At 72.2% G+C, this 56,983-nt stretch carries 51 protein-coding genes and 1 riboswitch (2 of these 52 only partly in view); of the genes, 20 read left to right on the top strand and 31 right to left on the bottom strand.

Annotated elements, in window-relative coordinates; translation table 11 throughout:
* Positions 1 to 1,764 carry the 3' portion of an isoleucine--tRNA ligase gene (gene ileS, locus AB0D94_RS09835; protein WP_362048320.1) on the top strand. 1,383 nt of this gene lie to the left of the window's left edge, so the window shows 1,764 of its 3,147 coding nt (coding positions 1,384-3,147); its start codon lies beyond the left edge, outside the window; its stop codon occupies positions 1,762 to 1,764.
* Between the two features lie 340 nt (positions 1,765 to 2,104).
* On the opposite strand, the gene AB0D94_RS09840 is transcribed toward ileS, so the two are convergent.
* From AB0D94_RS09840 to rsmH, 16 genes are all read right to left on the bottom strand, one after another.
* Complete coding sequence (locus tag AB0D94_RS09840) at positions 2,105 to 3,301, bottom strand: DivIVA domain-containing protein (RefSeq protein WP_362048323.1); 1,197 nt, start codon at positions 3,299 to 3,301, stop codon at positions 2,105 to 2,107.
* A gap of 82 nt (positions 3,302 to 3,383) precedes the next feature.
* Entirely contained in the window at positions 3,384 to 3,680 is a 297-nt protein-coding gene (locus AB0D94_RS09845) for a YggT family protein (RefSeq protein WP_030155988.1), read from the bottom strand.
* Between the two features lie 60 nt (positions 3,681 to 3,740).
* A complete protein-coding gene (gene sepF, locus AB0D94_RS09850) occupies positions 3,741 to 4,358 on the bottom strand; it encodes a cell division protein SepF (RefSeq protein ID WP_362048326.1) in 618 nt (205 codons plus the stop codon).
* Between the two features lie 149 nt (positions 4,359 to 4,507).
* Positions 4,508 to 5,227: a YggS family pyridoxal phosphate-dependent enzyme gene (locus tag AB0D94_RS09855; protein ID WP_362048329.1), complete on the bottom strand. Its 720-nt coding sequence runs from the start codon at positions 5,225 to 5,227 to the stop codon at positions 4,508 to 4,510.
* Entirely contained in the window at positions 5,214 to 6,002 is a 789-nt protein-coding gene (gene pgeF / locus AB0D94_RS09860; RefSeq protein ID WP_362048332.1) for a peptidoglycan editing factor PgeF, read from the bottom strand. The genes AB0D94_RS09855 and pgeF overlap by 14 nt, the downstream gene beginning before the upstream one ends.
* Positions 5,999 to 7,204, bottom strand: coding sequence for a cell division protein FtsZ (gene ftsZ / locus AB0D94_RS09865; RefSeq protein WP_362048335.1), 1,206 nt, complete (start codon positions 7,202 to 7,204; stop codon positions 5,999 to 6,001). Before ftsZ ends, pgeF begins: the two co-directional genes overlap by 4 nt.
* Before the next feature lie 279 nt (positions 7,205 to 7,483).
* Positions 7,484 to 8,167 carry an FtsQ-type POTRA domain-containing protein gene (locus AB0D94_RS09870; RefSeq protein ID WP_362048614.1) on the bottom strand — a complete coding sequence of 228 codons (684 nt, stop codon included), beginning with the start codon at positions 8,165 to 8,167 and terminating at the stop codon, positions 7,484 to 7,486.
* Between the two features lie 194 nt (positions 8,168 to 8,361).
* Positions 8,362 to 9,456: an undecaprenyldiphospho-muramoylpentapeptide beta-N-acetylglucosaminyltransferase gene (gene murG / locus AB0D94_RS09875; RefSeq protein WP_362048338.1), complete on the bottom strand. Its 1,095-nt coding sequence runs from the start codon at positions 9,454 to 9,456 to the stop codon at positions 8,362 to 8,364.
* Between the two features lie 6 nt (positions 9,457 to 9,462).
* Positions 9,463 to 10,752 carry a putative lipid II flippase FtsW gene (gene ftsW / locus AB0D94_RS09880; RefSeq protein WP_362048617.1) on the bottom strand — a complete coding sequence of 430 codons (1,290 nt, stop codon included), beginning with the start codon at positions 10,750 to 10,752 and terminating at the stop codon, positions 9,463 to 9,465.
* Between the two features lie 135 nt (positions 10,753 to 10,887).
* Entirely contained in the window at positions 10,888 to 12,342 is a 1,455-nt protein-coding gene (gene murD, locus AB0D94_RS09885) for a UDP-N-acetylmuramoyl-L-alanine--D-glutamate ligase (RefSeq protein WP_362048341.1), read from the bottom strand.
* The gene (gene mraY, locus AB0D94_RS09890; RefSeq protein WP_362048344.1) at positions 12,324 to 13,394 is read right to left on the bottom strand and encodes a phospho-N-acetylmuramoyl-pentapeptide-transferase; all 1,071 of its coding nucleotides are present in this window, start codon (positions 13,392 to 13,394) and stop codon (positions 12,324 to 12,326) included. The genes murD and mraY overlap by 19 nt, the downstream gene beginning before the upstream one ends.
* Positions 13,391 to 14,815, bottom strand: a complete 1,425-nt coding sequence (murF, locus tag AB0D94_RS09895) for a UDP-N-acetylmuramoyl-tripeptide--D-alanyl-D-alanine ligase (protein ID WP_362048347.1) — start codon at positions 14,813 to 14,815, stop codon at positions 13,391 to 13,393. Before murF ends, mraY begins: the two co-directional genes overlap by 4 nt.
* The gene (locus AB0D94_RS09900; protein ID WP_362048350.1) at positions 14,812 to 16,539 is read right to left on the bottom strand and encodes a UDP-N-acetylmuramoyl-L-alanyl-D-glutamate--2,6-diaminopimelate ligase; all 1,728 of its coding nucleotides are present in this window, start codon (positions 16,537 to 16,539) and stop codon (positions 14,812 to 14,814) included. The genes murF and AB0D94_RS09900 overlap by 4 nt, the downstream gene beginning before the upstream one ends.
* Before the next feature lie 44 nt (positions 16,540 to 16,583).
* Positions 16,584 to 18,620 (bottom strand): penicillin-binding protein 2, encoded by a 2,037-nt coding sequence (locus AB0D94_RS09905; protein WP_362048353.1) that lies wholly within the window; start codon positions 18,618 to 18,620, stop codon positions 16,584 to 16,586.
* 282 nt (positions 18,621 to 18,902) lie between these two features.
* Positions 18,903 to 19,367: a hypothetical protein gene (locus tag AB0D94_RS09910; RefSeq protein WP_362048620.1), complete on the bottom strand. Its 465-nt coding sequence runs from the start codon at positions 19,365 to 19,367 to the stop codon at positions 18,903 to 18,905.
* Positions 19,368 to 19,525: 158 nt separating this feature from the next.
* Positions 19,526 to 20,485 carry a 16S rRNA (cytosine(1402)-N(4))-methyltransferase RsmH gene (gene rsmH / locus AB0D94_RS09915; RefSeq protein WP_362048356.1) on the bottom strand — a complete coding sequence of 320 codons (960 nt, stop codon included), beginning with the start codon at positions 20,483 to 20,485 and terminating at the stop codon, positions 19,526 to 19,528.
* Between the two features lie 434 nt (positions 20,486 to 20,919).
* On the opposite strand from rsmH, the gene AB0D94_RS09920 reads away from it, so the two are divergent.
* The 4 genes from AB0D94_RS09920 (at position 20,920) to AB0D94_RS09935 (ending at position 26,441) form a co-directional block, all read left to right on the top strand.
* Positions 20,920 to 21,471, top strand: a complete 552-nt coding sequence (locus AB0D94_RS09920; RefSeq protein ID WP_362048359.1) for a carbonic anhydrase — start codon at positions 20,920 to 20,922, stop codon at positions 21,469 to 21,471.
* A gap of 139 nt (positions 21,472 to 21,610) precedes the next feature.
* The gene (locus tag AB0D94_RS09925) at positions 21,611 to 22,621 is read left to right on the top strand and encodes a MoxR family ATPase (RefSeq protein ID WP_362048362.1); all 1,011 of its coding nucleotides are present in this window, start codon (positions 21,611 to 21,613) and stop codon (positions 22,619 to 22,621) included.
* Entirely contained in the window at positions 22,621 to 24,027 is a 1,407-nt protein-coding gene (locus AB0D94_RS09930; RefSeq protein ID WP_362048365.1) for a DUF58 domain-containing protein, read from the top strand. The genes AB0D94_RS09925 and AB0D94_RS09930 overlap by 1 nt, the downstream gene beginning before the upstream one ends.
* Entirely contained in the window at positions 24,024 to 26,441 is a 2,418-nt protein-coding gene (locus tag AB0D94_RS09935; protein ID WP_362048368.1) for a DUF3488 and transglutaminase-like domain-containing protein, read from the top strand. Before AB0D94_RS09930 ends, AB0D94_RS09935 begins: the two co-directional genes overlap by 4 nt.
* A gap of 345 nt (positions 26,442 to 26,786) precedes the next feature.
* Here the strand turns inward: AB0D94_RS09935 and AB0D94_RS09940 are convergent, their stop codons facing one another.
* The 3 genes from AB0D94_RS09940 to AB0D94_RS09950 all read right to left on the bottom strand — a co-directional run bounded on the left by AB0D94_RS09940 (position 26,787) and on the right by AB0D94_RS09950 (position 30,502).
* The gene (locus AB0D94_RS09940) at positions 26,787 to 27,419 is read right to left on the bottom strand and encodes a TetR/AcrR family transcriptional regulator (protein WP_362048371.1); all 633 of its coding nucleotides are present in this window, start codon (positions 27,417 to 27,419) and stop codon (positions 26,787 to 26,789) included.
* A gap of 76 nt (positions 27,420 to 27,495) precedes the next feature.
* Complete coding sequence (locus AB0D94_RS09945) at positions 27,496 to 29,583, bottom strand: YhgE/Pip domain-containing protein (protein WP_362048374.1); 2,088 nt, start codon at positions 29,581 to 29,583, stop codon at positions 27,496 to 27,498.
* A complete protein-coding gene (locus AB0D94_RS09950) occupies positions 29,555 to 30,502 on the bottom strand; it encodes an ATP-binding cassette domain-containing protein (RefSeq protein WP_362048377.1) in 948 nt (315 codons plus the stop codon). The genes AB0D94_RS09945 and AB0D94_RS09950 overlap by 29 nt, the downstream gene beginning before the upstream one ends.
* Positions 30,503 to 30,700: 198 nt before the next feature.
* On the opposite strand from AB0D94_RS09950, the gene AB0D94_RS09955 reads away from it, so the two are divergent.
* The 5 genes from AB0D94_RS09955 to AB0D94_RS09975 all read left to right on the top strand — a co-directional run bounded on the left by AB0D94_RS09955 (position 30,701) and on the right by AB0D94_RS09975 (position 34,954).
* Positions 30,701 to 31,207 (top strand): SAV_6107 family HEPN domain-containing protein, encoded by a 507-nt coding sequence (locus AB0D94_RS09955; protein WP_362048380.1) that lies wholly within the window; start codon positions 30,701 to 30,703, stop codon positions 31,205 to 31,207.
* A gap of 94 nt (positions 31,208 to 31,301) precedes the next feature.
* Positions 31,302 to 32,060, top strand: coding sequence for a methyltransferase (locus AB0D94_RS09960; protein WP_362048383.1), 759 nt, complete (start codon positions 31,302 to 31,304; stop codon positions 32,058 to 32,060).
* A 264-nt stretch (positions 32,061 to 32,324) separates the two neighbouring features.
* Positions 32,325 to 32,726, top strand: coding sequence for a DUF3040 domain-containing protein (locus AB0D94_RS09965; RefSeq protein WP_362048386.1), 402 nt, complete (start codon positions 32,325 to 32,327; stop codon positions 32,724 to 32,726).
* A gap of 132 nt (positions 32,727 to 32,858) precedes the next feature.
* Positions 32,859 to 33,485, top strand: coding sequence for a DUF4126 domain-containing protein (locus AB0D94_RS09970; protein ID WP_362048389.1), 627 nt, complete (start codon positions 32,859 to 32,861; stop codon positions 33,483 to 33,485).
* 32 nt (positions 33,486 to 33,517) lie between these two features.
* Entirely contained in the window at positions 33,518 to 34,954 is a 1,437-nt protein-coding gene (locus tag AB0D94_RS09975; protein WP_362048392.1) for an NAD(P)/FAD-dependent oxidoreductase, read from the top strand.
* A 58-nt stretch (positions 34,955 to 35,012) separates the two neighbouring features.
* On the opposite strand, the gene AB0D94_RS09980 is transcribed toward AB0D94_RS09975, so the two are convergent.
* The 5 genes from AB0D94_RS09980 to AB0D94_RS10000 all read right to left on the bottom strand — a co-directional run bounded on the left by AB0D94_RS09980 (position 35,013) and on the right by AB0D94_RS10000 (position 39,412).
* Positions 35,013 to 35,906, bottom strand: a complete 894-nt coding sequence (locus AB0D94_RS09980) for a hypothetical protein (protein ID WP_362048395.1) — start codon at positions 35,904 to 35,906, stop codon at positions 35,013 to 35,015.
* 43 nt (positions 35,907 to 35,949) lie between these two features.
* Positions 35,950 to 36,864 (bottom strand): methylenetetrahydrofolate reductase [NAD(P)H], encoded by a 915-nt coding sequence (gene metF, locus AB0D94_RS09985; protein WP_362048398.1) that lies wholly within the window; start codon positions 36,862 to 36,864, stop codon positions 35,950 to 35,952.
* A gap of 85 nt (positions 36,865 to 36,949) precedes the next feature.
* Positions 36,950 to 37,612, bottom strand: a complete 663-nt coding sequence (gene thiE, locus AB0D94_RS09990; RefSeq protein ID WP_362048401.1) for a thiamine phosphate synthase — start codon at positions 37,610 to 37,612, stop codon at positions 36,950 to 36,952.
* Between the two features lie 77 nt (positions 37,613 to 37,689).
* Positions 37,690 to 38,055: an Rv2175c family DNA-binding protein gene (locus tag AB0D94_RS09995; protein ID WP_031148455.1), complete on the bottom strand. Its 366-nt coding sequence runs from the start codon at positions 38,053 to 38,055 to the stop codon at positions 37,690 to 37,692.
* A 136-nt stretch (positions 38,056 to 38,191) separates the two neighbouring features.
* Positions 38,192 to 39,412, bottom strand: coding sequence for an FAD-dependent oxidoreductase (locus tag AB0D94_RS10000; protein WP_362048404.1), 1,221 nt, complete (start codon positions 39,410 to 39,412; stop codon positions 38,192 to 38,194).
* A 143-nt stretch (positions 39,413 to 39,555) separates the two neighbouring features.
* On the opposite strand from AB0D94_RS10000, the gene AB0D94_RS10005 reads away from it, so the two are divergent.
* The 8 genes from AB0D94_RS10005 to AB0D94_RS10040 all read left to right on the top strand — a co-directional run bounded on the left by AB0D94_RS10005 (position 39,556) and on the right by AB0D94_RS10040 (position 47,652).
* Positions 39,556 to 40,134, top strand: coding sequence for an IS607 family transposase (locus tag AB0D94_RS10005; RefSeq protein WP_362048407.1), 579 nt, complete (start codon positions 39,556 to 39,558; stop codon positions 40,132 to 40,134).
* Positions 40,082 to 41,773, top strand: a complete 1,692-nt coding sequence (locus AB0D94_RS10010) for an IS200/IS605 family accessory protein TnpB-related protein (RefSeq protein ID WP_362048410.1) — start codon at positions 40,082 to 40,084, stop codon at positions 41,771 to 41,773. Before AB0D94_RS10005 ends, AB0D94_RS10010 begins: the two co-directional genes overlap by 53 nt.
* A gap of 19 nt (positions 41,774 to 41,792) precedes the next feature.
* Positions 41,793 to 41,905: riboswitch (TPP riboswitch) on the top strand.
* Positions 41,903 to 43,078, top strand: a complete 1,176-nt coding sequence (gene thiO / locus AB0D94_RS10015) for a glycine oxidase ThiO (protein WP_362048413.1) — start codon at positions 41,903 to 41,905, stop codon at positions 43,076 to 43,078. Its footprint overlaps the riboswitch before it by 3 nt.
* A complete protein-coding gene (thiS, locus tag AB0D94_RS10020; RefSeq protein WP_266937061.1) occupies positions 43,075 to 43,275 on the top strand; it encodes a sulfur carrier protein ThiS in 201 nt (66 codons plus the stop codon). The genes thiO and thiS overlap by 4 nt, the downstream gene beginning before the upstream one ends.
* A 2-nt stretch (positions 43,276 to 43,277) precedes the next feature.
* Positions 43,278 to 44,081 (top strand): thiazole synthase, encoded by an 804-nt coding sequence (locus AB0D94_RS10025; protein ID WP_362048417.1) that lies wholly within the window; start codon positions 43,278 to 43,280, stop codon positions 44,079 to 44,081.
* 165 nt (positions 44,082 to 44,246) lie between these two features.
* Positions 44,247 to 46,160 (top strand): Stk1 family PASTA domain-containing Ser/Thr kinase, encoded by a 1,914-nt coding sequence (gene pknB / locus AB0D94_RS10030; RefSeq protein WP_362048420.1) that lies wholly within the window; start codon positions 44,247 to 44,249, stop codon positions 46,158 to 46,160.
* A 6-nt stretch (positions 46,161 to 46,166) separates the two neighbouring features.
* Positions 46,167 to 47,063 (top strand): deoxyribonuclease IV, encoded by an 897-nt coding sequence (locus tag AB0D94_RS10035; protein WP_362048423.1) that lies wholly within the window; start codon positions 46,167 to 46,169, stop codon positions 47,061 to 47,063.
* 79 nt (positions 47,064 to 47,142) lie between these two features.
* On the top strand, positions 47,143 to 47,652 hold the full coding sequence (locus AB0D94_RS10040; protein ID WP_362048426.1) for a DUF4396 domain-containing protein: 510 nt from the start codon (positions 47,143 to 47,145) through the stop codon (positions 47,650 to 47,652).
* A gap of 19 nt (positions 47,653 to 47,671) precedes the next feature.
* On the opposite strand, the gene AB0D94_RS10045 is transcribed toward AB0D94_RS10040, so the two are convergent.
* A complete protein-coding gene (locus AB0D94_RS10045) occupies positions 47,672 to 48,304 on the bottom strand; it encodes a sulfite oxidase-like oxidoreductase (RefSeq protein WP_362048429.1) in 633 nt (210 codons plus the stop codon).
* 173 nt (positions 48,305 to 48,477) lie between these two features.
* Between AB0D94_RS10045 and bfr the strand changes: the two genes are divergently transcribed.
* Positions 48,478 to 48,954: a bacterioferritin gene (bfr, locus tag AB0D94_RS10050; protein WP_069919949.1), complete on the top strand. Its 477-nt coding sequence runs from the start codon at positions 48,478 to 48,480 to the stop codon at positions 48,952 to 48,954.
* A 17-nt stretch (positions 48,955 to 48,971) separates the two neighbouring features.
* Here the strand turns inward: bfr and AB0D94_RS10055 are convergent, their stop codons facing one another.
* Both AB0D94_RS10055 and AB0D94_RS10060 read right to left on the bottom strand, forming a co-directional pair.
* A complete protein-coding gene (locus AB0D94_RS10055; protein WP_362048623.1) occupies positions 48,972 to 49,229 on the bottom strand; it encodes a (2Fe-2S)-binding protein in 258 nt (85 codons plus the stop codon).
* A 175-nt stretch (positions 49,230 to 49,404) separates the two neighbouring features.
* On the bottom strand, positions 49,405 to 50,760 hold the full coding sequence (locus AB0D94_RS10060) for a class II 3-deoxy-7-phosphoheptulonate synthase (protein ID WP_362048434.1): 1,356 nt from the start codon (positions 50,758 to 50,760) through the stop codon (positions 49,405 to 49,407).
* A 325-nt stretch (positions 50,761 to 51,085) separates the two neighbouring features.
* On the opposite strand from AB0D94_RS10060, the gene AB0D94_RS10065 reads away from it, so the two are divergent.
* Positions 51,086 to 53,095, top strand: coding sequence for a chorismate-binding protein (locus AB0D94_RS10065; protein ID WP_362048437.1), 2,010 nt, complete (start codon positions 51,086 to 51,088; stop codon positions 53,093 to 53,095).
* Between the two features lie 49 nt (positions 53,096 to 53,144).
* On the opposite strand, the gene AB0D94_RS10070 is transcribed toward AB0D94_RS10065, so the two are convergent.
* The 4 genes from AB0D94_RS10070 to AB0D94_RS10085 form a co-directional block, all read right to left on the bottom strand.
* Positions 53,145 to 54,137 (bottom strand): 2-hydroxyacid dehydrogenase, encoded by a 993-nt coding sequence (locus AB0D94_RS10070; RefSeq protein ID WP_362048440.1) that lies wholly within the window; start codon positions 54,135 to 54,137, stop codon positions 53,145 to 53,147.
* Between the two features lie 71 nt (positions 54,138 to 54,208).
* A complete protein-coding gene (locus AB0D94_RS10075) occupies positions 54,209 to 55,237 on the bottom strand; it encodes a 6-phosphofructokinase (protein ID WP_362048626.1) in 1,029 nt (342 codons plus the stop codon).
* Positions 55,238 to 55,392: 155 nt separating this feature from the next.
* On the bottom strand, positions 55,393 to 56,091 hold the full coding sequence (locus AB0D94_RS10080) for a response regulator transcription factor (RefSeq protein WP_362048443.1): 699 nt from the start codon (positions 56,089 to 56,091) through the stop codon (positions 55,393 to 55,395).
* Positions 56,088 to 56,983: the 3' portion of a DUF5931 domain-containing protein gene (locus AB0D94_RS10085; protein ID WP_362048446.1), read on the bottom strand. Its footprint extends 325 nt past the window's final position; the window shows 896 of its 1,221 coding nt (coding positions 326-1,221); the start codon falls outside the window, past its right edge; it ends in the stop codon at positions 56,088 to 56,090. Before AB0D94_RS10085 ends, AB0D94_RS10080 begins: the two co-directional genes overlap by 4 nt.

The following is a 56,983-nucleotide window of genomic DNA, read 5'->3' on the forward strand; positions in this document are numbered from 1 at the left end:
GGCACCCCGCTGCCCATCTGGCGCTGCGAGGAGAACCACCTCACCTGCGTCGGCTCCCGCGCGGAGCTGACCGAGCTGTCCGGCACGGACCAGTCCGCCCTGGACCCGCACCGCCCGTACATCGACGACGTCACCTTCCCCTGCACGGCGGAGGGCTGCTCCCTGACCGCCGTCCGCGTGCCGGAGGTCATCGACGCCTGGTACGACTCGGGCTCGATGCCGTTCGCGCAGTGGGGCTACCCGTACAAGAACAAGGAGATCTTCGAGAAGCGCTACCCGGCGCAGTTCATCTCGGAGGCCATCGACCAGACCCGCGGCTGGTTCTACACGCTGATGGCGGTCGGCACCCTCGTCTTCGACAAGTCCTCCTACGAGAACGTGGTCTGCCTCGGCCACATCCTCGCCGAGGACGGCCGCAAGATGTCCAAGCACCTGGGCAACATCCTCCAGCCGATCCCGCTCATGGACCAGCACGGCGCGGACGCGGTGCGCTGGTTCATGGCGGCCGGCGGCTCCCCGTGGGCGGCGCGGCGCGTCGGTCACGGCACGATCCAGGAGGTCGTCCGCAAGACGCTCCTCACCTACTGGAACACGGTGGCCTTCCAGGCCCTGTACGCCCGCACCTCGAACTGGGCCCCGTCGGCCGTCGACCCGGCGCCGGCGGACCGCACGGTCCTGGACCGCTGGCTCCTCTCGGAACTCCACACCCTCACCACCGAGGTCACGGAGGCGATGGAGTCCTACGACACCCAGCGCGCGGGCAAGCTGCTGTCCGCCTTCGTCGACGACCTGTCGAACTGGTACGTCCGCCGCTCGCGCCGCCGCTTCTGGCAGGGCGACGCGGCCGCGCTGCGCACCCTGCACGACGTGGTCGAGACCGTCACCCGGCTGATGGCCCCGCTGACCCCCTTCATCACGGAGCGGGTCTGGCAGGACATGATCGTCCCGGTCACCCCGGACGCCCCGGAGTCGGTGCACCTGTCGTCCTGGCCGCAGGCGGACACCTCCGCCGTGGACCCGCTGCTCTCCCAGCAGATGCAGCTGGTCCGGCGTCTGGTGGAACTGGGCCGCGCCACGCGCGCCGAGTCGGGCGTCAAGACCCGCCAGCCGCTCTCCCGGGCCCTGGTCGGCGCGGTGGGCTTCGACGCGCTCTCCGCCGAGCTGCAGTCGCAGATCACGGAGGAGCTGAACGTCTCCTCCCTGGCCTCCCTGTCGGAGGTCGGCGGGTCCCTCGTGGACACCACGGCGAAGGCCAACTTCCGGGCGCTGGGCAAGCGCTTCGGCAAGGGCGTGCAGGACGTCGCGAAGGCGGTGGCCGCGGCCGACGCGGCCGCGCTGTCGCTGGCGCTGCGCTCCGGCTCCGCGGAGGTCGAGGTGAACGGCTCGCCGGTCGCCCTGACCCCGGAGGAGGTCATCATCACGGAGACCCCGCGCGAGGGCTGGTCGGTGGCCTCGGACTCCGGTGCGACGGTCGCCCTGGACCTGGAGATCACCCCGGAGCTGCGGCTGGCGGGCCTGGCGCGTGACGCGATCCGCATGATCCAGGAGGCCCGGAAGAACTCCGGCCTGGACGTGGCGGACCGGATCGCCCTTCGGTGGGTCTCCGACTCGCCCGAGGTGGTCACGGCCCTGACGGACCACGCGGCCCTGATCGCGGACGAGGTCCTGGCGACCGACTTCGCCTCCGGCGAGGCCGACGCCGCGTACGGCGAGGCCTTCACGGACGAGGCCCTGGCCCTGACCTTCCGCCTCCGCAAGGCGTAACCCCTCCCGGCCCCGAACGGCCCGCACCTCCCCTTCCCGGGGGGTGCGGGCCGTTTCGCTTCTCCCCGCCCCAGCCGAACCCAGCCCCGCCGACGCCTGCGGCGCGGGTCCGGGCAGAGCCCGGGACACCCAGCCGCGCCCGACCGGCGGCACCAGCCGAACCCAGCCCCGCCGGCGCTTGAGGCGCGGGGTCTGGGGCGGCGCCCCAGAAGGCTCGGGCGCAGCCCGGGGGCGCTTGCGCGGCGGCGCAGCACCCGGGGTGCGCAAACGGGCCGGGCCCGAGGTTCCGTAGAACCTCGGGCCCGGCCCGTAAAGCGACTGCCGACAGGCGGCGCGACGCCTAGTTGTCGTCCTCGTCGATCAGGAAGCCACGCATCGGCGACGGCGCCTGCATCGGCTGCGGAGCATTCGGCCGGACCGGAGCCATCGGCTGGGTCATGGCCGGGGACATCTGCTGCTGGCCGCCGTAGGACGGGGCTCCGCCCATCGGGGAGGGACCGCCCATGGGGGACGGGCCGCCCATCGACGGACCGCCCATGGAGTGGCCCATCGCACCGGCCGGAGCCATGGAGGGCGACGGCGACGGCGGCAGCGAGGGGGCACCCGGGTTGCGCGGCGGGGCCAGGGAGTCGTCGGCCTGGGTCTCCAGCTGGCGCAGCTGCGACTCCAGGTAGGACTTCAGGCGCGTGCGGTACTCACGCTCGAAGCCCCGCAGGTCCTCGACCTTGCGCTCCAGCGTGGCGCGGGCGGACTCCAGGGAGCCCATCGCGACGCGGTGCTTCTCCTGCGCGTCCCGCTCCAGCGCGTCGGCCTTGGCGCGGGCGTCCCGCTCCAGGCCCTCGGCGCGCGAACGGGCCTCGCCGACGATCTTGTTGGCCTCGGAACGGGCCTCCGCGATCGCCTGGTCGGCGGTCTGCTGGGCCAGCGACAGGACGCGGGCGGCACTGTCGCCACCGGGGCCCTGCTGCGGAAGCTGCGGCTGCTGCTGCTGGTGCATCGGCTGACCCATGGGCTGCATCTGCTGCCCCATCGGCTGCATCTGCTGGCCCATGGGCTGCATCTGCTGGCCGAGCGGGTTCTGGCCGCCCATGGACTGCTGACCCATGCCCTGCTGACCCATGCCCTGCGGTCCGCCCATGGGGTGCTGCTGCATGGGGCCGCCCATCGGGCCCGGACCCTGCGGTCCGTGTCCGCCGGGGCCGGCGGGCAGCTGCGGCTGGCCGCCCGGCAGCTGCGGCGGGCCCATCTGCGGCTGCTGCTGCTGCGGCGGGCCGGATATGGCCGCGGGCACGGGGGCACCGGGGCCGCGCTGGTCCTGGGGTTCCGGCTTGCGCATGCCCTGCTGCTGCTGGTTCTGCGCGGCGGCACGCGTGGCGGCGGCCAGCTTGGCGCGCAGGTCCTCGTTCTCGCGCAGCAGGCGCGTCAGCTCGGACTCGACCTCGTCGAGGAAGGCATCGACCTCGTCCTCGTCATAGCCTTCTCGGAGGCGGACGGTCGTGAACTGCTTGTTCCGCACGTCCTCGGGGGTCAGCGGCATGTCTTCTTCACCTCTACGTAGTCGTCGGCAGTCGGCAAGACCGTATCGGGACTGTCCCCGCGCCTGCGGGGAAGCACATCGTTCACACGCTTCTCGCAGCGGTGCTCACGAAACTGATGAGGATGTAAACGATGATCATCAGAACGAAGAAGGACAGGTCGAGTGCCACGCCCCCGAGACGCAACGGCGGGATGAACCGCCGAAGAAGCTTGAGCGGTGGATCGGTGACAGTGTAGGTGGCCTCCAGAACGACCACCATCGCCTTGCCGGGCGTCCATGAACGTGCGAACTGGAACACGTAGTCCATGACCAGTCGGAAGATCAGCACGATGAGGAAGCACATCAGCGCGATGTAGACGACCTGCAGTGCGACACCCATCCCGCGCTTCCCTCTCCCCGTTTCTCGCTCTGTTCCCGGTCCCGTATCTGACGGATCGGTCTAGCTTTGGTTGAAGAACCCGCCCTCCGCGATGCGGGCCTTGTCCTCCGCCGTGACATCGACGTTAGCAGGCGACAGCAGGAACACCTTCTGTGTCACGCGTTCAATGCTGCCGTGCAGACCGAAGACAAGACCGGCGGCGAAGTCCACGAGACGCTTGGCATCCGTGTCGTCCATCTCCGTGAGATTCATGATCACCGGAGTGCCCTCACGGAAGTGTTCCCCGATGGTACGGGCCTCGTTGTAGGTCCGGGGGTGCAGCGTCGTGATGCGGTACGGCTCCCGCTCGGAGACGACCTTGGGCATGATCACGGGGGCGTTCTTCTCCAGGTTGGTGCGGTCAGGTGTGATGGATGCCACGGGGGCGATTCGCGCAGGACGTCCGTTTTCCACCGGAATTGGGATGGGCTCCCGCTGCGCCGGAGGCTGGACGGCTCGTACCGGTTCGTCCGTTACAGGCGTTTGGTGCACCGGCTGTTGGCGGCGGTCCCGTTCCCGGGCTCGCTCCGGTTCCGGCTCGGGCTCGAACTCGTCGTCGGGGTCGTACCCCGGGTTGTCGTACCGGTCGTCCTCCACGAGGCCGAGGTAGACCGCCATCTTGCGCATCGCGCCGGCCATTCTCTGAGTCCTCCGCTCTGTGGTGGATCGCCCTGTCGCAGGTGCCGCCGTGTCACGAATGTCACCAACTGCCCGCGATCCACGTGGTCTGCCCGCCCATCAGCGGGAATGACCATATTTTCTGCTGTGGTCCGACTTTCTTCGCGACGTTACCCGAGCCGGGGTCTCGCGCCGAGTACCGCAGTGCCGACGCGTACATGTGTCGCACCGGCCGCAACGGCCTGTTCCAGGTCTGCGCTCATCCCGGCCGACACCATCGTGGCAGCCGGATGGTCCGCGCGCAGGCGGGATGACAATTCCACCAGCCGCTCGAACGCGGCTTGTTCGCGTCCCGCGTACGGACCGGCCAGCGGAGCCACGGTCATCACCCCGTCGATCCGCAGTCCCGGCGCCCCGGCCACGAGGTCCGCCAGCTCGGCGAGCTGTTCGGGCGCCGCGCCGCCCCGGGCCCCGCGCTCCCCCGACTCGGCGTCGAGGGCGATCTGCACGAGGCAGCCGAGTTCCCGCTCCGCCTGTACGGCGGCCGCCGAGAGGGCGGTCACGAGCTTCGGCCGGTCGACCGACTGCACCTCGTGCGCGTATCCCGCCACGGAACGGACTTTGTTCGTCTGCAACTGACCGACGAAATGCCAGTTGAGGGGCAGATCCGCGCAGGCCGCGGCCTTGGGGGCGGCATCCTGGTCACGATTCTCCGCAACATGACGGACGCCCAGGTCCGCCAGCAGTCGTACGTCGCTCGCGGGGTAGGTCTTGGTGACCACGATGAGCGTGAGCTCTTCCCGCTTGCGTCCCGCGGCCGCGCAGGCGGACGAGATACGTTCCTCCACCCGCGCGAGGTTCTCCGCGAGTTCCGACTTACGATCCGTCATTCTTCTTTTCCCCCGGGGGTCCGGGGGTCGTCCCCCGGGAAGGCTCCGTCAACCAGACATATCCGGCAAGCCGCCCGGTCACCCGGTCACGGCGGTACGAGAAGTGGTCCCGCGACTCCAGTGTGCAGACCCCGGATCCGCGGACGTCCACCACCCCCACCCCGGCGAGCTGGGCGTGCACCCCGGCGACCACGTCGACGGCGGGCGTCCCCCAGCTGGTCTCGGCCCGGGCGGCCGGTACCGCCTCGGCCACCGCCTCCCGCATCTCGGCGGGCACTTCGTAACAGCGTCCGCAGACCGCGGGCCCGGTCCGGGCCACGATCCGTCCCGGCTCGGCCCCCAGCGCGACCATGGCCTCCACTGCGGCGGGCACCACCCCGGCGACCAGCCCGGGCCGGCCCGCGTGCGCGGCACCCGCGACCCCGGCGACGGGGTCGGCGAGCAGGACCGGCGTGCAGTCGGCGGTGAGCACGGCGAGGGCCAGCCCCCGACGGGCGGTCACCACCGCGTCCACGGACGGGATGTCCGCTCCTGCGCCCCAGGGTCCGTCGACCACGGCCACGTCCCGGCCGTGGACCTGGTTCATCCAGACCACCCGGTCCGGCTCCAGTCCGAGGGACCGGGCGGCGAGCGCCCGGTTCGCGAGAACGGCGGCCGGGTCGTCTCCGACCGCGCCGCCGAGGTTGAGCTCTTCGTACGGAACGGCGCTCACTCCGCCCCACCGGTCGGTGAAGGCGAAGTGGGCGCCGCCCACGCTGTGCTGCTCCGGTGTCACTTCAAGAAATCCGGGACATCCAGTTCCTCGGCCGGGCTGTCCTGGTACGGCCGGGCCGTCGGAACCTGCGGCGCGGGAGCCTGGGCCTCGGCCGGGGCCGCCTCGACGGGAGCCGGGGGCTCCTCGCGCGGGGTGACCGAGCCGAGTCCGCCGAAGGCCGGGCGGACCGGCTCGGGGGCGCGGACCGGAGCCGGGGCCGGCTCCTCGCGCTTGCTGGACGCGGCGCCGATGACGTTGTCCCGGCGGGCCGGGGGCTGTCCGCCGTCGAAGCCGGCGGCGATCACGGTGACCCGTACCTCGTCGCCCAGCGCGTCGTCGATGACGGCGCCGAAGATGATGTTCGCCTCGGGGTGCGCGGCCTCGCTGACCAGCTGCGCGGCCTCGTTGATCTCGAAGAGACCGAGGTCCGAGCCGCCGGAGATGGAGAGCAGCACGCCGCGGGCGCCGTCGATGGACGCCTCCAGCAGCGGCGAGGAGATCGCCATCTCGGCTGCGGCCACGGCGCGGTCGTCGCCACGGGCCGAGCCGATGCCCATGAGGGCCGAGCCGGCCTCGGACATCACGGACTTGACGTCGGCGAAGTCGAGGTTGATCAGACCCGGGGTCGTGATGAGGTCGGTGATGCCCTGGACGCCCGAGAGCAGGACCTGGTCGGCCGACTTGAAGGCGTCGAGCACGCTGACCTGGCGGTCCGAGATGGACAGCAGCCGGTCGTTGGGGATGACGATGAGGGTGTCGACCTCTTCGCGGAGCTCGGCGATGCCGTCCTCCGCCTGGTTCGCGCGGCGCCGGCCCTCGAAGGTGAACGGGCGGGTGACCACACCGATCGTCAGGGCGCCCAGCGAGCGCGCGATGTTGGCGACGACGGGTGCGCCGCCGGTGCCGGTGCCGCCGCCCTCGCCGGCGGTGACGAAGACCATGTCGGCCCCCTTGAGGACCTCCTCGATCTCCTCGCGGTGGTCCTCTGCCGCCTTGCGACCGACGGCCGGGTTGGCGCCGGCGCCGAGGCCGCGGGTGAGTTCCCGGCCGACGTCGAGCTTGACGTCGGCGTCGCTCATCAACAGCGCCTGGGCGTCCGTGTTGATGGCGATGAACTCGACGCCCTTGAGACCGACCTCGATCATTCGGTTGATGGCATTGACACCACCGCCGCCGACACCGATGACCTTGATGACTGCGAGGTAGTTCTGCGGTGCTGCCACGTCGAAGGCCTCTCGCCTCGAGTTACGTGTCGCCGCCTCGCGGGCCTGCGTTGCGACGACTGATGCCGAAATAGGGACGGTCCGAACGCGCCGACCCGAACCCTCACCCTGAAGTTTAGGGTTAGGGGTGTGTCTGTTCCTTGGACTCTTCCGAACAGGACACTAAGTCGACAAGTAGCGCGGGTTCAACGAACACGCCGAACCTCCCGTTTTTCTTTTCACCCTATGTGATCACCCGTATCGCTGGCCAACCAGGGTGCGCCGCTGTTCGACTTGACGTCAACTCCCGGACACCGCAGGGGCGGTGGGGACGCTCACGTCGAAGTGACCGGCCTTGGGTGCGGCTTTCAGCAGGGCGGTCAGCGCTCGGCCCTTCGCCTCACCCTGTTCGCCGCTCCCCCACCTCACTGTCCGGCCTCCGGTCAACTCCAGTACGACCGAATCGTACGAGCCCACCTTGACCTGCACGGTCTCCTTGGCGATCGGCTCCGGGAGGCCGCCGGCCACGGACACGGCCTCGTGCAGCAGCCGCTCCTCGTCGAAGCGGCGGGCGCTCGGGGACTGCCCGGCGTTCAATTCGAGGACCGGAACACCCGCGGGTGCTTTCGCGACCGTGTCGAATCGCACACCCGAAGCGTCCACTTCCACGAAGTCGGCGTCCTTTTTGATGAGCAGTACGGGCTTGCGTTCCGTCACTTTCAGCCCGATTCCGTGCGGCCAGGCCCGCACCACATCGACCGAATCGATACGTGGCAGCCGGCCGCGGACCCTGCTCTCGATCTCGTCCGTGTCGACGCTCACGAGGGGTGCGCCGACCGGCACGGCCGCGGCGGCCAGGACCTGCTCGGCGGTGAGCACCTGGGTGCCGGTGGCGGTGACCTTCTCGACGCGGAGCCAGGAGGAGCCGTAGAGGGCCCAGATGCCCCCGCCGACGAGGACCACCACGGCGGCGAGAGCGGCCAGCGCGGGGCCCCGGCGGAGACGTCCGCCGGGGCCCTGCGGGCCGGATCTCCCGGGCTTGCCCGGTTCCTTGGGGGGCTGGGGAGGGCCGGAGCCCTTCCGGGCGGACCGGCCGGGCCGATCGGAAGACGGTGTTCCGCGCTGTGCGGTCGTCGCTCCGGCCACTCCTGTGCCTCCTGCGTCTGTGCGTTCCCGCGTCAGCGGGCCCGGTGGGCCGCGATCGCCTCGTACACCATGCCGACGAGCAGTTCGTCGGCGTCCCTGCGGCCGAACTCACCGGCGGCGCGGGACATCTCGTACAGGCGGTGCGGATCGGACAGCACCGGGAGGACCTGGCTGAGCACCCACTCGGGCGTCAGTTCCGCGTCGTCCACCAGCAGACCGCCTCCGGCCTTGACCACCGGCTGGGCGTTCAGCCGCTGTTCGCCGTTGCCGATCGGCAGCGGGACGTAGGCGGCGGGGAGCCCGACGGCGGACAGTTCGGCGACGGTCATCGCGCCCGCGCGGCACAGCATCATGTCGGCGGCGGCGTACGCGAGATCCATCCGGTCCACGTACGGTACCGGCACATACGGCGGCATCCCGGGCATGTTGTCGACACGCGGCAGTTCGTTCTTCGGACCCACCGCGTGCAGGATCTGGATCCCGGAGCGCTGGAGGGTCGGCGCGACCTGCTGGATCACCTCGTTGAGGCGGCGGGCGCCCTGCGAGCCGCCGGAGACCAGCAGCGTCGGCAGGTTGGGGTCCAGACCGAAGGCGGCGCGCGCCTCGGGGCGTACGGCGGCCCGGTCGAGGGTGGAGATCGAGCGCCGCAGCGGGATGCCCACGTAGCGGGCCCCGCGCAGCTTGCTGTCGGGGGTGGAGACCGCGACGGCGTGCGCGTACCGGGAGCCGATCTTATTGGCCAGTCCGGGGCGGGCGTTGGCCTCGTGGACGATGATCGGCACCCCGAGCCGCTTGGCGGCGAGGTAGCCGGGCAGGGCCACGTAGCCGCCGAAGCCGACGACGCAGTCGGCCTTGGTGCGCAGGAGGATCTCCTCCGCGGCCTTGATCGTGCCGCGCAGCCGCCCGGGGACGGTGATCAGCTCCGGGGTCGGCTTGCGGGGCAGCGGCACGGCGGGGATCAGCCCGAGCTCGTAGCCGCGCTCCGGCACCAGGCGGGTTTCGAGTCCGCGCTCCGTGCCGAGGGCGGTGATGCCCACTGAAGGGTCCTGCCTGCGCAGGGCGTCCGCGAGGGCGAGCGCCGGCTCGATGTGGCCGGCGGTCCCCCCACCGGCGAGTACGACATGCACCGAAATTCACCGCTCTCCGGACGGACGCTTCTTGACGCGCCGTCTCATCGACTTCCATCTCACCACGGTCCGCTTCCAGCCGGTCTTCGGCTGCCGCATCGCGAGGGCCGCGCGCGCGGCCGGCTCCTCCCGCGCGAAGGCGATGAGCAGTCCGACCGCGAACATGGTCGGCAGCAGGGCTGACCCTCCGTAGGAGAACAGCGGGAGCGGGACTCCGGCGATCGGCAGCAGGCCGAGCACCGCACCGATGTTGATCACGGCCTGCGCCGTGATCCAGGTGGTCACGCCTCCCGCGGCAAACCGTACGAAGGAGTCCTCCGTGCGTCCGGCCACGCGGATACCCGCATAGCCTAGAGCCGCGAACAGGGCGAGCACCGACAGCGTCCCCGCCAGACCCAGTTCCTCCCCGGTGATGGCGAAGATGAAGTCGGTGTGGGCTTCGGGGAGTTGCCCCCATTTTTCCACACTGGCACCCAAACCGGAACCGAACCATCCGCCGGAGGCGAGGGCATAGATTCCGTGAACGGCCTGCCAGCAGAGGTCGTTCTTGCCCGGTTGTGTCGCACCGAGGCACTCCAGCCGGTCCATCCGGTGCGGGCTCGTCTTGATGAGCAGTGCGACGATCACACCCGCGAACGCCAGCACCCCCACGAACAGCCGCGTCGGCGCACCGGCCAGCCACAGCAGGCCGAACAGGATGGCACCGAGGATCATCGCGGTGCCCATGTCCCCGCCCAGCATGATCAGCCCGAGCAGCAGGAAGGCCACCGGGACCAGCGGCACCAGCAGGTGCTTCCACTGACTCAGCAGCCCCTTGTCACCCTTGCGCGCCAGCAGGTCGGCGCCCCACAGGATCAGGGCCAGTTTGCCGAACTCACTGGGCTGGAGCATGAACGGACCGCCAAGGGAGATCCAATTCTGGTTGCCGTTGATGGCGACCCCTATCCCGGGGATCTGGACCAGGGCCATCAGGAACAGGGTGCCCGCGAGCACCGGATAGGACAGCGCCCGGTGCAGTTTGACCGGCATCCGGGAGGCGACCAGCATCAGTGCGGTGCCGATCAGGGCGGCCAGGAACTGCTTCTTGAAGAAGTACGCGTCACCGAGGCCGAGCTGGAGCGCCTTGATCATGGAGGCCGAGTAGACCATCACCAGGCCGAGCACGGTGATGAGCAGCGAGCTGCCGAAGATCAGGTAATACGCGGTGAGCGGCCGGTCCCAGGCCTTGCGCAACTGCCGCTGCGTACGCCGCAGCCCTGCCAGCGGCCCGCGCCCGGCGGGCCGCTTCGCGTTCATCACCGGGCGGCTGCGGCCCCGCGGCCTGACCGTGGACGGCCGCCGCCCCGGCAGCATTTGCTTGGCCGGCATCTGTGATCTTCCCCTCCACTCGTACGAGGCGAGCGGCCGACCGGAGGGAACCGTTCCGGAGCCCTAGGAGTTGGCCGCGTCCGCAGCGCTCTCGGCGGCCAGTTCGCGCACCGCGTCGGCGAAAGCGTCCCCGCGCTTGTTGTAGTTCGCGAACATGTCCATCGAGGCACAGGCAGGCGCCAGCAGGACCGTGTCGCCGGGCTCGGCGAGCCGGGCCGCTTCCCGGACCGCCGCGAGCATCGCCCCAGTGTCGGTCCGGGCGAGGTCGACGACCGGGACCTCGGGGGCGTGTCGCGCCAGCGCCTGGGCGATCAGCGCCCGGTCGGCACCGATCAGCACCACGCCGCGCAGCCGCTTCGCCGACTTCTCCACGAGCTCGTCGAAGGTGGCACCCTTGGCGAGGCCGCCGGCGATCCAGACGACCGGCTCGAAGGCCGCGAGGGAGGCCTCGGCGGCGTGCGTGTTGGTGGCCTTGGAGTCGTCGACGTACGTGACCCCGTCCACCTCGTCCACGTACGCGACCCGGTGGGCGTCCGGGCGGAAGTCACGCAGGCCGTCGCGGACCGCGCGCGGCGTCACGCCGAAGGCGCGGGCCAGGGCCGCGGCGGCGAGCGCGTTGGCGATGTTGTGCGGGGCGGGCGGGTTGACGTCCTTGACCTCGGCGAGCTCCTGGGCGTTCTTCTGCCGGTTCTCCACGAAGGCCCGGTCGACGAGGATGCCGTCGACCACGCCGAGCATGGAGGGGCCGGGAGCGCCGAGGGTGAAGCCGATCGCCCGGCAGCCCTCTTCGACGTCGGCGCCCTCGACCAGCCTCTCGGTGGCCGGGTCGGCGACGTTGTAGACGCAGGCCACGGTGTTGCCCTCGTAGATCCGGCCCTTGTCGGCGGCGTACGCCTCCATCGAGCCGTGCCAGTCGAGGTGGTCCGGGGCGAGGTTGAGCACGGCCGCGGAGTGGGCGCGCAGCGAGGGCGCCCAGTGCAGCTGGTAGCTGGAGAGTTCGACGGCGAGCACGTCGTACGCGCCCTCGTCGAGGACCACGTCGATGATCGGGGTGCCGATGTTGCCGACGGCCGCGGTGCGCAGGCCGGCGGCCTTCAGGATCGACGCCAGCATCTGGGTCGTGGTGGTCTTGCCGTTGGTGCCGGTGATCGCGAGCCAGGGGACCGGCTTCCCGGTGGTCAGGCCGCGCAGCTGCCAGGCGATCTCCACGTCCCCGACCACCTCGACGCCCGCCGCCGCGGCGGCCGCGAAGAGCGGGCTGTCGGGCTTCCAGCCGGGCGAGGTGACGACCAGGTCGGTGCCCTCGGGCAGGGTTTCCGCGTCCGCGAGGCGTACGGAGATCCCCAGGCCGGCCAGTTCGGCGGCGCGGGCGCGGTGGCCCTCGCTGTCGCCGCCGTCGACGACGGTCACCGATGCGCCGAGGCCGGCCAGGGCGCGGGCGGCACTGATGCCGCTCACGCCGAGACCGGCGACGGTGATGTTCTTGCCCTGCCAGGAGGTCACTTGTCGGCTGCCCATCCCGCGTAGAAGAGACCGAGACCCACGATCACGCACATGCCCTGGATGATCCAGAAGCGGACCACCACGAGGACCTCGGACCACCCCTTGAGTTCGAAGTGGTGCTGGAGCGGCGCCATCCGGAAGACCCGCTTGCCGGTCATCTTGAAGGAGCCGACCTGGATGACGACCGACATGGTGATGAGGACGAACAGACCGCCGAGGAGCGCCATCAGGAACTCCGTGCGGGAGCAGATCGCGAGACCGGCGAGCGCGCCGCCGAGGGCCAGCGAACCGGTGTCACCCATGAAGATCTTGGCGGGCGAGGTGTTCCACCACAGGAAGCCGAAGCAGGCTCCCATCAGGGCGGAGGCGACGACCGCGAGGTCCAGCGGGTCGCGCACCTCGAAGCAGGCGGCCGGGTTGGTCAGGTCCTGGGCGTTCACACAGGATTCCTGGTACTGCCAGACGCCGATGAAGGTGTAGGCACCGAAGACCATCACCGCCGCGCCCGTGGCGAGGCCGTCCAGGCCGTCGGTCAGGTTCACGCCGTTGGACATGGCCAGGATCATGAACAGCGCCCAGACCACGAACAGCACCGGGCCGATCGACCAGCCGAAGTCCGTGACGAACGACAGCTTCATGGAGGCCGGGGTCAGCCCGCGCGAGTCCTTGAACTGGAGCGCGAGCACCGCGAAGGCGATGCCGACGATCAGCTGGCCGGACATCTTGGCCTTGGCCCGCAGACCCAGCGACCGGCGCTTGACGATCTTGATGTAGTCGTCCAGGTAGCCGACCAGGCCCATGCCCGCCATCAGGAACAGCACGAGCAGACCGGAGAAGGTCGGTTCGCTGCCGGTGATGACCTTCGTCAGGGCGTACGCGATGAGCGTCGCCAGGATGAAGGAGATGCCGCCCATGGTGGGCGTGCCCTTCTTCCCGGCATGGCCGCGCGGGCCGTCGTCGCGGATGAACTGGCCGTAGCCCTTGCGGGCCAGCAGCTTGATCAGCAGCGGGGTGCCGACGAGCGTGAGGAAGAGTCCGATGACTCCCGCGAACAGGATCTGCCTCATCGGTCGGCGACCTCGCCCCCGCGCTCCAGCAACGCAAGCGCGACCCGCTCCAGACCGATCGACCTCGAAGCCTTCACCAGCACGACGTCACCCGGGCGCAGTTCACTGCGCAACAGGTCGACCGCCGCTTGCGCGTCGGACACGACCACCGACTCCTCACCCCACGAACCCTCGTTATATGCGCCCAGTTGCAGCCAGGACGCTTCCCTGCCCCCGACTGCGACGAGCTTGCTCACGTTGAGCCGGACGGCAAGCCGTCCCACCGCGTCGTGCTCGGCGAGTGATGCGTCACCGAGTTCGGCCATGGGGCCGAGCACCGCCCACGTACGTCCCCCGTTCGCCCTGGCGGCGCCGCCCATCGCGGCAAGCGCGCGCAGTGCGGCCCGCATGGACTCGGGATTCGCGTTGTAAGCGTCGTTGACGATCGTCACGCCGTCCGCCCGCTCGGTGACCTCCATCCGCCACCGGGACAGGGTGCCCGCCCCGGAGAGCGCGGTGGCGATCTCCGATGCGGACATGCCCAGTACATGGGCGACGGCGGCCGCGGCGAGCGCGTTCGACACGTGGTGCTCACCGTACAGCCGCAAGGTCACATCGCTGCACCCGGCCGGTGTGTGGAGTGTGAAGGAGGGCTGTCCCCCCGGCGTCATCCGCACCTCGGTGGCCCGTACGTCGGCGTCCTCGGCCTCTCCGAAGAGGACCGTACGGGCCTTCGTACGCCCGGCCATCGCACGCACCAGCGGGTCGTCGGCGTTGAGTACGGCCACTCCGCCCTCGGAGGCGGCGGGCAGGGCCTCGACCAGTTCCCCCTTGGCCTGGGCGATCTGCTCGCGGCCGCCGAACTCGCCGATGTGGGCGGTCCCGACGTTGAGGACGAGGCCGATGCGGGGCGGGGTCAGGCCGGTCAGGTACGCGATGTGGCCGATCCCGCGGGCCCCCATCTCCAGTACCAGGTGGCGGGTTTCCGCGGTGGCCTGCAGGGCGGTGAGCGGCAGTCCGATCTCGTTGTTGAGGGAGCCGGGGGTCCACACGGTGGGCGCGTGGGCCTGGAGCACCTGCGCGATGAGGTCCTTGGTGGAGGTCTTCCCGGCGGAGCCGGTCAGGGCCACCACGTCGGTGCCGAGGCGCTCGACGACGGCCCGGGCGAGGGCGCCGAGCGCCTTCTCGACGTCGGGGACGACGACGGCGGGTACCCCGACCGGCCGGGCCGCGAGGACGGCCGCGGCGCCGGCGGCGACCGCGCGCTCCGCGTAGTCGTGGCCGTCGACGTGCTCGCCGTCGAAGGCGGCGAAGAGACTGCCGGCCTCCACCTGGCGGGAGTCGATGACGACGGGCCCGCTGATCCGCACCGACGGATCCGGTATGTCGTGGGGCCGCCCGCCGGTGATGTCGGCGATCTCGGCGAGGGAGAGGTCGATCACTGGTTCACCTCGGCCTGTCGGTCCTGTTCGGGGGACGCGGCCCGCTCGGCCCGCTGCCGCCGTTCGATCGCGGCGCGCAGCACCGTGCGGTCGTCGAAGGGCCGTACGACACCGGCGGTGTCCTGGCCCTGCTCGTGGCCCTTGCCCGCCACCAGCACGGTGTCGCCGGGCTCGGCGCGCGCGACGGCCGCGGCGATGGCCGCCGCCCGGTCGGCGTCGACCAGGACGGTGCCCCGCTCGGCGGGCGGTACGGACACGGCGCCTTCGAACATCGCCGCGAGGATCGCGAGCGGATCCTCGGAGCGCGGGTTGTCGGAGGTCAGCACGGCGAGGTCGGCGAACCGGGCGGCCGCGGCGCCCATCGGGGCGCGCTTGGTGGTGTCGCGGTCGCCGCCGCAGCCGAGCACGACGTGCAGCTTGCCGGTGGTGACCTCGCGCAGCGCGCGCAGCACCGATTCGACGGCGTCCGTCTTGTGGGCGTAGTCCACGACGGCGAGGTACGGCTGTCCCGCGTCCACCCGCTCCAGCCGGCCGGGGACCCCGGGGACCGCGGCGACGCCGTCGGCGGCGGTCTGCGGGTCGAGGCCGGCCGCGGCGAGCGTGACGATCGCGGCGACGGTGTTGGCGACGTTGAAGGGGCCGGGCAGCGGGGCGGTGGCCGAGACCCGCCGCCCGTCCGGGCCCAGCAGGGTCAGCGTGGAGTCCATGTGCCCGAAGACCACGTCCTCGGCGCGCCAGTCGGCGGCCGGGTCACCGGCGGCGGAGAAGGTGACGACCGGGATCGTCGCCTCCTTGGCGAGGCGGCGGCCGTACTCGTCGTCGATGTTGACCACTCCGAGGCGGGCGCGGCGCTCGGTGAAGAGCTGCGCCTTGGCCTGGAAGTAGTCCTCCATGTCGGAGTGGAACTCCATGTGTTCCGGGCTCAGGTTGTTGAAGACGGCGACGTCGAAGACGCAGCCGTCGACCCGGCCGAGGACCAGGGCGTGGCTGGAGACCTCCATGGCGACGGCCTCGACCCCGCGTTCGCGCATGACCGCGAAGAGGGCCTGGAGGTCGGTGGCCTCGGGGGTGGTGCGCTCGGACTTGATGCGTTCGTCGCCGACGCGCATCTCGACGGTGCCGATGAGCCCGGTGCTGCGTCCCGCCGCGCGCAGTCCGCCTTCGACGAGGTACGCGGTGGTGGTCTTGCCCGAGGTGCCGGTGATGCCGATCTGGAGCAGGCCCTCGCCGGGACGGCCGTAGATGGCGGCGGCGAGTTCGCCCATCCGGCCGCGCGGGTCGGCCACGGCCAGCACCGGCAGCCCGGTCGCGGCCGCGCGTGCGGCGCCCGCGGGGTCGGTCAGTACGGCCGCGGCGCCGAGGGCGGCCGCCTGGGCGGCGAAGTCGGCGCCGTGCAGCTTGGCGCCGGGCAGGGCCGCGTAGAGGTCACCGGGGCGGACCGCACGGGAGTCGTGCGTGATGCCGGTGATCTGCGGGCCCGTCGGCTCGCCGGCGGCTTCGAGGTCCACCAGGGCGGCGAGCTCGGGCAGCGGGATCGGGCGCACGGACACAGGGCGCGGCGCTCCCGGCGGCGCTGCCGGGGCGTCCTTCTGGGTGGTTCTGGGCTGATCAGCGTGGGGCACGGCGGTGAGCGTACCGGGCGCGGCGGGCCGCTCGCGAAGTGAGGGCCCGGTCTCGGCGCCGGTGCCCGACTGGTTCCCCGGTTTCGGGGTGATCGTTGTCACTGATGGTGCCTCACGCATTTCTTGCGGGCCGGCCGGGCCGTGGATCACGGACCGGACTGCGGAGCGGGCTGCTGACCGGGCTGCTGACTGGGCTGCGGGCCGGGCTGCGGGCCGGGGTCGAAGGTGACCGGGAGCCCGGCGGGGGCGGTTCCGGTGGGGGCGATCTGGAGGGTCTTGAGCGCGAACTCCATGACCTTCTTGTAGATGGGACCGCAGATCTGGCCGCCGAAGTAGCTGCCCTTCGTCGGGTTCTGGATGGCGCAGTAGACGGTGATCCGCGGGTTGTCGGCGGGCGCGAAGCCGGCGAAGGAGGCGGTGTAGCCCTTGTAGCGGCCGGTGGCCGGATCCACCCGGTTGGAGGTGCCGGTCTTGCCGCCGACCCGGTAGCCGGGGATCCGCGCCTTGGTGCCGGTGCCCTCCTGGTCGTCGACGACCGATTCGAGCATCTCGGCGAGGGTCTTGGCGGTCTCCTCGCTGACCACGCGGTTCTGCTGGGGCGCCGGGGCCGGGGTGAACCGGCCGTCGGGACCCTCGGTGCCGCGCACCAGGGTCGGCTCGATGCGGACCCCGCCGTTGGCGATGGTCGAGTACACGGAGGCCGCCTGCATGGCGTTGAGGGACATGCCCTGGCCGAAAGGGATCGTGTACTGCTGGGAGGTGGACCAGTCCTGGGGCTCGGCGAGGATGCCGCGGGACTCGCCGGGGTAGTTCAGGCCGGTGGGCCGCCCCATGCCGAACTTGGTCAGGTAGGAGTGCAGGACCTTGTTGGCCTCGGGCTGGGTGGGCCCGAGCTGGCCGGTGGCCAGGATGGTGCCGATGTTGGAGGACTTGGCGAGGACCCCGTTGAGGGTCAGGTACCAGGTCGGGTGGTCGATGTCGTCCTTGAACAGCCGGTCGCCGCGGTGCAGCCGGTTGGGGACCTCCACGTGGGTCTCCGGCGTGGCCTTCTTCTCCTCCAGCACGGCGGCCATCGACATCACCTTGGCGGTGGAGCCGGGCTCGTACACGTCCTGGAGGGCGGCGTTGCCCATGGCGGCGGAGCGGGCGCGGGTCAGGTCGTTGGGGTCGAAGCCGGGGGCGTTGGCCATGGCCAGCACCTCGCCGGTACGGGTGTCCTGGACGATGACGTAGCCGCGGTCGGCCTCGGACTTCTGGACCTGCTCGGCGATGGCGCTCTGCGCCGCCCACTGGATGTCCCGGTCGATGGTCAGCTGGATGTCGTCGCCGGGGACGGCGGGCTTCTCGCTGGAGCCCGCGGTGGGCACCCGGCGGCCGCCCGACTGCGCGTACGTGACCTCGCCGTCCTTGCCGGAGAGCCTCTTGTCGAGGGAGGACTCCAGGCCGCCGGCGCCCGCGCCCTCGGCGTTCACGTAGCCCAGTATCCCGGCGGCCAGGTCGCCGCCCGGGTACACGCGCTTGCTGCTGTTCTCGTTGAACACGCCCGCGAGGACGTTGGCACCGGGGCCGTTGTTCTTCTTGTCGGCGGCCGCCTTGTCCGCGAAGACCCGCTTGAGGTCCTTGATCTGGTTCCAGACCTGCGGGGTCTGGCGCTGGGCGAGGACCACGTACCGGGTGTTCTTCGTCTTCAGCCGGTCCGCGATCTCCTTGGCGTCCTTGCCGAGGATCGGCGCGAGGAGGGCCGCGGCCTGCTCGGGGGCGTCCGGGGCCTTGCTGTCCTGCGGGGTGAACATCTTCGGGTCGGCGGTGATGTCGTACGCGTCCACGCTCGTGGCCAGCGCCACGCCCTTGCGGTCGGTGATCTCACCGCGCTCGGCGGCCAGCTTGACGCTGGTGTACCGGTTCTTGGAGGCCTCGGCGGAGAACGCCCGGGCGTCGACCGCCTGCACCTGGAGCAGGCGGACCACGAAGGCGAGCATGACGAGGGTCAGGCCGACGCTGACGAGGCGCAGCCGGGGCCTGGGGCTGCCGAGCCGGATGGTGTGGGGTTTGCGCGGTGCGGCGGGCCGCCGCTGGCCGGGCCGGGCCGCGGGGCGCGCGGCGCCGGTGGCCCTGCTCCGCTCCCCGGGCCTGGGCCGCCCGGGGCCGGGCACCCGCCGCCGCGGCGGTTCCTGCGGGCTCACGCCGTCACCGCCTTCGGCTGCGCAGCCATCCCGTCGGTGCGGCGGGGGCTGCGCCCGGGCTTCCTGGGGCTCCGCCCCAGACCCCGCGCCTCGAACGCCGGCGGGGCTGGATCTGCCTGCCGGCCCACTTCGGCCTCGGCGGCGGGCCGGACCGTTTCAGCCCCTCCGGCGTTCGAGGAGCGGGGTACGGGGCGGAGCCCCGGTCGTTCAGCCTCGCCGGCGATCGAAGCGCGGGTTCGGGCGGAGCCCGGCACCGCGGAACCTGCCATCGGCGTCACGACGTCACCTGCCTGGGTTGGGGGTGGGCTGCTGCGAGGGTGAGGGCGGCGGCTGCGGCCCGCCGGGCGTGGGGGCGGTGCCCGCCGGGGGCTGGCCCGGCGCCGAGGCCGGGGCGGACGCGGGGGCCGAGGCCGCGGCCGGCGGAGCCGCCGGCTGGGCCTGCGGCGGGGACGGGGGCGGCGGGGGCTCGGCCACCGAGGCGGCGCCGCTGATCTTGCCGTCCGGGCCGAGGAAGACGGGGCTGCCACCCGGGACCAGGCCCAGCTCGTGGGCCCGGCGCTGGAGCGCGTCGGGGGCCGAGTAGCCGTCCACGTCGCGCTGGAGCGCCTGCTCCTCGTCGGTGAGCGCGGTGGTCTCCTTCTTCAGCTTGCTCAGCTGGAAGGAGCCCTCGTTCAGCGCCGAGTTCAGCAGCAGCAGGCTGATCAGCCCGCCGCCGAGCAGGGCCACGACCAGCAGGACGAAGGGCATCCGCGCCGCCTGCCCGGCGGAGCCGCCCGGGCGCCCGGACCCGCCGGGGCGGCTCGGGCGGGCCGGACGGGTGCCGAGCGCCCGGCCGAGGCGGGCCGCCTGTCCGCGCGTCAGCGTGGCGACCTTCCCGGCCTTGCTGGCCCCGGCGCCCCCGGCGGTCACAGGTGCGCTTCCCGGATGCGTTCGACCCCGCGGAACCTGGCCGGGGCGGCCCGCCGGTTCTCGGCGATCTCCTCCTCGGTGGGCAGTTCCGCGCCGCGCGTCAGGAGCTTCAGCTTGGGCTGGTACTTCTCCGGCACCACCGGCAGTCCGGGCGGCGCCGTGGAGGCCGCGCCCGCCGCGAAGACCTGCTTGACCAGGCGGTCCTCCAGCGAGTGGTACGAGAGCACGGCGATCCGGCCGCCCACCGCGATCCGGTCCACCGCCGCCGGGATGGCCTTCTCCAGCCCCGACAGCTCGCCGTTGACCTCGATCCGCAGGGCCTGGAAGGTCCGCTTGGCGGGATTGCCGCCGGTCCGCTTGGCGGCCTGCGGCAGGGAGTCGCGGATCAGCTCGACGAGCCGGGCGCTGTTGGTGAAGGGCTCCTTCTCCCGCTCCCGGACGATCGCGGACACGATCCGCTTGGCCTGCTTCTCCTCGCCGTACTGGCGCAGGATCCGGACGAGCTCGCCCGGCGCGTAGGTGTTGAGCACCTCGGCGGCGCTGATGCCCGTCGTCTGGTCCATCCGCATGTCCAGGGGCGCGTCCTGCGCGTAGGCGAAGCCGCGGTCGGCCTCGTCCAGCTGCATGGAGGAGACCCCGAGGTCGAAGAGGATGCCCTGGACGGCCGGGATGCCCAGCCCGTCCAGCACCTCGGCGAGGTCGGCGTAGATCGCGTGGACCAGGGTGGCCCGGTCGCCGAAGGGCGCAAGCCGCTCACCGGAGAGCCGCAGGGCCTCCTTGTCGCGGTCGAGGCCGATCAGGTGCGCCTCGGGGAACCGGGTCAGCAGGGCCTCGCTGTGGCCGCCGAGGCCGAGGGTGCAGTCGACGACGACGGCCCCGGGCCTCTCCAGCGCCGGGGCCAACAGGTCCAGGCACCGCTGGAGCATCACCGGGACGTGTCGGGACTCGCTAGTCAAAGCGCCCTCTCAGATAACGGCGCGGCAGGCGAACGCACCGCCGGGGTCCCCGCCCTCCCCCGGCTGTCGCCGGGAGGTGCCCGGAAGGGCGACCGGTCCGCCGGCGCCGGGAAGGTGGCGCCGGCCGGCCGGTGAGCGGAAGATGGCCGGGCCGTACGTACGCGCCGCGCACGCGGAGTGTTCGTCGGGGGCCGGGCGGCCGGTCAGGGCCGGGCTCCGGCCGGTTCGCGTCACTTTAGTGCAACGGTCGCCGCGGTCAACGAACCGCCCCGCGCGCCGTCGCCGCCGCTCTCCCGGAACCGACAGATGCCGCGAATCACCCGGAAGGCCGCCCCCGCCCACTCCTGTGGGTTAGCTCACAACAGGACTTGTTGACCTTCTTTGTCCATCCTCACGCGAGGCCTTTACCAGCTGTGACCACTACCGTCGTACTCATGACGACTTCCGCATCCCTGCCTGCCGCGTCCACGCCCGGGGCACCCGGCGGCGGCTCCGTCACCGACCGCCTGGTCGCGGCGAACCGCTCCTACGCCTCGAAGTTCACCGATCCGGGCATGGACGCCCGCCCTGTGCTGCACGTGGCCGTGGTGGCCTGTATGGACGCCCGCCTCGACCTGCACGCCGCCCTCGGCCTGGAACTCGGCGACTGTCACACCATCCGCAACGCGGGCGGCGTGGTCACCGACGACACCATCCGCTCGCTCACGATCAGCCAGCGTGCCCTCGGCACCCGCGCGGTCATACTCATCCACCACACCGGCTGCGGTCTCGAAACCCTGACCGAGGACTTCCGGCACGAGCTGGAGGACGAGGTCGGCCAGCGTCCCGCCTGGGCCGTCGAGGCCTTCCGGGACGTCGACCAGGACGTCCGCCAGTCCATGCAGCGGGTTCGCACGAACCCCTTCCTGCCGCACAAGGACGATGTGCGAGGCTTCGTCTTCGACGTGCACACCGGACTCCTGCGGGAGATCGATCCCAGCTCCTGAGTGACACCAGCCCGTAAAGCCGTCAACAATGCGGGGTGACACCCCCCGGGAACCCCCTGGGGCCGGTGTCCGTGTTTTCGGGGTGGGCCGGTCATGCGCCAAGGGCGTCGGCCCTGAAGCTAGGGCCGAGGAGAACCAGGTGACCACGTACGACGACCGAGCGAGCCTCGCGGATCTGACCAGCACGGCGGAGCGGGTGCGCCACTCGGTCGAGAGCGTGATCGAGGGCAAGCCCGAGGTCGTGCGCCTCGCGCTGACCGTGCTGCTCGCCGAGGGGCACCTGCTGATCGAGGACGTCCCCGGGGTCGGCAAGACCATGCTCGCCAAGACCCTCGCGAAGTCCATCGACTGCTCGGTGCAGCGCATCCAGTTCACGCCGGACCTGCTGCCCTCGGACATCACCGGCGTCAGCATCTACGACCAGCAGCGCCGCGAGTTCGAGTTCAAGCCGGGCGCGATCTTCGCGCAGATCGTGATCGGCGACGAGATCAACCGCGCCTCCCCCAAGACCCAGTCCGCGCTGCTGGAGTCGATGGAGGAGCGCCAGGTCACCATCGACGGCACGACCTACACGCTGCCCAGCCCCTTCATGGTCGTCGCCACCCAGAACCCGGTGGAGATGGAGGGCACCTACCCGCTGCCCGAGGCCCAGCGCGACCGCTTCATGGCCCGCGTCTCCGTCGGCTACCCCAGCCCCGAGGCCGAGCTCCAGATGCTCGACGTGCACGGCGGGCTCTCCCCGCTCGACGACCTGACGGCCGTCGCGCACGCCCACGACATCGTCAAGCTCATCGAGGCCGTGCGCGAGGTGTACGTGGCCGAGCCGGTCCGGCGCTACGTCGTCGACCTGGTCTCGGCCACCCGCAGCCACCCGGACCTGCGCCTGGGCGCCTCGCCCCGCGCCACCCTGCACCTGCTGCGCGCCGTGAAGGCCTCCGCCGCGCTGTCCGGCCGCGAGTACGTGCTGCCCGACGACGTCCAGGCGCTGGCCGCGCCCGTCCTCGCGCACCGGCTGCTGCCCACCGCGCAGGCCCAGCTGAACCGGCGCAGCGCCGAGCAGGTCGTCCACGACATCCTCCAGCGCACCCCCGTCCCCGCCGCGCACGTCCGCGGCGAGATGCCGCCCGGCGCGGGCATCCGGGGCTTCTGATGAGCGCCGGTGCCCCGGGCGGCGCCGGTGGCCGGCCTGACGGCGGCCGGGCCGACCGCGGCCAGGACGCCGGCGGGCTGCGCGCCTCGCTGTCCGGACTCACCACCCGCGGCCGCTCGTTCCTGGCCGCCGGAACAGCCGCCGCCGGGTGCGCGTACGTCCTGGGGCAGGGCGAACTGCTCCGGGTCGGGCTGCTGCTCGCCGTGCTGCCGCTGATCTGCGTCTACGCCCTGCACCGCACCCGCTACCGGGTCTCCGGCAGCCGCCGGCTCACCCCGGGACGGGTGCCCGCGGGCTCCGAGGCCCGGGTGCAGCTGCGGATGGACAACGTCTCCCGGCTGCCCACCGGTCTGCTGATGCTCCAGGACCGGGTGCCCTACGTGCTCGGGCCGCGGCCCCGCTTCGTCCTGGACCGGGTCGAGCCCGGCGGGCGCCGCGAGGTGTCCTACCGGGTCCGCTCCGACCTGCGCGGCCGCTATCCGCTGGGCCCGCTCCAGCTGCGGCTGACCGACCCCTTCGGGCTGGTCGAGCTGACCCGCTCGTTCAGCGCCTACGACACCCTCACCGTCATCCCCCGCACCGAGCCGCTGCCGCCGGTCCGGCTGGCGGGCGAGTCCTCCGGCTACGGGGACGGCAGCCGCCGCTCGCTGGCCCTGGCCGGCGACGACGACGTGATCCCGCGCGGCTACCGGCGCGGCGACGACCTGCGCCGGGTGCACTGGCGCTCCACGGCCCGCTACGGCGAGCTGATGGTGCGCCGCGAGGAGCAGCCGCAGCGCAGCCGGGCGACCGTGCTGCTGGACACCCGCCGGCTGGCCTTCGAGGGCGCGGGCCCGGACTCCGCCTTCGAGTGGGCCGTGTCGGGGGCCGCCTCCACGCTGGTGCACCTCCTCGAACAGGGCTTCGCGGTGCGGCTGCTGACGGACACCGGGGACTCGGTGCCCGGCGGCGCCGGCGGCTTCGACGGCTACAGCTCGTCCGGCGGGCAGGACTCCGCTGCCGCCGCCGGGCTGATGATGGACACCCTCGCGGTCGTCGGCCACTCCGACGGCGCGGGGCTCTCGCGGGCCTACGACGCGGTGCGCGGCGGCGGCGGCTTCGGCGCGGCCGGGGGTGACGGGCTCCTCATCGCCTTCTTCGGCGATCTGGACGACGTACAGACCGAGCTGGCGGCCAAGCTGCGCCAGCGGGCAGCGGGCGCGGTGGCCTTCGTACTGGATTCCGCGACCTGGGCCGGGCAGTCCGCGCGGACGCAGGCCCTGCCCCCGCTGGAAGAGCGGCTGCGCAGGCTGCGCGACGCGGGCTGGACGGCGCTGGCCGCCCCGCCCGGGGTGGTTTTCGGCGAGCTGTGGAGACAGGCCGGGTCCGCTCCGCTCGGCACGGGTACTTCCGGAGGACTGCGATGAGCGGGCGGGCGAGACTGACGCTGTTCGCGCTGCTGGCGACGCTGCTGACCGCCTGGTCGCTGGTCCCGCTCGTGGAGTCGGCCGGCTGGCTGCTCCAGGCGGCGCTGCTGCTGGGCGTGCAGAGCGCGGTGGGGGCCGGGGCCCGGCGGGTGCCGCTGGCGCGGTCGCTGACCGTGGCGGCCCAGCTGCTGGTGTCGCTGCTGCTGCTCGCGTTCCTGTTCGGCGGGAAGGCCGGTTCCCCGGGGAGCGGCCCGGTGGCGTACCTGGTGACGGACTTCGGCGCGCTGTTCCAGCAGGGCGTCCAGGACGTGGGCGAGTACGCGATACCGGCCCCGCTGACGGACGGCATCCGGCTGCTGCTGGTGTCCGGGGTGCTGCTGATCGGGCTGCTGGTGGACATGCTGGCGGTGACCGTACGGACGGCCGCGGCGGCCGGTCTGCCGCTGCTCGCCCTGTACTCGGTGGCCGCGGGCCTGGCGGGCGGCGGGGAGGCCTCCTGGATCTCCTTCCTGCTGGCGGGCTGCGGCTACCTGATGATGCTGCTGGCCGAGGGCCGGGACCGGCTGGCCCAGTGGGGCCGGGTCTTCGCCGCGGGCCCGCGGGAGCGCGGCCCGTCCTCCTCCGGCCTCAGCGCCACCGGCGCGCACGCGACGGCCCCGGTGCGGACCGGGCGGCGGATCGGCGTGGTGGCGCTGGGCCTGGCACTGGTGGTGCCGGCGGCGCTGCCCGCGCTCGGCGGCGGCATGCTGGGCGCGCAGGGCGACGGCGAGGGCGGCGGCAGCGGGGTGGGCGGGACGATCTCCGCGGTCAACCCGCTGGTCTCCTTGCAGAGCAGCCTGAACGCGCAGGACAACCGGGTGGTGCTCAAGTACCGCACGGACAGCCCGCAGCAGAGCGAGCAGTACCTGCGGATCCTGGCGCTGGACGAGTTCAACGGGGTCAAGTGGGAGGCCTCCGGGCGGGCGCTCGCCGATGTGCCGGCGCGGCTGCCCACCCCGCCCGGCCTCAGCGAACAGGTCCGCGGGACCGCGGTCGAGGTGTCGACCAGCCTGTCCGCGGCGGACAGCTTCACCCAGCGCTACCTGCCCATGCCGTACCCGGCGACGGCCGTGGACATCGGCGGGAAGTGGCGCTTCGAACCGGTCGGCCGGACCCTGGTCGGGGACCAGCTCGGCAAGGGCCGGTTCCAGAACGTCCAGGGCGCGCAGTACCGGGTGCGGAGCCTGCTGCTCCGGCCGACGGCGGAGCAGCTGCAGAACGCTCCGGAGCCGAACCCCGCCGTACGGGCGGAGTACACGAAGCTGCCGGAGCTGCCGCCGGTGGTCGCCGAGACGGCCCGCAAGGTGACGCAGGGCGCGAAGGACGACTACACGCGGGCCGTGAAGCTCCAGGACTTCTTCGCCGTGACGGGCGGGTTCCGCTACGACACGAAGACGGCCTCGGGCACCGGTCCGGACGCGGTCGCCCGGTTCCTCGCCGACAAGGAGGGCTTCTGCGTCCACTTCGCGTTCTCCATGGCGGCGATGTCCCGGACGCTGGGCATCCCGGCGCGGGTCGCGGTGGGCTTCACCCCCGGCGAGAAGCAGTCGGACGGCACGGTGAACGTGTCGATGCGCGACGCGCACGCCTGGCCGGAGCTGTACTTCGAGGGCGTGGGCTGGACCCGGTTCGAGCCGACGCCCCGCGCGGGCATCTCGGTGCCGGACTACACCCGGCCCCGGGCGCCGGCGGCCCAGCCGTCCGCCCCGGCCCCGCTGCCCTCGCAGAGCGGCGCCGCGCAGCCTTCGGCGGCGCCCTCGCAGAGCCAGGACTGCCCGCCGGAGCAGAAGAAGCTCGGCGAGTGCGGTGGCCCGGCGCTGACTCAGGACGCCGCGTCCGGGGGCGGCGGGCCCTCGCTGACGGCCGTCCTCGGCTGGACCGCGGCCGCGCTGGTGGTCCTGGGCGTCCCGCTGCTGCCGCTGCTGTGGCGGACCCGGGTGCGCAAGCGCCGGCTGGCGGCCGGCGGGGTGACCGAGGCCTGGCTGGAGCTGGGTGACGCCGCCTGGGACGTGGGCATCGCCCCGGACGAGGCGCTGTCCCCGCGCCGGGCCGCGTTCCGCGTCGTGCAGATGGGCCGGCTGGAGGCGGACGCCGCCGCGGCCGTCCACCGGATCACGGCCGCCCTGGAGCGGACCCTGTACGCCCCGGCGGGCACGGGGGTCTCGTACCCGGGGCTGGCCGAGGACGTGCTGGCGGCCCGTGCGGGCCTGCTGGCCCCGGTGGGCCGCGGTACGCGGCTGCGCGCCCTGCTGCTGCCGCGTTCGGCGGTGCGCGTGGCCTGGGCGGTGTCGGCCCGCTGGTCGGGCGTGGCCTCGGTGGTCTCGGCCCGGCTGGCCGCCGTACGGCTGCGGCTTCCGCTGCGGGGGCGCGGCTGACGGGAGGGGCCTTCGGGCCCGACGGCGGGCCTGACAGCCCGTGAACGCAACGGTGCGGCGAGGCTCGATCCCCCCGAGCCCCGCCGCACCGTCGTTTCCACGTCACCGGGTCCCGTGTTGTCCCCTCCCGGTTCCGGGAGGAGGTACCCGGTCCGCTCCGCAGCCCCGTGTCTGCGGTGCGGACCGGGTCTCCTGCCCGTTGCCCCCAGTCTGTCGTCTGCGCAGGTGGGAGCCCATCCGCGCGCGTACTCAACTATGGGACTAGGTACGGGTACTCAGTCGCGCGGCGGCCCCACCAGTTGTACGGGCCGCGCCGCCCGCGCGGCACCGCCGACTGGGGGGTGGTCAGCGGTTTCCGCTGACCCGGCCGCGCAGCAGCAGGGACAGCGCCGAGTGCACGTCGTCCAGGGAGCGTTCGCTCTGGAAGGACTGCCAGTCCAGGGCGGCCACCAGCACCATCCCCACCAGCGCGGCCGCGGTGAGCGGCACGTCGATCTCGCCGCTCAGCTCACCGCGCTCGACTCCCTCGCGCAGCACCGTCTCCACGACGGCCACCGCTTCCCGGCGGACCACCATCAGTGTGGACTGCCACGCCCGGTTGGTCCGCCACAGCTCCGCGACGTACAGCTGGGTGAAGGCCGGGTACCGGTCGATGAAGACGAGGCCCGCCCGGATCATCCCGTCGAGCGCCTCGACGCGGCTGCCGCCCCGCGCCTCCGTCTCCTCCGCCGCCGTCCGCAGCGAGGCCGTCAGCAGCCCGACGCCGTGCCGCAGCAGCTCCTCGAAGAGGTCGTTCTTGCTCGCGAAGTTGTAGTAGACGGTGCCCTTCGCGACGCCCGCCCGTTCGGCGATCTCCTCGACCGTGGTCGCGGAGAAGCCCTGCTCGGCGATGAGCGTCACGGCCGCTTCGTAGAGCTTCTGCCGGGTGGCCCGGCGTCGGGCGCCGCCGGTACCCGTACCGGTGCTGCTGCTTTCCATGGCGCTGATTCTCACAGGTCAACACGTCCCTCAGGGCGACAGGCTCAGGACTACGGGCCAGGACTACGGCTCAGGACTACAGGCTCAGTTCCGGGTGCAGCCGGTCCATCGTCCACACCTGCTTGCCGCGGGCGGCGAGGGCGGTGAGGGCGAGGGCGCCGGCGGTGAAGGCCACCAGGACCGCGCAGCCCTGCCAGACGGGGGCGAGGTCGCCGCCGGTGATGAGCCGGCGCAGGCTCTCGACGACGTACGACATCGGCAGGTAGGGGTGGATGGCGTTGAAGAAGCCGGGGCTGGTCTGCACGGGGTACGTGCCGCCCGCCGAGGTCAGCTGGAGCATCAGGACGGCGAGGACGAGGATCCGGCCGGCCGCGCCGAACTTGGCGTTGAGCCACTGGACGATCGCCGCGAAGCAGCCGCTGACCAGCATCAGGAAGGCGACGGTGAGGGCCGGACGGGCCATCTCCAGGCCGAGGCCCCAGTGGAGTACGGACATCAGCAGGCCCACCTGGGCGGCGCCGAGGCCCGCCACGGGCAGCCAGCTCGCGAGGGCGATCCGCCAGGGCGAGGCACCCGCGGACAGGGCCCGCCGGTTCATGGGGGCGATCAGCATGTAGGCGACCATCGCGCCGACCCACAGGGACAGCGGGATGAAGTAGGGGGCGAAGCCGGTGCCGTAGTTGGGCGCCTTGTGCAGGGACTGGCTGGCGAGCCGAACCGGGTCGGCCATGACCTCGGTGCGGGTGTCGCGCTGCTGCTGGTCGTAGTCGGGGATCTTGCCGGCGCCCTCGTGCAGGCCGTCGGCGAGGTCGCGGTTGCCGTCGACGAGCTTGTACATGCCGCCGTCGAGGCTGTGCGCCCCGTCGCCGAGCTTGCCCACGCCCTCGTCGATGGCGCCGGAGCCGCTGGTGGCGGAGCTGAGGCCGGTGTGCAGCTGGGCCATGCCGGTGGCGACCTTGTGGGCGCCGGTGTTGAGGGCGTTGACCTGGGCGACGGCCGCGTCGAGGTCCCCGGCCAGGGCGGGTGCCTTGACGACGAGCTCGCGGGCCTTGTTCTCCAGGTCGGTCAGCTGGGTCCGGAGCTTGCCGACGTCGCCGTTCGCGTTCTGGGCCAGGGTGCTGACGTCGCCGCTGAGCTCGGCGGCCTCGGCCGTGCTGACCTTGACCGTCTTCAGGTCGGGGCAGGAGGCCAGGTGCGGCTCGGCGCCGGGGGTGACGCAGTGCCGCGTGTAGTACTCGTCGGCGAGGGTCGCGGCCTTCTTGGCGGCGGTGGCCGCGGCCGGGGCCTTCTCGGCGAACTTGTCGAGGTGGTTCTTGACGACCTTGGCGGTGTCGGCGACCAGCTCGGCGGTGTCCGCCAGGTTCTTGGGGTCCTTGACGAAGGGCCGGGCCTTGTCGGCGGCGCCGTTGACCTTGTCGGCCAGGACCTGGGTGCCGTCGGCCACGCTCTTGGAACCGGTCTTCAGCTGGCCGGAGGCGGTGTTCAGCTTCTTCAGGCCGCCGTTGAGCTCGCCGGTCTTCTCCTTGGCCGTGTCGAGGCCGTCCGCGAGGTCCTTCGCGCCCTTCTGGGCCTTGTCGGCGCCGTCCTTGAGCTTGTCGGCGCCGTCGGCGGCCTCGGCGGTCTTGTCGTGCAGGTCGGAGAAGTTGACGAAGATCTTGTCGAGGAAGCCGCGGGAGGCGTTGGTGGACGCGGCCGTGCGGACCTCGGCGAAGACGGTGCGGGAGATCGAGCCGACGATGTAGTTGTTCGCGTCGTTCGTCTGGACCTGGAGGGCGCCCGTGGTGGGGTCCTCACCGGAGCTGGAGGCGATCTTCTCGCTGAAGTCGGCGGGCATGGTGAGGGAGAGGTAGTACTTCCCGTCCTCCAGCCCCTTGGCCGCCTCCTCGGCGCTGACCTCGCGCCAGTCGAAGGTCTTGCTGTCGTGGAGCTTCTTGGTGATCTCGTCGCCGGCGTCGACGCGCTCGCCGCCGACCGTGGTGCCGCGGTCGGAGTTGACGAGGGCCACGGGCACCTTGTCGAGGCGGCTGTACGGGTCCCAGAAGGACCAGAGGTACAGGGCTCCGTACAGCAGCGGCAGCAGGAGCAGCGAGACGAGAGCGGCCCGGGGCAGCTTCCCCCGCCCGAACCGCTTCAGCTCAAGCGCGGCCAGCTTCGGCGAGCGCATCGTCCGCCCCCTTCGTGTCGTCGTCTTCGGTGACCTCTTCGGCCACGTCTTCGGTCACGTCTTCGGTCACGTCTTCGTCCGCGGTGTCTTCCGCGGTGTCGTCCGCGGACTTCTTCGCGGACTTCCTCTCGGTCTTGTCCGCGGTGCCGTCTGCGTGTGCGTCTTCGTCCGCGGCCGCGCCCGCCGTCCTGCCCGCGCTGTCGTCCGCGGTGCCGTCCGGGGCCTCGGCGACCGTGCGCAGGACGGTCGCGTCGTCCGGGGCCTCGCTGCAGACGGCGAGGACGGTGATCCCACTCGCGGCGAGCGAGCGCAGCAGGACCCAGGCCTCCTCGCGTTCCGCGTCCGAGAGCTTGAGGTCCATGTCGTCCAGGGCGATCAGCCGCGGGGAGCCCAGCAGGGCGATGGCGACGGACAGCCGTACGGACTCCAGGCGTTCCAGGTCCCGTACGGAGGTGCGCTCGCCCTTGGGCAGCGTGGCGAGGTCCAGTCCGGCGGCGGCCAGGGCGGTGTCGACCCGGGCCGCGGCCGCCGCGCGGCGTTCGGCGCGGGGGCGCAGCAGGGCGCGGACCGGGCCGTCGTAGCGGCGGTGGAGCAGGGCTCCCTCGCGCAGCTGTTCGGCGACGGTGAGGGCCTGGTCGAGGTCGTTGACCCCGGAGACCGGGCCGAGGGCGGCGATCCGGCGGACCGCGGCCATGTGCTTCGGCAGCCGGTGGCCGCCGACTTCGGCGCGGCCCGCGGTGGGCTTCATCCGTCCGGTGAGAGCGAGGAGCAGGCAGGTCCGGCCACTGCCGGAGGGTCCTTCGACCGCGATGAGCGAGCCGGGCGCCGCGTCGATGCCGACACCCCGGAAGGCCCAGCCGCGCGGGCCCTTGAGTCCGAAGTCCTCGGCTTTGACGGCCGCGCCGTGCGGGCTGTCCACGCCGTCCCCCTTCTTTTTGAACTGACCGGTCAGTTCAAAAACTAGCACCCAGGGAGCACGGGGTGCGCAGCGGGGGGAAGTTGTCCGGTCATGGACCGTAAAAGTGCAGGTCAGCCGGATTGTCAGTGGTGCCCGTCACGATGGGGTCAACGCGATGAACTCACGCGCCGAAGGCAACGCAACGACAGGAGGTTCGTCATGGCCACACCGTCCCCGTCCCCTGTCCATCCCGTCCTGCGGAGGGCCACCGCTCCACCGGCCGCTCTCGACCTGCTCGCCAAGGCCCGCGCCGGGCTGGCCGAAGCCGCCGGCCTGACCAGGCCCGGCGAGCGGTACGCCACGGCCCACCTCGCCGCGCTGCGCGCCGCGGCGGCGGTGCTCGCCGCCCGCGGTCGGCCCGAGCCGGTCGGCCCGCGGCGCCGGCCCCGGATCCGCAGTACGTGGGAGCTGCTGCCGGAGCTGGCTCCGGAGCTCGCCGAGTGGAGCGCGCTGTTCGCTTCCGGCGCCGCGCGCCGGGCCCGGGCCGAGGCCGGGATAGCGGACGCGGCCAGCGGCCGGGACGCGGACGACCTGATGCGGGCCGTCGCGATGTTCGTGCGCCTGGTGGAGCGGATGCTCGCCCTCCAGGCACCGGCGCAGAGCACCCTCCCGACCGCGCCGCAGTCCTTGCCGCAGCCGCGTCCGGAGCGTCCGGACGCGGGATGAGCTGCCCGGCAGCGGAAGGCCATAAGGTGGGGCACGGGTGGCGCACACGCCACTCACCCCCTTCCTTTCCTTCCGCGCCGAGGAGCCATCAGCCGTGTCGGACACTTCCCGCCCCCGTGCTTCCCTTCGCACCGCCGTGGTGTGGGAGGTCCTCAAGGAGGCACTCGACCGCCGGGTGAAGGCGACCGGGCGGGACGTGCTGGACGTGCTCGACACCGGCGGCGGCACCGGCAAGTTCGCCGTACCGGTGGCCCGCCTGGGCCACCGGGTCACCGTGGTCGACCCCAGCCCGAACGCGCTGTTCGGGCTGGAGCGCCGGGTCGCCGAAGCCGGCGTCGCCGACCTCGTCCGCGGGGTCCAGGGCGATGCCCAGGGCCTGCTGGAGGTCGTCGACCGCGACGCGTACGACGTGGTCCTGTGCCACGGCGTGCTGGAGTACGTGGACGACCCGGCGGAGGGCGTGGCCAACGCGGAGGCCGCACTGCGTCCCGGCGGCACGCTCAGCCTGCTGGCCGCCGGCCTCGGCGGCGCCGTGCTCGCCCGCGCTCTGGCCGGGCACTTCACCGAGGCCCGTACCGCCCTCACCGACCCGGCCGGCCGCTGGGGCGCCGGCGACCCGGTGCCGCGGCGGTTCACCGCCGAACAGCTGGCCGAGCTGGTCGGCGGGGCGGGCCTGGCCGTCGGCGCGGTGCACGGGGTCCGGATCTTCGCCGACCTCGTCCCCGGAGTCCTGGTGGACACCGAGCCGGGCGCGGTGGAGGCACTGCTGCGCCTGGAGGAAGCCGCCGCCGAGCTGCCGGCCTTCCACGCGGTCGCCACGCAACTGCACGTTCTGGGCGAGAAGCAGTCCTGATCTGCGTTCTTCCTCGGACGCAGTGAGCCACAAGACCCTCCGCTCCGGCGCTCTGCCCCGTATGATCGGGGGCAGTGACCGGCATGGTGAACGGGCCGTTGGGGAATAACCGCCTCAGTGACCGCTCCCGCGGCGGTACGGTTTCTGGGCTGTGTCTTTTAGAACGTGGCGTAGAGGGCGGGTATCACGGGGGCGATTCCCCGCCTATCCTGAAGGGGACCCCTGGTCGCTACCCCCCGCGACCGACGGATGAGGAGGACTCCCGTGCCGCTCTCGGAGCACGAGCAGCGCATGCTCGAGCAGATGGAGCGAGCGCTGTACGCCGAAGATCCCAAGTTCGCGACAGCGCTTGAGGGAAGCGGACTGCGTACGTACACCCGGCGACGGGTCTACCAGGCAGTCGCAGGCATTGTGGTGGGTATCGCGCTCCTCATGACCGGTGTGATCATTCCGAACGTACTCTGGGTCAGCGTGGTGGGTTTCCTCGTCATGCTGGGCTGTACGGTCCTCGTGGTCACCGGTTGGCGCAAGGCACCCAAGCCTGGCGAGCAGCCCGTCTCCAGCAGTGCAGGCGGTTCGGCCCGTGGCCAGAACCGGCAGCGTCGGTCGATGATGACCCGCATCGAGGAACGGTGGCAGCGCCGCCGTGACGAACAGGGGCAGTGAGCCCCCGTACACACGTGCACGAATGAGGGGACGGCCGCCGACTGGCGGCCGTCCCCTCATTGTCGTGCGCCGCAGCTCCCGTTCCGCGCCGTAGCTCCTGCCGGATCACCCGTTCTGCGCCATGATGATGCGGTGAGTGTGCTCCCCCTGGTCTTCACCAGCGGCTGGGCCAGCGGGATCAACGCCTACGCCGTGATCCTCCTGCTCGGCGTCTTCGGCGCGACCGGGCTGACCGACGAGGTCCCCGAATCCCTCCAGCGCACCGACGTGCTGATCGCCGCGGGCGTGCTGTTCCTCTGCGAGGCCGTGGCCGACAAGATCCCGTACGTGGACTCCGCCTGGGACGCCGTCCACACCGTGATCCGCCCGGTGTCGGGTGCCGTGGTCGGCGCGCTGCTGGCCGGGCAGAGCGGCTCCCTGTCCGACCTCACCGCCGGAGCGGTCGGCGGCTCCACCGCTCTGGCCAGCCACTTCGTCAAGGCCGGCACCCGGATGGCGATCAACACCTCGCCCGAGCCGTTCACCAACGTCGTGATGAGCACCGCCGAGGACCTCGGCGTGGGCGCCGTAGTCACCTTCGCGATGTTCAACCCCGAGGCCGCGGCCATCATCGCGGCCGTCCTGCTGGCCGCCGGACTGGCCCTGCTGATCTTCCTCTGGAGCCGGATCCGCCGCTTCCTGCGCCGCCGCGCCCAGCGCCGCGAGGAGAAGCGGCTGGCCGCCGAGACCCGCCGGGCCACCGGGGCCCCACCCCGCTGACCACGGCGGACGCCCTCGATAGGCTCAGCCGCATGGCACGAATTGCGGTGATCGGCGCCGGCATGGGCGCGATGGCGACGGCGGCCCGGCTGGCCGTGGCGGGGCACCAGGTGACGGTGTACGAACGCGGCTCCACATACGGCGGCGCGGTCGGCCGCCACAAACGCGAGGGCTTCGCCTTCGACACCGGCCCCGGGCTGCTGCACCTGCCCGCCGTCTACCGCGACCTGTTCGTGAAGACCGGCAAGCGCCCCCTGGAGGACTACCTCGACCTGGTCCAAGTGGACCCGGCTCTACGGCACGTCCTCCCCGGCCAGGGCATCGACGTCACGCTCCCGGGCACCACCCACGGCGGAGTCGCCGCCGCCCTCGACGAGGCCTTCGGCCCGGGCGCGGGCGAACGCTGGAACGGCATGCTGGGCCGGGCCCGGGACGCCTGGGACGCCACCCGCCGCCCGCTGCTGGAGGAGCCGCTGCGCCCCGACTGGCAGGTCCTCGGCCGCGACCCGTACCCGGCGCTGCGCAAGAGCGGCCTGCTGCGCCGCCGCCCGCCGACCCTGGCCGAGGTGGCCGAGCGTGAGCTGGGCGGGGGCCTCGGGGAGCTGCTGGCCGGCCGGGTCGCCTCGTACGGGGTCGACCCGGGCCGGGCGCCCGCCGCCGCGGCCGTGCTGCCGTACATGGAGCAGACCTTCGGCAGCTGGTACCCGCGCGGCGGGATGCGTGCGCTGGCCACCGCCGTGTACGAGCGCTGCCTGGAACGGAAGGTCGAGTTCGTCTTCGGGGCACAGGTCGCGGACGTCCTCGTACGCGAAGGCCGGGCGGCCGGGCTGCTGCTGGCCGACGGCACGGAGCCGGCCGCCGACTCCGTCGTCTGCGGGGTCGACCCGAGGCTGCTGCCGGCTGTCACCGCTGGCCGGCCGGACGGCGCTGCTCCGGTCCGGGGGGCGCTCGTACCGAGCCGGCTCACCCTGTTCCTCGCGCTGCGCGGCCCCCGCCCGGCCGGCACGGTCCACCGCACCCTGGTGCACTCCCCCGGCACGGTCGTCACGGTGCTGCGGCCCGACGACCCCGCCACCCGGCCCGACGCGGACCACGAGGCGGTGACCGTGAGCGCGGTGTGCGGCCCTGGGGCTCCCGGCGGCCCTTCCGCGGCCCCCGGGCCCGAGGAGCTGCTGGAACTCGCCGCACGGGCCGTCCCAGGGCTACAGGAGCGGCTGCTGTGGCAGGAGGTGCGCACGCCCGCAGACGTCGAGGCGGCGACGGGCGCCCCGGGCGGCGCCGTGCCCGCGCCGGCCCTCGCGGGGGCGGGGGGACAGCTGCTCTACCCGGCCAATGCGACGGGCGTGCCCGGGCTGTACCTGGCCGGCGGCTGGGCGCATCCCGGCGGCGGGCTGGCGCACGCCGGGATGACCGGGGCCCTGGTGGCCGGGCTGATCGTGGAGGGCGCGGGGTTCCGCGGCTCCCAGTGACCGCGCGCCGCCTGGTCCGGAGCCGGATCCGGCGGCGACCCCGGCGGCTCGGCCCCGGTCAGTAGCGGTACTGCTCGTACTCCCCGGTGCCCTGGTAGGGGTACGGGTACTGCTGCGGTGCCTCGCCCTGCTCCTCGGCCGGGTAGGGCTGGCCCGCCCCGTCGGTGGACCGCTGCTGCGGGACCCAGACCCCGCCGGGCGGGGTGTCCGTGGAGTACTGCTGCTGCCCGTAGTCCGTGTACTGGGGGTAGGCGGAGTAGTCCCCGCCCGGCTGCGGTACGACCCCGCCGCCGATGTACGGGTCCGAGTAGGCGGCGTAGACCTGCTGCTCGCCCCCCGGATAGCCCGTGGTGTAGTCGTAGCCGTTGGAGCCGCCCTGGTTCTGCGGGTCGTAGTACGCGGCGTACTGGTGGGCGTCCTGCTCGGCCGTGGTGAACGGGGAGGCGAAGGCCTCCGGCACGCCGATGGCGGGCGGCGCGGAGGCGAAGCTCTGGATCCCGTAGGACCCGGTCTCCTCGGGCACCGGCTCCGGGCTGTAGACGTCTTCGGCAGGGTCCCGGAACTCCCGCTCGGAAGCCCGCCGTTCGGCCTCGTCCGCGCCCTCGGCGCCGTACTCCAGCGCGGTCACCTGGAGGGCCGGTTCCGGGCGCGGCTCGCCCCCGGCCCGGCGCCGTCCGCTCTTGCGTACGGGCTCCCCGCCCCGGCGCAGCGCCCAGCCGGCCACGAACCCCTTGCGGAAGGAGAGCGTCACCAGCGTCTGGCCCACGGCGAACGCGGCCGCGCCGGCGCCGATGACCAGCACGGAGGGCAGCACCACCCCGGCGACCACGCCGAGGAAGCCGGTGAAGGCGAGCAGGCGCCAGCGGAGCCGGGCCTTGTACTGCATCAGGACCTCGGCAAGCAGCCACAGCGCGACGAAACCGAACGCGATGTAGAGGACCGTCATTCCCATGCAAGGCCCCTCTCGGTGCGGCCGCACACGGACGGACGGCCGATCAGGCCCGCTGGTGCAGGCCCAGGTTCTCGTAGATCTCGAGAGTCGCCGTGGAATTGTTCAGCGTGATGAAGTGCAGCCCCGGGACACCCTCGGACAGCAGCCGCGCGCAGAACTCCGTGGCGAACTCGATGCCAATGGAGCGTACAGCGGCCGGGTCGTCCTTGACGGCGAGCATGCGTTCTTTCACATCCGACGGGAAGACCGCGTTGCTGAGCTGCGGCAGCCGGTCGAGCTGCTTGACGTTCACAACAGGCATGATCTCGGGGATGATCGGGGTCTCGCAGCCCGCCTTCGCGACGCTGTCGCGCAGCCGCAGATAGGTCTCCGGATCGAAGAACATCTGGGTGATCGCATAGTCGGCGCCCGCACGGCATTTGTCCACGAAGTGCCGGATGTCCGTGTCCCAGTCCGTCGAACGCGGGTGCATCTCGGGGAAGGCCGCGACGCCCACGCAGAAGTCGCCGGACTCCTTGACCAGCCGCACCAGGTCGGCGGCGTAGTGCACGCCCTCCGGGTGGGCCACCCACTCGCCCATCGGGTCGCCCGGCGGGTCCCCGCGCAGGACGAGCATGTTGCGGATGCCCGCGTCGGCGAACTGCCCGATGACGTTGCGCAGCTCGGCGACCGAGTGGTCCACGGCGGTGAGGTGGGCGACGGGGGTCAGGGTGGTGTCGGCGGCGATCTGCTGGGTGGCGCGGACGGTGCCGCCGCGGGTGGAGCCGCCGGCCCCGTAGGTCACGGAGACGAAGCTGGGGGCCACCGCCTCGACCCGGCGGAGCGCGTTCCAGAGGTTGCGCTCGCCCTTCTCCGTCTTCGGGGCCCAGAACTCGAACGAGTAGGAGCGCCCGGACGCGAGGAGGTCGCGGACCGTGTGCGCACGATCCGACCAGGTGGAGGAGGTACCAAGGGCCATAACGGCAGGTTAGACGCGGCCTGTCGGACGCCGAAGCGCCGTCCACCCATTGGACACATTTTTGGACACTTGAGGGGTCCGGACCCTACGGCCGCACGAGGCGGGCCCGTACCCGCTTGGCCAGGTCCGCGGCGGCCGCGCCGGGATCGGTGGCCTCGGTGAGGGCGCGGACGACCACGACCCGGGTGGCGCCCGCGTCGAGGACCTCGTCCAGATTCGTGCTGTCGATGCCGCCGATGGCGAACCAGGGCCGGTCCTGCTCCAGGGAGGCCGCGTACCGGACGAGCCCGAGGCCGGGGGCGTACCGGCCGGGCTTGGTGGGGGTGGGCCAGCAGGGGCCGGTGCAGAAGTAGTCGACGCCCGTCTCGGCGACGGCCGCGTCGACCTCGCTCTCGGCGTGGCAGGACCGGCCGACGAGCAGGTCCTCGCCGAGGATGGCGCGGGCGGCCGGGACGGGGATGTCGCCCTGGCCCAGGTGCAGGACGTCGGAGCCGATGGCGTGGGCGACGTCGGCGCGGTCGTTCACGGCGAGCAGCTTGCCGTGGCGGCGGGCGGCTTCGGCGAAGACCTGGAGGTGTTCGAGCTCCTCGCCCGCCTCCATGCCCTTGTCCCGGAGCTGGACGATGTCCACGCCGCCGGCCAGGACGGCGTCCAGGAACTCGGGGAGGTCCCCCTGCCGCTTGCGTGCGTCCGTGCACAGGTAGAGCCGGGCGTCGGCCAGCTGGGCGCGGGCGTCGTTCGCGGACATGGTTTAACCCCCCGGGGTGGGCGGCGCACGGGCCGGGAGCGGCCCGTGCACCGCGGTGGAGCGGATCGCGGATCAGGTCACAGGGCGAGCGCCTGAGCGCGGCGCTTCACCTCCGTGCCGCGATTCTCGCTCAGCGCCTGCGCGGGAGTACCCGGCAGGGTCGGGTCGGCCGTGAAGAGCCACTCCAGGATCTCCTCGTCGGAGAAGCCGTCGTCGCGCAGCACGGTCAGCAGGCCCACGAGCCCCTTGACGACCTTGTCGCCGTCGATGAAGGGGGCCGGCACCTGCAGGGAGCGGTTCTCGCCCCGGCGTACGGCGATCAGCTGCCCTTCCTTGACCATCTGGCGGACCCGGGTCACCTCGATGTCGAGCATCTCCGCGATGTCGGGGAGGTACAGCCAGTCGGGGACAAGGGCATCGATCTTTGCGTCAATCTCGGTCACGGGCACAAGCCTGCCATCTCGGCTCGGCCGCCGGTACCTGAGCGACCCGTCCGGGGGCCGGTCCGCGCCGGAGCGGCGCCCCGCAGCCCGCTCCTCGATCGCCGGCGAGGCCGGAAACACGCGGCCCAGCCGGCCGTCAGACCGCTGCCGATTTGAGCGGGATCCCGGGGTCGGAGACCTTGGCGGGGTCCACGGGGACGCCCGCCTCGATCAGCTTGCGGCCCTGGGCCAGGTCACGGGGGCGGCCCACGGCCAGCACCGCGACCAGCGCGCCCTCGCGCAGCCAGCACACCGACCAGGTGGGCGCGGCCGGATCACCCCGCCAGAGCAGCGTGTCCGCGCCGCCGTGGTGTCCGGCGTACTGCACGAAGCGCCCGAACTGCTCGGACCAGAAGTACGGCACCGGGTCATAGACCTGGACCGCCTCCCCCGCCAGGATGTTCGCCGCGACCGTACGCGGCCCCTGGAGCGCGTTGTCCCAGTGGTGCACGAGCAGCCGCTTGCCGTAGCGGGCCGACGGGAAGGAGGCGCAGTCGCCGACGGCGTACACCCCGGGCAGCGAGGTGCGCAGGTACGCGTCCGCGGTGACGGAGCCGTCGGGGCCGAGCGATACGCCGGTCCCGGCCAGCCATCCGGTGGCCGGGCGGGCTCCGATGCCGACCACCACCGCGCCGGCCGGCAGCGCCCGGCCGTCCGCGAGCAGCACCCGGCCCTCCTCGATCCCGGCGACCTCCGCACCGGTGATCAGCTCGGCGCCGGCCTCCGCGTACCAGCGGCCCATCGGCTCGGCGACCTCCGCGGGCAGCGCCCCCGCCAGGACCCGGTCCGCGGCCTCGACCACGGTCACCTCGCAGCCCGCCTCCCGGGCCGCGGTGGCGAACTCGGCGCCGATCCAGCCCGCTCCGACGACCACCGCGCGGGGCGCCGTCGCCAGCACCGGCCGCAGCCGGGCCGCGTCGTCGAGCGTGCGCAGCAGGTGGACGCCGGGGACGCCCTCGGTCCCGGGCAGGGTCATGGGCTGCGCGCCGGTCGCCAGGACGAGGACCCCGTACGGGACCGGTCCCGCCTCGGTGTCCAGCTCGCGCTCGGCGGCCCGCAGCCCGGTGACCTCCGTCCCGAGCCTGAGCTCGATGCCGAGCCCCTCGAAGTCCACGTCGAAGGCGGAGCCCTCGGCCTTGCCCAGCAGGACCGCCTTGGAGAGCGGGGGCCGGTCGTAGGGCTGGTGGGGCTCGGCTCCCAGCAGGGTCACGGGGCCCTCGAACCCCTGCTCCCGCAGGGCGACGGCCGTCTGCACCCCGGCCATTCCGGCGCCGGCGATCACGACACCGTTCTGAGTCTGTTCCGTCTGCTCGTTCACGCGGCCACCCTAATCATCTGACGAACCGTCAGGAATAGGTGCCGCCTTACCCGCCGTCCGCGGCGGGGTTAGTAGCTGTTGTGCACTCAGGTCACTCTTGTGAGTGATAGTACGTTTGGGTGAGTGTGGTTACGGTCGTGGGTGTGAACCTAAAGGAGTGGGCGAAGGCGCAGGGTGTGCATCCGCAGACCGCGTATCGCTGGTTTCGTGAAGGCACTTTGCCGGTACCGGCTCAGCGGGTCGGGCCCCGCACGATCCTGGTGAATGTGGAGGCGCATGCCGCACCTGAGGTGGTGGGTGGTGTCGGCTTGTATGCCCGGGTGTCGTCTCATGGCCAGAAGGCGGATCTTGAGCGTCAGGTGACGCGTCTTTCACAGTGGGCGGCGAAGGCCGGTCACCGGGTGGTCCGGATCGAGTCGGAGACTGGTTCGGGTGTGAACGGTTCCCGGTCGAAGGCGCGTCGTCTGCTGGCCGACCCTGATGTGACCTGTGTGGTGGTGGAGCACAAGGACCGCCTCGGGCGGATGAATCTGGAACTGGTCGAAGCCGCCCTGTCCGCGCACGGACGCCGTCTCGTCGTGCTGGATGACGGCGAGGTCGATGACGACCTGGTCCGGGACATGATGGACGTGCTCACTTCGTTCTGTGCTCGCCTGCACGGACGCCGCGGTGCGCAGAACCGGGCTGCCAAGGCCCTGGAAGCGGCGGCGCAAGGTGGCTGAGCCGAGGAGGGGGCTCCGGACAATCGCCACGCCGTTCGTTGCCCTCGGTCCCTCGGGGGTGTCGATACGTGACCGGCTCAAGGCTCTGACGGCGGAGGATGAGAGGGTGCTGCGGCTGGTCGGCGCGCACCTGGGAGCCTTGGCCGGGCGTGACCTCAAGGCCCGCTGCGCTGATGGCCTGAGGCATTCCAATGAGTCGTGGGCCGGGCGCAAGCGTGAGCTGACCCCGCTGTCGTCGTCCCGGTGGGCGGGGTCGATCACGAAGGCGACGCATGACCAGTGGTCGCTGTCCCGCCGCGCTCAGGCCACCCACCTGGCCGGGCTTGATGCGGGTATCCGCATGCTCCGCCACCGCCTGTCCCTCCCGATCGGCGGGAAGGGCACCAAACACTCCCCGGGCGGCTACCGGTCGCAGCGCGAGTGGTTTGCCAAGTCCCGCCGGCTGGCATCCCTGGAGGCCCGGCACGCAGCCGTGTCGGCTGATCGTGAGGCGGGCCGGGTACGGGTGGTGCGCGGAGGCCGGAAACTGGCGAACACCCGCCACCACCTGGATGCGGCCGGTCTCACCGAACCTGAGTGGCGGGAGAGGTGGGAGGCAGCCCGCTGGTTCCTGTCAGCCGACGGCGAGTCCGGGAAGAGGTTCGGGAACGAGACCATCCGGGTCACCCCCGAGGGAGAGGTCAGCATCAAGCTGCCCGCGCCGCTCGCCGGGTACGCCAACAGCCCGCGCGGCCGGTACACACTCACGGCACGGGTCGCCTTCCCCCACCGGGGCGAGGAGTGGCGCGACCGCACGTCTACGGACCGGGCTGTCGCCTACCGCATCCACTACGACACCGCGCGCGGCCGCTGGTACTTGGACGCCGCCTGGACACGCCCCACCATCCAGACCATCCCCCTCCCGGCGGCACGCGCGAACGGCATCGTCGGCGTGGACACGAACGCCGATCACTTCGCCGCCTGGCGACTCGATCCCCACGGAAACCCCGTTGGTAAACCGCACCGCTTCCCCTACGACCTGTCCGGGACCACCCAGCACCGGGACGCGCAGATCCGCTACGCCATCACCCGCCTCCTCCACTGGGCACAACAGTGCGGCGTCACGGCCATCGCCGTCGAAGACCTCGACTTCACCGACGAGAAGACCCGCGAGAAGCACGGCCGGAAGAAGAAGTTCCGGCAACTGATCTCCGACATCCCCACCGCCAGACTCCGTGCACGGCTCGTCTCCATGGCAGCCGAAAGGGGTCTGCCGATCGTCGCGGTCGATCCCGCGTACACCAGCATGTGGGGCGCCCAGCACTGGCAAAAACCCATGTCAGCACCCCACCGCACCACGACCCGGCACGATGCCGCGAGCATCGCGATCGGCAGACGCGCCCTCGGGCACCCGATCCGGCGACGGACGGCACCGCCCCACGACGACCGGAGCGATCGTCGCGGGCATCGGACCGTCCAGGCCGAACCGGATACCCGAGGACGTGAGGAAACCCGACCCCGTGTTCCCGGACCCCGCACACGATGCGCGCAGCCCGGACACGGAGCGAAAGCGGGCAACCAGCACGCCCAACACCGTCCGGGGCGCGCGGCTGAGAGAGACCAGTCCTGGCAACAGGACTTACTCCCGCTCAGTCTCTAGGAACGGTTAGTCTGGCCACCGTACCTATCGCGGGAGTCCGGGCGCACCGGGCTGAGAGGGAGGCTGGCCGGCCTCCGACCGTACGAACCTGATCCGGGTCATGCCGGCGAAGGGAGGGGCTGGACGCCCATGCACTCATCTCGAACGAGAAAAGGATCCGACGTCCTCGTCATCGGGGGCGGGATCATCGGCCTCGTCACGGCCTGGCGGGCGGCCCGGCGCGGGCTGCGCACCGTACTCGCCGACCCGGCCCCCGGCGGCGGCGCCGCCCAGGTCGCGGCGGGCATGCTCGCCCCCGTCACCGAGCTGCACTACGGCGAGGAGGCCCTGCTGGAACTGGGCCTGGACTCCGCCGCGCGCTATCCGGAATTCGCCGCCGAGCTCGCCGAGGCCAGTGGCGGCCTGGACATCGGCTACCGCGCCTGCGGCACCCTCGCCGTCGCCCTCGACGCCGACGACCGCCTCCACCTGCGCGAACTGCACGCCCTCCAGCGCCGCTGCGGCCTGGAGTCCGAGTGGCTCACCGGCCGCGAGTGCCGCCGCCTGGAGCCGATGCTGGCCCCGGGCGTACGCGGCGGCCTGCGCGTGGACGGCGACCACCAGGTCGACCCGCGCCGGCTCGCGGCCGCCCTGCTGGCCGCCTGCGAGCGGGCCGGCGTGGTGATCCACCGGGCTCCGGCCGAGCGGCTGCTCGTCACCGCCGACCGGGCGGCGGGCGCGGTCCTCGACGACGGTACGGAGCTGCCCGCCGACCAGGTGGTCCTGGCCGCGGGCTCCCTGAGCGGCCGGCTGGCGGGCGTACCGCCGCAGGCCCTGGCCCCCGTGCGGCCGGTCAAGGGACAGGTCCTGCGGCTGTCCGTACCGGCGGCGTACGCGCCGTTCCTGTCGCGGACCGTACGGGCCGTCGTACGCGGCAGCCACGTCTACCTCGTCCCGCGCGAGAACGGCGAGCTCGTCATCGGCGCCACCAGCGAGGAACTCGGCTGGGACACCACGGTCACCGCGGGCGGGGTCTACGAACTCCTGCGCGACGCCCACGAACTGGTACCCGGCATCACCGAACTCCCGCTCACCGAGACCCGGGCGGGACTGCGGCCCGGTTCGCCCGACAACGCCCCGCTGCTCGGCCCGACCGAGCTGCCGGGCCTGCACCTGGCCACCGGCCACTACCGCAACGGGGTGCTGCTGACCCCGCTCACCGGCGAGGTGATGGCGGAGCTGCTGACCACCGGCGAACTCCCCCGGATCGCCCGCCCCTTCACCCCCCGCCGGTTCTCCGCCGCACGTCAGGAGTCGTACGCATGACCATCTCCGTCAACGGCGAGCCGCTGGAGATCGCGGCCGGCACCACGCTCGACGCCGTGGTCGCCACCCTGACCGCCGCGCCGTCCGGCGTCGCCGCCGCGCTCAACGAGACCGTGGTCCCGCGCGGGCAGTGGCCCGCGACGCCGGTGGGCGAGGGCGACCGGGTCGAGATCCTCACCGCGGTCCAGGGAGGCTGACGATGACATCCGTGGACGACGACCTGTTCACCCTCGCCGGCCGGACCTTCTCCTCGCGCCTGATCATGGGTACGGGCGGCGCCCCGAGCCTGGACGTCCTGGAACGCGCCCTCGTCGCCTCCGGCACCGAGCTCACGACGGTGGCGATGCGGCGCCTGGACCCCACGGTCCAGGGCTCCGTCCTGTCCGTACTGGCGAAACTGGACATCACGGTCCTGCCGAACACCGCGGGCTGCTTCACGGCGGGCGAGGCCGTCCTGACCGCCCGGCTGGCACGGGAGGCGCTCGGTACGGACTGGGTCAAGCTGGAGGTCGTCGCGGACGAGCGCACCCTCCTGCCCGACGGCGTCGAGCTGCTGGACGCCGCCGAGATCCTGGTGGACGAGGGCTTCACGGTCCTCCCGTACACCAACGACGACCCCGTGCTCGCGCGGAAGCTGGAGGACGTGGGCTGCGCGGCGATCATGCCGCTGGGCTCCCCGATCGGCTCCGGGATGGGCATCCGCAACCCGCACAACTTCGAGCTGATCACGGAGCGGGCGTCCGTGCCGGTCATCCTGGACGCGGGGGCGGGCACGGCGTCCGACGCCGCGCTGGCGATGGAACTGGGCTGCGCGGCCGTGATGCTCGCCTCCGCGGTGACCCGGGCGCAGGAGCCGGTGCTGATGGCGGCGGCCATGCGGGACGCCGTGTCGGCGGGGCGCCTCGCCCACCGCGCGGGGCGCATCCCGCAGCGGCGCTTCGCCGAAGCCTCCTCTCCTGCGGAGGGCCGCGCCGCCCTCGACCCGGAACGCCCGGCGTTCTGACCTGCGGCCGGCCTCCTGGGGCTCCGCCGCGGACCCCGCGCCTCGAACGCCGGCGAGGCTGGATCCTCAGCCCCGCCGGCGGCGCCGCACCCCAGCACGTCACAGCTGAGCTGCAAGCCGACCCGGACCGGCCGGAGGCTCACCGCGCCCTCGTAGAATCGCCGGGTGGATACGACCCTGGATGACCCCCTCGTCGGGCGCGTGCTCGACAGCCGCTACCGCGTCGACGCCCGCATCGCGGCCGGCGGCATGGCCACGGTCTACCGGGCCGTCGACACCCGCCTCGACCGCGTCCTCGCGCTGAAGGTGATGCACCCGGCGCTCGCCGCGGACGCCGCCTTCGTCGACCGGTTCATCCGGGAGGCCAAGTCCGTGGCCCGGCTCGCCCACTCCAACGTGGTCGCCGTCTTCGACCAGGGCACGGACGGGCCGTACGTCTACCTCGCCATGGAGTACGTCTCCGGCTGCACCCTGCGCGACGTGCTCCGCGAGCGCGGCGCGCTCCAGCCCCGGGCCGCCCTCGACATCCTCGAACCGGTGCTCGCCGCCCTCGGCGCCGCCCACCGGGCCGGCTTCGTCCACCGCGACATGAAGCCCGAGAACGTGCTGATCGGCGACGACGGCCGGGTGAAGGTCGCCGACTTCGGGCTGGTGCGGTCCGTCGACTCCGTCACCCACACCACCGGCTCCGTGCTCGGCACCGTCTCCTACCTGGCCCCCGAGCAGATCGAGAACGGCGTCACCGACACCCGCGTGGACGTCTACGCCTGCGGCGTCGTCCTCTACGAGATGCTCACCGGCGGCAAGCCGCACACCGGCGGCAGCCCCGCCCAGGTGCTCTACCAGCACCTCAACGAGGACGTGCCGCCGCCTTCGGCCGCCGTCCCCGGGCTCCCCGCCGGCCTGGACGAGCTCGTCCTGCACGCCACCGCCCGCAACCCCGAGCTGCGTCCCTCCGACGCCGCCTCCCTGCTCGGCCTCGCCCTGGAGGCCCGGGCGCGGCTCAGCGACGCCGAGCTGGACGCGGTACCGCCGCAGGCGCGCGCCGGGGAGCGGACCGCCACGGAGGACCGCACCAGCGTGATCCCCCGGCCGGTCGCCGCGCAGCAGGAGGTGCACCACACCTCCCGCCTGGAGATGCCGGAGATGGCGCCGCCGCCCGCCCCGACCGGGCCGCGGCGCGAGCGGCGCTCCCGCCGCGGCACCTTCCTGGCGGTCGCCGGGGTCCTGCTCGCCCTCGCCCTGGGCACCGGCGTCTGGTACATCAACTCCGGCCAGTTCACCAAGGTCCCCAACCTTCTCGGCAAGACGGAGGAGCAGGCCAAGGCCCAGCTGTCCGCCGCGGGCCTCGGCGTGAAGCGGATCGACCGGAAGTTCAGCAACTCCTTCGAGCGCGGGACGGTGATGAACACCGATCCCGCGGGCGGCAAGCGCATCCGCGGCAACGGCGCGGTGACGATCACCCTCTCCCGCGGCCCCGAGGTCGTCGCCGTGCCCAACCTCAAGGGCAGGCCGCTGGAGGAGGCCACGGCCGAGCTGACGAACGCGGGGCTCGCGCCCGGCATCGTCACCCAGGCCTTCAGCCAGGACGTCGCCCAGGGCTCGGTGATCAGCACCGATCCGGCGGGCGGGGAGAAGCGGGCCCCCGACACGGCCGTCGCGCTGCTGGTCAGCAAGGGCCGCCCGATCCCCGTGCCGAGCGTGGCCGGGGCTCCCCTGGAGCAGGCGCGCGCCACCCTGGAGGGTCTCGGCCTGAAGGTGGCGACCGCCCCCGAGCAGGTCAACGCCGCCTCTCCGGCCGGTACGGTCGCGAACCAGTCGGTCGGCGCGGGCACCCAGGCAGCGGCCGGGGACGCCGTCACCCTGACGGTCTCCAAGGGCCCGCGCCAGCTCCCGGTGCCGAACGTGACCGGCCAGGACGTGGACGCGGCCCGCAAGGCGCTGGAGGGCGCGGGCTTCAAGGTGAAGGTCGAGCGGCCGTTCCTCTCCTTCAGCAACACCGTGGACACCCAGTCGGTGGCCGCCGGCCAGAGCGCCCCCGAGGGCAGCACGATCACCATCAAGACCAAGGGACTGTAGGCGTACGTGGAACAGCAGGAGCACGAGGCACAGCCCGCGGGGGCCGTACGCAATCCCGTGGGCGGGCACGTCCCGGTGGCCGGCGGGCTCGCCTCGGTCGGGCTGACGTACGCCCGGGAGCTGGGCGCCGAGGCCGTGCAGGTCTTCGTCGCCAATCCGCGCGGCTGGGCCACCCCGGTCGGCAACCCGGCGCAGGACGAGCGGTTCCGGGAGGAGTGCGCGGCCGAGTCGGTCCCGGCGTACGTGCACGCGCCGTACCTGATCAACTTCGGCTCGCACACCGAGGCGACGGTGGAGAAGTCGGTGGAGTCCCTGCGCCACTCGCTGCGCCGCGGCCGGGAGATCGGCGCGCTCGGGGTGGTCGTGCACACCGGCTCGGCGACCGGAGGCCGCCCGCGCGAGGCGGCGTACGCGCAGGTCAGGGAGTACATGCTGCCGCTGCTGGACGAGCTGACGCACGAGGACGACCCCTTCCTGCTGCTGGAGTCCACGGCCGGGCAGGGTTCCTCGCTGTGCTCGCGGACCTGGGACTTCGGCCCGTACTTCGAGGCGCTCGACCACCACCCCAAGCTGGGCATCTGCCTGGACACGTGCCACATCTTCGCGGCCGGGCACGACCTGGCCGAGCCGGGCGGGGCGAAGCAGACGCTGGACCTGCTGGTGGACACGGTGGGCGAGGGCCGGCTGAAGCTGGTCCACGCGAACGACTCCAAGGAGGGGGTCGGCGCGCACAAGGACCGGCACGAGAACATCGGGCGGGGCCACATCGGCCGGGACGCGTTCGCCGAGCTGTTCACGCACCCGGCGATGGAGGGCGTACCGCTGATCATCGAGACGCCGGGCGGGAAGGAAGGGCACGCGGCGGACATCGCGCTGCTGAAGGAGCTGCGCGAGTTCCACTGACCCCGCGAGGAATACCCCTGGGGGGTATTCGGTTCTGCTATCCGCAGGGCCGTTTGTCCGACGTTCCCAGGGGGCTCCCATGGACCACGCGCACGAGCACGGGCACCACGCACACGAGCAGCACGCCCACCACCACCCGCACCACGGCGGCAAGGTCACCTGGGCCGAGGCGGCCAGGGCCACGCTGCACTGCCTCACCGGATGCGCCATCGGCGAGGTCCTGGGCATGGTCATCGGTACCGCGCTGGGCTGGGGAAACGTCCCGACGATGGCCCTGGCGATCGTCCTGGCGTTCTTCTTCGGCTACGCGTTCACCCTGCGCGGGGTCCTGAAGGCCGGCGTGGACTTCCGTAGCGCCGTCCGGGTGGCGCTGGCCGCCGACACCCTGTCCATCACCGTCATGGAACTGATCGACAACGGCGTGATCGCGCTCTGGCCGGGCGCCATGGACGCGCACCTGTCGGCGCCGCTGTTCTGGATCGTGCTGGCGATCGCGCTGGCGGCGGCCTTCGTGATCACCGTCCCGGTCAACAAGTGGATGATCGGCCGCGGCAAGGGTCACGCGGTGGTCCACCAGTACCACCAGTAGGTCCGGGGGGAGGCACTCCCTAGAGCTCGGGGCCTTCCCCGGGCTCCTCCTGGTAGGAGTAGCGCTGCTCCCGCCAGGGGTCGCCGATGTTGTGGTAGCCGCGCTCCTCCCAGAAGCCACGGCGGTCGGCGGTCATGTACTCGACGCCGCGGACCCACTTGGGCCCCTTCCAGGCGTACAGGTGCGGGACCACGAGCCGCAGCGGGAACCCGTGCTCGGCGGTGAGCAGTTCACCGCCCTGATGGGTGGCGAAGACGGTGCGCTCGGAGGCGAAATCGGCCAGCCGCATGTTGGAGCTGAAGCCGTACTCGGCCCACACCATCACGTGCGTGACCTGGGGCGCCGGCGGCGCGAGGGCGAGGACGGTACGGGCGAGCACACCGCCCCATTCGGCGCCCGGCATGCTGAACTTCGTCACGCAGTGCAGGTCCGCCACGACCGAGTCGAAGGGCAGGGCCCCGAACTCCTCGTGGTTCCAGCAGTGCTTCTCGCCGTCGGCCGTCGCGCCGAAGACGCGGAACTCCCAGCGGTCCGGCTTGAACTTGGGTACGGGCCCGTAATGGGTGACGGGCCAGCCTCGCTGCAACCGCTGTCCCGGGGGAAGCTCCAGCTGCTCTGCTCCCGGAGATTCCCGGCTTTCCGGCTGACCCATGACTCCATGGTGACAGACTGGGCAGGGTGGTCATGACCAGGTCTGAGCCGATTCGGGCAAGTCACGGTAACTCCCACTAAGGAGGCACTTACTGGACGGCCTCCAGCGGCGGTGCAAGGATGCGCGCAACTGCCCCGTCACTTAGCTGACATTGCCTGGAAGGAGCCTCTGCGATGCAGGGCGACCCCGAGGTCCTTGAGTTTCTGAACGAGCAGCTGACCGGTGAGCTGACGGCCATCAACCAGTACTGGCTGCACTACCGCATCCAGGACAACAAGGGCTGGACCAAGCTCGCCAAGTACACGCGTGAAGAGTCCATCGATGAGATGAAGCACGCGGACAAGATCACCGAGCGCATCCTGATGCTCGACGGGCTGCCGAACTACCAGCGCCTCTTCCACGTGCGGGTCGGGCAGACCATCACGGAGATGTTCCAGGCGGACCGCCAGGTGGAGGTCGAGGCGATCGACCGGCTCAAGCGGGGCATCGAGGTCATGCGCGGCAAGGGTGACATCACCTCCGCGCGGCTCTTCGAGGAGATCCTCGCGGACGAGGAGCACCACATCGACTACCTCGACACCCAGCTGGAGCTCATCGAGTCCCTGGGTGAGCCGCTGTACATCGCGCAGCTGATCGAGCAGCCCAGCTGACGAGGGGTTTCGGTGGCCTAAGCCGCTTCGGCGAGCTCGGGCGAGGGAGCGGGCGCCACGTCGGCGGCGAGTACGGCCGCCGCGTTGCCCTTCTCCAGCAGTTCCCGGCGGGGGCACGCACCACGGCCGAGTATCCCCTGGATGGTGCGCACGCAGGAGCCGCAGTCGGTTCCGGCCTTGGTCGCCGAGGCGATCTGGCGGGGAGTGCAGGCCCCGGCGGCCGCGTGGTCCTTGACCTGCTTGTCGGTGATCCCGAAACACGAGCAGACGTACACGCGGTTCACCTCCCTGGCAGGAATGGTTCGGCGAGCCATCCCCTATTCGGTGAGGCTTACCTAACCGTACCCAAACTTAGGCAACCCTAAAAGCCCCGGGTACGACGATGGGGCGCGGATCACATCGATCCGCGCCCCATCCCCGTAGGAACGTACTGAAGGTCCTGCCCGGTCCTTACTGGTCCCGGTACATCTCCGCGACCAGGAACGCCAGGTCCAGGGACTGGCTGCGGTTGAGACGCGGGTCGCAGGCCGTCTCGTAGCGCTGGTGCAGGTCGTCGACGAAGATCTCGTCGCCGCCGCCCACGCACTCGGTGACGTCGTCACCGGTGAGCTCGACGTGGATGCCGCCCGGGTGGGTGCCCAGCGCCTTGTGGACCTCGAAGAAGCCCTTGACCTCGTCGAGCACGTCGTCGAAACGGCGCGTCTTGTGGCCGGAGGCCGCCTCGAAGGTGTTGCCGTGCATCGGGTCGGTGACCCAGGCCACGGTGGCGCCGGAGGCGGTGACCTTCTCGACCAGCTCGGGGAGCTTGTCGCGGACCTTGTCGGCGCCCATGCGGACGACGAAGGTCAGCCGGCCCGGCTCGCGCTCGGGGTCGAGGCGGTCGATGTACGTCAGCGCCTCGTCCACCGTGGTGGTCGGGCCGAGCTTGATGCCGATCGGGTTGGCGATCTGCGAGCAGAACTCGATGTGCGCGTGGTCCAGCTGGCGGGTGCGCTCACCGATCCAGACCATGTGGCCGGAGGTGTCGTACAGCTTGCCGGTCCGCGAGTCGGTGCGGGTCAGCGCGCCCTCGTAGTCGAGCAGCAGCGCCTCGTGGGAGGCGTAGAACTCGACGGCCTTGAACTCGGCCGGGTCGGTGCCGCAGGCCTTCATGAAGTTCAGCGCGTTGTCGATCTCGCGGGCCAGCTGCTCGTAGCGCTGACCGGACGGGGACGACTTCACGAAGTCCTGGTTCCAGGCGTGCACCTGGCGCAGGTCGGCGTAACCACCGGTGGTGAAGGCACGCACCAGGTTGAGGGTGGAGGCGGAGGCGTTGTACATCCGCTTCAGCCGCTCGGGGTCCGGGATCCGCGCCTCTTCGGTGAAGGCGAAGCCGTTGACGGAGTCGCCGCGGTAGGTCGGCAGCGTCACGCCGTCGCGGGTCTCGGTGTCCTTGGAGCGCGGCTTGGAGTACTGGCCGGCGATGCGGCCGACCTTCACGACGGGCACGGAGGCCGCGTACGTGAGGACGGCACTCATCTGGAGCAGCGTCTTCAGCTTGGCTCGGATGTGCTCGGCGGACACCCCGTCGAAGGCCTCGGCGCAGTCGCCACCCTGAAGGAGGAACGCCTCGCCCTTGGCGACGGCTCCCAGACGGGCGCGCAGCTGGTCGCACTCACCCGCGAAAACGAGCGGAGGATACGACTCGAGGTCCGCGACGACAGCGCGCAGGGCCTCGGCATCGGGGTACGAAGGCTGCTGCGCCGCGGGAAGGTCTCGCCAGGTCGCCTTGGCGGCGGGGGCTTGGGTTTCAGCGTTCACGGTCACCTGTTACACATTACGGCGTCGCACGGCCTGTCCAGCCGTGCGCCCACTACGTGAGACAGAAATCTCCCGAACCGGACCCCAGTGGCCGGAATTGGTGATTCCGGACGTGCCGCGGAGCGGATCCTTCGCCTCCACGGCGGGCGTGGGCTAGGGTCCCTCCCATGTACGCGCACGCGAACCTGAACTGGTGGTGGCCCGCTCCCGGCGGCCCACTCCTCGCGCGTACCTAGAGACACGACCGACGCGAAGGCCGCCCTGAGGGGCGGCCTTCCGCGTTCGCGCACGGACCCGGGCCCGCTCCTCCCACCGGAAGGAAGCCAGCCCCATGTCCACGCCCCAGCCCACGCCGCCGCCCGCGCCCACGGCCTCGCTGCTCAGCCGGCTCCTCGACGACTCGTGCCCGCCGTTCGCCCTGCTCCGGCGCCGCACCCCCGGCCGCGACCACGACACCGTCGAGCTGCTCCTCGGCGCCGTCCACGAGGCCGAGCGCCTCGCCGACCTGCCCGTCGGCCCGCTGCCCACCCTCGCCCTCGTCCCCTTCCGGCAGATCCGGGAGCGCGGGTTCGACGTACACGACGACGGCACCCCGCTGAGCGTGCTCGTCGCCGAGGAGACGTACGAGCTCCCGCTCGCCGAGGCGCTGGCCGCGCTGCCCGCGCACGAGGTCCGGGTCGAGGAGGGCGGCTTCGACGTCCCCGACACCGCGTACGCGGCCATCGTCGAGCGCGTCATCCGGGACGAGATCGGCCGCGGGGAAGGCGCGAACTTCGTGATCCGGCGGACCTACGAGGGCCGGATCGACGGCTTCGGCCGCGCCGACGCCCTCGCCCTGTTCCGGCGGCTGCTGCTGGGCGAGCGGGGCGCGTACTGGACGTACGTGGTCCACACCGGCGAGCGGACCCTGGTCGGGGCCAGCCCCGAGGTGCACGTGCGGATGTCCGGCGGGAGGGGCGAGCGCGAAGCGCTCTCGGTTGAGGGCGGTGGCGGGAGACGGGCGGGCGGCACGGTCGTGATGAACCCGATCAGCGGCACGTACCGCTATCCCGCCACCGGCCCGACGGCCGAGTCGCTCCTCGCCTTCCTCGGCGACCGCAAGGAGACCGAGGAGCTGTCGATGGTGGTCGACGAGGAACTCAAGATGATGTGCACCGTCGGCGACCGGGGCGGGGTCGTCGTCGGACCCCGGCTGAAGGAGATGTCCCATCTCGCGCACACCGAGTACGAACTGCGCGGCCGCTCCTCGCTGGACGTGCGCGAGGTGCTGCGCGAGACGATGTTCGCGGCGACGGTCACCGGCTCCCCCGTGCAGAACGCCTGCCGGGTGATCGAACGGTACGAGCCCCTCGGGCGGGACGGGGCGGGCCGCGGCTACTACGCGGGCGCGCTGGCCCTGCTCGGCCTGGACGCCGCCGGGGCGCAGACGCTGGACTCCCCCATCCTGATCCGCACCGCCGACATCTCCCGGGACGGCGTACTGCGGGTGCCGGTGGGCGCCACCCTCGTACGGCACTCCGATCCGGCGGGCGAGGTGGCCGAGACCCACGCGAAGGCCGCCGGGGTACTGGCGGCCCTCGGCGTACGGCCGGCCGCGCCCCGCCCGGCCTTCGCGGGGGCCCGGCTGGCGGACGACCCCCGGGTGCGGGCCGCGCTGGAGGCCCGGCGGGCGGACCTGGCCCCGTTCTGGCTCCGGATGCAGGAGCGGCCCGCCGCGCCGGGCGGCCACGCGCTGGTGGTGGACGGCGAGGACACCTTCACGGCGATGCTGGCCCACGTCTTGAAGGTGGGGGGTTCGCGGGCGCCCGGGCTGGAGGTGACCGTACGCCGCTACGACGACCCCGGGCTGCGGGCGGCGGCCCTGGCCTGGGAGGGCCCGGTCGTCCTGGGCCCGGGCCCGGGGAACCCGGCGGATGCCTCGGACCCCAAGATGCGGCTGCTGCGAGGGCTGGCGGCGGAGCTGCTGGCGGGCCACCGCCACGGCCTGGTCGGGATCTGCCTGGGGCACGAGCTGCTGGCGGCCGAGCTGGGCCTCCCGCTGATCCGCAAGGCGGAGCCGGCGCAGGGCGCGCAGACCCGCATCGACCTGTTCGGGGCCGAGGAGGTGGTCGGCTTCTACAACACGTACACCGCGCGCTGCGACGCCGCCGCGGCCGCCCTGCTCGCCGCCGAGGGGGTGGAGGTGTCCCGGGATCCGTCCACGGGCGAGGTCCACGCACTGCGGTCGGCCGCGGCGGGTTTCGCGGGGGTGCAGTTCCACCCCGAGTCGGTGCTGACCCTGCGGGGCGCGGAGCTGCTGGGTGAACTGCTGGCCGGTGTGAGGGCGGGCGCCCCCGCATAGCCGCCGGGCCACTGCGCGGGGTCCGGGGCGGAGCCCCGGCAACGGCGCGTCAGCCGGGAACCAGGGTGTTCTCGGAGCGGCGGCCGGCCAGGTAGTCGGCCACGTTGGCGACGGTGGTGTCGATGATCTGGCCCACCGCGTCACTCGTGTAGTACGCCTGGTGCGAGGTCACCACCACGTGCGGGAAGGTGACGAGCCGGGCCAGGGTGTCGTCCTCGACGGCCTCCAGGGACTTGTCCAGGAAGAAGACCCCCGCCTCGGCCTCGTACACGTCGAGGCCGACCCCGGCGAACCGGCCCGCCCGCAACTCCGTGACCAGCGCGTCGGTGTCGATCAGCCCGCCGCGGCTGGAGTTCACCAGGATCGCGTCGTCCCGCATCAGCCGCAGGGCCGCCGCGTCCACGAGGTGGTGGGTGGACTCCAGCAGCGGGACGTGCAGGCTGACCAGGTCCGAGGAGGCGAACAGCTCCTCCTTGTCCACGTACTTCATGCCGAGTTCCACGCACGCCGGGTTCTGCGCCACGTCCCAGCCCAGCAGGTTCATGCCGAAGCCGTGCGCGATCCGGGTGAAGGCCTCGCCGATCTTGCCGGTCCCGAGGACGCCCACCGTGCGGCCGCGCATGTCCCGGCCCATCAGCCCGTTGAGGCGGAAGTCGAAGTCCCGCGTCCGGATCGAGGCCCGGACGATGCGCCGGTTCACGGCCATCGCCAGCGTCCACGCGAACTCGGCCACCGAGTAGGGCGAGTAGTACGAGACCCGGCTGACGGTCATGCCGAGCTGCCGGGCCACGTCCAGGTCGATGTTGTTGAAGCCGGTGGAGCGCTGGGCGATCAGCTTCGTCCCGCCGGCCGCCAGGGTGCGCAGCACCCGGCCGTTCAGGTCCGCGTTGACGCTGGAGGAGACGATCTCGTACCCGGCGGCGATGGGTGCGGTGTCCTCGCTGAGGAAGACGTCCAGGCAGCGGATCTCGTGCTGCCCCGCGAAAGCCCGTTCCAGCAGCGGCTTCTCGTCGGCGGTCACACCGAAGGCAAGGATCTCCATGCGTGCTCCCGTACGTCGGACCATGGGTCGTTCGTCACGATACGACCCATGGTCCGGCGAAGCCCGGCGGCTCAGCCGAAGAAGACCCCGACCTCCTGGTACAGCGCCGGGTCCACCGTCTTCAGCTTCGCCGTGGCCTCGGCGATCGGCACGCGCACGATGTCCGTCCCCTGGAGCGCGACCATCTTGCCGAAGTCGCCGTCGCGCACCGCGTCGATGGCGTGCAGCCCGAACCGGGTGGCCAGCCAGCGGTCGAAGGCGCTCGGGGTGCCGCCCCGCTGGATGTGCCCGAGCACGGTGGTGCGGGCCTCCTTGCCGGTGCGCGCCTCGATCTCCTTGGCCAGCCACTCGCCCACGCCGGACAGCCGGACGTGGCCGAAGGAGTCGGTGGTGGCGTCCTTCAGCACCAGCTCGCCGTCCTTGGGCATCGCCCCCTCCGCGACCACCACGATCGGCGCATAACTGGCCTTGAACCGGGAGGTGACCCAGGCGCACACCTGGTCCATGTCGAAGCGCTGCTCCGGGATGAGGATGACGTTGGCGCCGCCCGCCAGCCCCGAGTGCAGGGCGATCCAGCCGGCGTGCCGGCCCATGACCTCGACGACCAGGACCCGCATGTGCGACTCGGCCGTGGTGTGCAGCCGGTCGATGGCCTCGGTCGCGATGCCGACGGCCGTGTCGAAGCCGAAGGTGTAGTCGGTCGCGGAGAGGTCGTTGTCGATGGTCTTCGGGACGCCGACGCAGGGGATGCCGTACTCCTCGTACAGCTTGGCGGCGACCCCGAGGGTGTCCTCGCCGCCGATCGCGATGAGCGCGTCCACCTCGTACTTGGCGAGGTTCTCCTTGATGCGCCGCACCCCGTTCTCCGTCTTGAACGGGTTGGTGCGCGAGGATCCGAGGATGGTGCCGCCCCGGGGCAGGATGCCGCGGACGGCGGGGATGTCCAGCGGGACGGTGGCCCCTTCGACCAGGCCCCGCCAGCCGTCCTTGAAGCCGATGAACCCGTAGCCGTACTCCTGCTCGCCCTTGCGGACGACGCCCCTGATCACCGCGTTGAGCCCGGGGCAGTCGCCGCCGCCGGTCAGCACTCCGACCTTCATGGAATCCTCCTTTGCCATGACGGTCACGCTAGTGGTGACCCGCGTCACATCAAGCGTCATGGAGAGGTCAATTCCGGTGGAATCACGCGGCGTTGCGTACGCCCGTTCACTCGTACGAAGACGTAAGTACGATCGGCGCCACCGTCCGCGTCCGGCTACGCGTCGTCCAGGCCCCGCTCTATCGCGTACCGGACGAGCTCCACCCGGTTGTGCAACTGGAGTTTGCCCAGGGTGTTCTGGACGTGGTTCTGCACCGTCCGGTGGGAGATGACCAGCCGCTCCGCGATCTGCTTGTACGAGAGCCCCTTGGCCACCAGCCGCAGCACCTCGGTCTCGCGGTCGGTCAGCTGCGGCGCCTTCGGCTCGTCGGGGGCGGCCGGCGCCGGGTCGGTGGCCAGGCGCCGGTACTCGCCGAGCACCAGCCCGGCCAGGCCCGGGGTGAACACCGGGTCGCCGGCCGCCGTGCGGCGGACCGCGTCGATCAGCTCCTGGGCACCGGCGGACTTCAGCAGGTAGCCGGTCGCGCCGGACTTCACCGCTTCCAGTACGTCCGCGTGCTCACCGCTGGCCGACAGGACGAGGACCCGCAGGGCCGGGTGGGCGCCGACCAGCTCCTTGCAGACCTGCACCCCCGGCATTCCGGGCAGGTTCAGGTCGAGGACCAGGACGTCGGGGGAGACGGCGGGGGCCCGGCGGACCGCCTCGGGGCCGTCCCCGGCCGTGGCCACCACGTCGAAGCCCGCCGCGGCCAGGTCGCGGGCGACCGCGTCCCGCCACATCGGGTGGTCGTCGACGACCATGACCTTGATCTCGTGCAGCTCGTCCGTCTGGTTCAACTCGGTCCGTCCACTCATCGGTTGTCCGTCCTGCCCCTGGGTACTTTCAGTTCCACTTCGGTGCCCTGCCCGGGGACGGACAGCAGCTCGGCGCTGCCTCCCAGGTCGCGCAGCCGGCCGCGGATGGACAGGGCCACGCCCATCCGTCCCTCGCCCTCCGCCTGGTCGAGCCGGCCGGCCGGGATGCCCGGGCCGTCGTCGCGGACGGTCACTATCACCTCGTCGCCCCAGTCCTCGACCAGGATCCAGGCCCTGGCCCCCTCGCCCGCGTGCTTGCGCACGTTGTCGAGGGCGGCGCCGACCGCCGCGGCCAGCTCCCTCGCCGCGGGCACCGGCAGCGGGACCGGGGTGCCCGGCTCGGCGAAGCTCACCCGGGACCCGGCGTGCGGGGCGAGGAGCGTGCGCAGGTCCAGCTCACCGCCGTCGTCGGCGTCCGGCTCCTCCACCTCGTACGTGTCCACCAGCGCGCCGCGCGACTGGTCGGAGGAGACCCGGGAAGGCTGCACCAGCCCGCTGGAGACCAGGGTGCGCAGCGCGACCTCCTGCTCCCCCGCCATCCGGCCGAGCTCCTCGGCCTCCCCGCCCAGTTCGGTGCCGCGCCGCTGGACCATGGCGAGGACCTGGAGGACGCCGTCGTGGATGTCGCGGGCGAGACGCTCGCGCTCGCGGGTGGCGGCCTCGATCTCCAGGGCGCGGGCGAGGGTGTTCTCACTGGCCCGGGCCACCTCGACGACGTAGCCGATGGCCACGGAGGAGACCCAGACGAGCAGCACGTTGTGCAGGGCGTCCCGGGTGGGCTGGCCGCCGTGGATGAGGATGGTGGCCGCGGCCACGAAGGTGGAGGCGAAGCAGGCCCAGCGCCAGCCGCCCTTGATGGCGAAGGCCAGGACCGCGCCCCCGGTCCAGATCG

Origin of the sequence: Streptomyces sp. NPDC048255 (assembly GCF_040652415.1) — a bacterium.
In the GTDB taxonomy this organism is placed as follows: domain Bacteria; phylum Actinomycetota; class Actinomycetes; order Streptomycetales; family Streptomycetaceae; genus Streptomyces.

Bases quoted from the DNA above. Each gene is read 5' to 3' on its own strand.
- AB0D94_RS09840 (WP_362048323.1), bottom strand. From the start codon at position 3,301: ATGCCGCTGACCCCCGAGGACGTGCGGAACAAGCAGTTCACGACCGTC.
- AB0D94_RS09845 (WP_030155988.1), bottom strand. From the start codon at position 3,680: ATGGGTGTCGCACTGCAGGTCGTCTACATCGCGCTGATGTGCTTCCTC.
- sepF (WP_362048326.1), bottom strand. From the start codon at position 4,358: ATGGCCGGCGCGATGCGCAAGATGGCGGTCTACCTCGGCCTCGTGGAG.
- AB0D94_RS09855 (WP_362048329.1), bottom strand. From the start codon at position 5,227: ATGACGGATCGTAAGTCGGAACTCGCGGAGAACCTCGCGCGGGTGGAG.
- ftsW (WP_362048617.1), bottom strand. From the start codon at position 10,752: ATGAACGCGAAGCGGCCCGCCGGGCGCGGGCCGCTGGCAGGGCTGCGG.
- murD (WP_362048341.1), bottom strand. From the start codon at position 12,342: ATGGGCAGCCGACAAGTGACCTCCTGGCAGGGCAAGAACATCACCGTC.
- mraY (WP_362048344.1), bottom strand. From the start codon at position 13,394: ATGAGGCAGATCCTGTTCGCGGGAGTCATCGGACTCTTCCTCACGCTC.
- AB0D94_RS09910 (WP_362048620.1), bottom strand. From the start codon at position 19,367: ATGCCCTTCGTCCTGCTGGTCGTGGCCCTGCTCGGCGGCGGGCTGATC.
- AB0D94_RS09920 (WP_362048359.1), top strand. From the start codon at position 20,920: ATGACGACTTCCGCATCCCTGCCTGCCGCGTCCACGCCCGGGGCACCC.
- AB0D94_RS09930 (WP_362048365.1), top strand. From the start codon at position 22,621: ATGAGCGCCGGTGCCCCGGGCGGCGCCGGTGGCCGGCCTGACGGCGGC.
- AB0D94_RS09935 (WP_362048368.1), top strand. From the start codon at position 24,024: ATGAGCGGGCGGGCGAGACTGACGCTGTTCGCGCTGCTGGCGACGCTG.
- AB0D94_RS09940 (WP_362048371.1), bottom strand. From the start codon at position 27,419: ATGGAAAGCAGCAGCACCGGTACGGGTACCGGCGGCGCCCGACGCCGG.
- AB0D94_RS09945 (WP_362048374.1), bottom strand. From the start codon at position 29,583: ATGCGCTCGCCGAAGCTGGCCGCGCTTGAGCTGAAGCGGTTCGGGCGG.
- AB0D94_RS09955 (WP_362048380.1), top strand. From the start codon at position 30,701: ATGGCCACACCGTCCCCGTCCCCTGTCCATCCCGTCCTGCGGAGGGCC.
- AB0D94_RS09975 (WP_362048392.1), top strand. From the start codon at position 33,518: ATGGCACGAATTGCGGTGATCGGCGCCGGCATGGGCGCGATGGCGACG.
- AB0D94_RS09980 (WP_362048395.1), bottom strand. From the start codon at position 35,906: ATGGGAATGACGGTCCTCTACATCGCGTTCGGTTTCGTCGCGCTGTGG.
- metF (WP_362048398.1), bottom strand. From the start codon at position 36,864: ATGGCCCTTGGTACCTCCTCCACCTGGTCGGATCGTGCGCACACGGTC.
- thiE (WP_362048401.1), bottom strand. From the start codon at position 37,612: ATGTCCGCGAACGACGCCCGCGCCCAGCTGGCCGACGCCCGGCTCTAC.
- thiO (WP_362048413.1), top strand. From the start codon at position 41,903: ATGCACTCATCTCGAACGAGAAAAGGATCCGACGTCCTCGTCATCGGG.
- thiS (WP_266937061.1), top strand. From the start codon at position 43,075: ATGACCATCTCCGTCAACGGCGAGCCGCTGGAGATCGCGGCCGGCACC.
- AB0D94_RS10025 (WP_362048417.1), top strand. From the start codon at position 43,278: ATGACATCCGTGGACGACGACCTGTTCACCCTCGCCGGCCGGACCTTC.
- AB0D94_RS10040 (WP_362048426.1), top strand. From the start codon at position 47,143: ATGGACCACGCGCACGAGCACGGGCACCACGCACACGAGCAGCACGCC.
- AB0D94_RS10045 (WP_362048429.1), bottom strand. From the start codon at position 48,304: ATGGGTCAGCCGGAAAGCCGGGAATCTCCGGGAGCAGAGCAGCTGGAG.
- bfr (WP_069919949.1), top strand. From the start codon at position 48,478: ATGCAGGGCGACCCCGAGGTCCTTGAGTTTCTGAACGAGCAGCTGACC.
- AB0D94_RS10065 (WP_362048437.1), top strand. From the start codon at position 51,086: ATGTCCACGCCCCAGCCCACGCCGCCGCCCGCGCCCACGGCCTCGCTG.
- AB0D94_RS10070 (WP_362048440.1), bottom strand. From the start codon at position 54,137: ATGGAGATCCTTGCCTTCGGTGTGACCGCCGACGAGAAGCCGCTGCTG.
- AB0D94_RS10075 (WP_362048626.1), bottom strand. From the start codon at position 55,237: ATGAAGGTCGGAGTGCTGACCGGCGGCGGCGACTGCCCCGGGCTCAAC.
- AB0D94_RS10080 (WP_362048443.1), bottom strand. From the start codon at position 56,091: ATGAGTGGACGGACCGAGTTGAACCAGACGGACGAGCTGCACGAGATC.